Source organism: Pedococcus sp. P2_E5 (assembly GCF_056403895.1).
On record NZ_JBFUEP010000002.1, the window covers coordinates 55,323 to 112,993 of the forward strand.

48 protein-coding genes (2 of these 48 cut by a window edge) are annotated in these 57,671 nt (G+C 70.8%); 18 read left to right on the plus strand and 30 right to left on the minus strand.

The window, feature by feature from the left end:
- Both AC1DVZ_RS01060 and AC1DVZ_RS01065 read right to left on the minus strand, forming a co-directional pair.
- Nucleotides 1–20 carry the start of a GNAT family N-acetyltransferase gene (locus AC1DVZ_RS01060; protein ID WP_477616327.1) on the minus strand. Its footprint begins 541 nt before the window's first position, so only the first 20 of its 561 coding nucleotides appear in the window; the start codon lies at nt 18–20; its stop codon lies off the left edge, out of view.
- Nucleotides 21–38: 18 nt separating this feature from the next.
- Entirely contained in the window at nt 39–185 is a 147-nt protein-coding gene (locus AC1DVZ_RS01065; protein WP_477616328.1) for a type II toxin-antitoxin system PemK/MazF family toxin, read from the minus strand.
- A gap of 214 nt (nt 186–399) precedes the next feature.
- On the opposite strand from AC1DVZ_RS01065, the gene pcrA reads away from it, so the two are divergent.
- A complete protein-coding gene (gene pcrA, locus AC1DVZ_RS01070) occupies nt 400–2,877 on the plus strand; it encodes a DNA helicase PcrA (RefSeq protein WP_477616329.1) in 2,478 nt (825 codons plus the stop codon).
- Nucleotides 2,878–2,914: 37 nt separating this feature from the next.
- Here pcrA and AC1DVZ_RS01075 read toward each other — a convergent pair whose 3' ends face one another.
- Together AC1DVZ_RS01075 and AC1DVZ_RS01080 are read right to left on the minus strand one after the other, a co-directional pair.
- Nucleotides 2,915–3,694: a M23 family metallopeptidase gene (locus AC1DVZ_RS01075; RefSeq protein WP_477616330.1), complete on the minus strand. Its 780-nt coding sequence runs from the start codon at nt 3,692–3,694 to the stop codon at nt 2,915–2,917.
- 114 nt (nt 3,695–3,808) lie between these two features.
- Nucleotides 3,809–4,792 carry a lipase family alpha/beta hydrolase gene (locus tag AC1DVZ_RS01080; RefSeq protein ID WP_477616331.1) on the minus strand — a complete coding sequence of 328 codons (984 nt, stop codon included), beginning with the start codon at nt 4,790–4,792 and terminating at the stop codon, nt 3,809–3,811.
- Nucleotides 4,793–5,002: 210 nt separating this feature from the next.
- On the opposite strand from AC1DVZ_RS01080, the gene AC1DVZ_RS01085 reads away from it, so the two are divergent.
- On the plus strand, nt 5,003–5,413 hold the full coding sequence (locus tag AC1DVZ_RS01085; RefSeq protein ID WP_477616332.1) for a cobalamin B12-binding domain-containing protein: 411 nt from the start codon (nt 5,003–5,005) through the stop codon (nt 5,411–5,413).
- 39 nt (nt 5,414–5,452) lie between these two features.
- Here the strand turns inward: AC1DVZ_RS01085 and AC1DVZ_RS01090 are convergent, their stop codons facing one another.
- Complete coding sequence (locus AC1DVZ_RS01090) at nt 5,453–7,369, minus strand: CocE/NonD family hydrolase (RefSeq protein ID WP_477616333.1); 1,917 nt, start codon at nt 7,367–7,369, stop codon at nt 5,453–5,455.
- Between the two features lie 437 nt (nt 7,370–7,806).
- Here AC1DVZ_RS01090 and AC1DVZ_RS01095 point away from each other — a divergent pair, with 437 nt between their 5' ends.
- A complete protein-coding gene (locus AC1DVZ_RS01095; RefSeq protein WP_477616334.1) occupies nt 7,807–9,867 on the plus strand; it encodes a M4 family metallopeptidase in 2,061 nt (686 codons plus the stop codon).
- A gap of 112 nt (nt 9,868–9,979) precedes the next feature.
- Here AC1DVZ_RS01095 and AC1DVZ_RS01100 read toward each other — a convergent pair whose 3' ends face one another.
- The gene (locus AC1DVZ_RS01100) at nt 9,980–10,480 is read right to left on the minus strand and encodes a hypothetical protein (protein ID WP_477616335.1); all 501 of its coding nucleotides are present in this window, start codon (nt 10,478–10,480) and stop codon (nt 9,980–9,982) included.
- Between the two features lie 60 nt (nt 10,481–10,540).
- On the opposite strand from AC1DVZ_RS01100, the gene AC1DVZ_RS01105 reads away from it, so the two are divergent.
- The 3 genes from AC1DVZ_RS01105 (at nt 10,541) to sucD (ending at nt 13,759) form a co-directional block, all read left to right on the plus strand.
- Nucleotides 10,541–11,512 carry a threonine dehydratase gene (locus tag AC1DVZ_RS01105; RefSeq protein ID WP_477616336.1) on the plus strand — a complete coding sequence of 324 codons (972 nt, stop codon included), beginning with the start codon at nt 10,541–10,543 and terminating at the stop codon, nt 11,510–11,512.
- Between the two features lie 148 nt (nt 11,513–11,660).
- Nucleotides 11,661–12,848: an ADP-forming succinate--CoA ligase subunit beta gene (sucC, locus tag AC1DVZ_RS01110; protein ID WP_477616337.1), complete on the plus strand. Its 1,188-nt coding sequence runs from the start codon at nt 11,661–11,663 to the stop codon at nt 12,846–12,848.
- Nucleotides 12,849–12,868: 20 nt separating this feature from the next.
- Nucleotides 12,869–13,759, plus strand: coding sequence for a succinate--CoA ligase subunit alpha (gene sucD, locus AC1DVZ_RS01115; RefSeq protein ID WP_477616338.1), 891 nt, complete (start codon nt 12,869–12,871; stop codon nt 13,757–13,759).
- A gap of 81 nt (nt 13,760–13,840) precedes the next feature.
- Here sucD and AC1DVZ_RS01120 read toward each other — a convergent pair whose 3' ends face one another.
- Nucleotides 13,841–15,247 carry a hypothetical protein gene (locus AC1DVZ_RS01120; protein WP_477616339.1) on the minus strand — a complete coding sequence of 469 codons (1,407 nt, stop codon included), beginning with the start codon at nt 15,245–15,247 and terminating at the stop codon, nt 13,841–13,843.
- Nucleotides 15,240–15,740: a SigE family RNA polymerase sigma factor gene (locus AC1DVZ_RS01125; RefSeq protein WP_477616340.1), complete on the minus strand. Its 501-nt coding sequence runs from the start codon at nt 15,738–15,740 to the stop codon at nt 15,240–15,242. Before AC1DVZ_RS01125 ends, AC1DVZ_RS01120 begins: the two co-directional genes overlap by 8 nt.
- Nucleotides 15,741–15,948: 208 nt before the next feature.
- Between AC1DVZ_RS01125 and AC1DVZ_RS01130 the strand changes: the two genes are divergently transcribed.
- The 3 genes from AC1DVZ_RS01130 to purH all read left to right on the plus strand — a co-directional run bounded on the left by AC1DVZ_RS01130 (nt 15,949) and on the right by purH (nt 19,522).
- Nucleotides 15,949–17,184: a cell division protein PerM gene (locus AC1DVZ_RS01130; RefSeq protein WP_477616341.1), complete on the plus strand. Its 1,236-nt coding sequence runs from the start codon at nt 15,949–15,951 to the stop codon at nt 17,182–17,184.
- 68 nt (nt 17,185–17,252) lie between these two features.
- Nucleotides 17,253–17,864, plus strand: coding sequence for a phosphoribosylglycinamide formyltransferase (gene purN, locus AC1DVZ_RS01135; protein WP_477616342.1), 612 nt, complete (start codon nt 17,253–17,255; stop codon nt 17,862–17,864).
- 77 nt (nt 17,865–17,941) lie between these two features.
- Nucleotides 17,942–19,522: a bifunctional phosphoribosylaminoimidazolecarboxamide formyltransferase/IMP cyclohydrolase gene (purH, locus tag AC1DVZ_RS01140; protein WP_477616396.1), complete on the plus strand. Its 1,581-nt coding sequence runs from the start codon at nt 17,942–17,944 to the stop codon at nt 19,520–19,522.
- A gap of 103 nt (nt 19,523–19,625) precedes the next feature.
- Here purH and bar read toward each other — a convergent pair whose 3' ends face one another.
- The 4 genes from bar to AC1DVZ_RS01160 all read right to left on the minus strand — a co-directional run bounded on the left by bar (nt 19,626) and on the right by AC1DVZ_RS01160 (nt 24,597).
- Nucleotides 19,626–20,765, minus strand: a complete 1,140-nt coding sequence (bar, locus tag AC1DVZ_RS01145) for a barbiturase (protein WP_477616343.1) — start codon at nt 20,763–20,765, stop codon at nt 19,626–19,628.
- A 6-nt stretch (nt 20,766–20,771) separates the two neighbouring features.
- Complete coding sequence (locus AC1DVZ_RS01150) at nt 20,772–21,722, minus strand: carbamate kinase (protein WP_477616344.1); 951 nt, start codon at nt 21,720–21,722, stop codon at nt 20,772–20,774.
- Nucleotides 21,723–21,830: 108 nt separating this feature from the next.
- Nucleotides 21,831–23,339, minus strand: coding sequence for a carboxyl transferase domain-containing protein (locus AC1DVZ_RS01155; protein ID WP_477616345.1), 1,509 nt, complete (start codon nt 23,337–23,339; stop codon nt 21,831–21,833).
- Between the two features lie 28 nt (nt 23,340–23,367).
- Nucleotides 23,368–24,597 (minus strand): PucR family transcriptional regulator, encoded by a 1,230-nt coding sequence (locus AC1DVZ_RS01160; protein ID WP_477616346.1) that lies wholly within the window; start codon nt 24,595–24,597, stop codon nt 23,368–23,370.
- 92 nt (nt 24,598–24,689) lie between these two features.
- Between AC1DVZ_RS01160 and AC1DVZ_RS01165 the strand changes: the two genes are divergently transcribed.
- On the plus strand, nt 24,690–25,799 hold the full coding sequence (locus AC1DVZ_RS01165; RefSeq protein WP_477616347.1) for a ferredoxin reductase: 1,110 nt from the start codon (nt 24,690–24,692) through the stop codon (nt 25,797–25,799).
- Between the two features lie 9 nt (nt 25,800–25,808).
- Nucleotides 25,809–27,125 (plus strand): fatty acid desaturase family protein, encoded by a 1,317-nt coding sequence (locus AC1DVZ_RS01170; RefSeq protein ID WP_477616348.1) that lies wholly within the window; start codon nt 25,809–25,811, stop codon nt 27,123–27,125.
- Between the two features lie 93 nt (nt 27,126–27,218).
- On the opposite strand, the gene AC1DVZ_RS01175 is transcribed toward AC1DVZ_RS01170, so the two are convergent.
- The 14 genes from AC1DVZ_RS01175 to AC1DVZ_RS01240 all read right to left on the minus strand — a co-directional run bounded on the left by AC1DVZ_RS01175 (nt 27,219) and on the right by AC1DVZ_RS01240 (nt 45,825).
- Nucleotides 27,219–28,070: a class I SAM-dependent methyltransferase gene (locus AC1DVZ_RS01175; protein ID WP_477616349.1), complete on the minus strand. Its 852-nt coding sequence runs from the start codon at nt 28,068–28,070 to the stop codon at nt 27,219–27,221.
- 183 nt (nt 28,071–28,253) lie between these two features.
- Nucleotides 28,254–29,384, minus strand: a complete 1,131-nt coding sequence (locus AC1DVZ_RS01180) for an alpha/beta fold hydrolase (RefSeq protein ID WP_477616350.1) — start codon at nt 29,382–29,384, stop codon at nt 28,254–28,256.
- Nucleotides 29,385–29,413: 29 nt separating this feature from the next.
- Nucleotides 29,414–30,595 carry a CaiB/BaiF CoA transferase family protein gene (locus AC1DVZ_RS01185; RefSeq protein WP_477616351.1) on the minus strand — a complete coding sequence of 394 codons (1,182 nt, stop codon included), beginning with the start codon at nt 30,593–30,595 and terminating at the stop codon, nt 29,414–29,416.
- An 8-nt stretch (nt 30,596–30,603) separates the two neighbouring features.
- Nucleotides 30,604–32,541: a hydantoinase B/oxoprolinase family protein gene (locus AC1DVZ_RS01190; protein ID WP_477616352.1), complete on the minus strand. Its 1,938-nt coding sequence runs from the start codon at nt 32,539–32,541 to the stop codon at nt 30,604–30,606.
- Nucleotides 32,538–34,679 (minus strand): hydantoinase/oxoprolinase family protein, encoded by a 2,142-nt coding sequence (locus AC1DVZ_RS01195; protein ID WP_477616353.1) that lies wholly within the window; start codon nt 34,677–34,679, stop codon nt 32,538–32,540. The genes AC1DVZ_RS01190 and AC1DVZ_RS01195 overlap by 4 nt, the downstream gene beginning before the upstream one ends.
- A 79-nt stretch (nt 34,680–34,758) precedes the next feature.
- The gene (locus AC1DVZ_RS01200; RefSeq protein ID WP_477616354.1) at nt 34,759–36,234 is read right to left on the minus strand and encodes a serine hydrolase domain-containing protein; all 1,476 of its coding nucleotides are present in this window, start codon (nt 36,232–36,234) and stop codon (nt 34,759–34,761) included.
- A gap of 116 nt (nt 36,235–36,350) precedes the next feature.
- Nucleotides 36,351–36,782 carry a VOC family protein gene (locus AC1DVZ_RS01205; RefSeq protein ID WP_477616355.1) on the minus strand — a complete coding sequence of 144 codons (432 nt, stop codon included), beginning with the start codon at nt 36,780–36,782 and terminating at the stop codon, nt 36,351–36,353.
- A 41-nt stretch (nt 36,783–36,823) separates the two neighbouring features.
- Nucleotides 36,824–37,720, minus strand: coding sequence for a carbon-nitrogen hydrolase family protein (locus tag AC1DVZ_RS01210; RefSeq protein WP_477616356.1), 897 nt, complete (start codon nt 37,718–37,720; stop codon nt 36,824–36,826).
- A complete protein-coding gene (locus tag AC1DVZ_RS01215) occupies nt 37,720–38,334 on the minus strand; it encodes an SRPBCC family protein (protein ID WP_477616357.1) in 615 nt (204 codons plus the stop codon). Before AC1DVZ_RS01215 ends, AC1DVZ_RS01210 begins: the two co-directional genes overlap by 1 nt.
- Entirely contained in the window at nt 38,331–40,763 is a 2,433-nt protein-coding gene (gene cutA / locus AC1DVZ_RS01220; RefSeq protein ID WP_477616358.1) for an aerobic carbon-monoxide dehydrogenase large subunit, read from the minus strand. Before cutA ends, AC1DVZ_RS01215 begins: the two co-directional genes overlap by 4 nt.
- Nucleotides 40,760–41,275 carry a (2Fe-2S)-binding protein gene (locus AC1DVZ_RS01225; protein ID WP_477616359.1) on the minus strand — a complete coding sequence of 172 codons (516 nt, stop codon included), beginning with the start codon at nt 41,273–41,275 and terminating at the stop codon, nt 40,760–40,762. Before AC1DVZ_RS01225 ends, cutA begins: the two co-directional genes overlap by 4 nt.
- The gene (locus AC1DVZ_RS01230; protein WP_477616360.1) at nt 41,272–42,174 is read right to left on the minus strand and encodes an FAD binding domain-containing protein; all 903 of its coding nucleotides are present in this window, start codon (nt 42,172–42,174) and stop codon (nt 41,272–41,274) included. The genes AC1DVZ_RS01225 and AC1DVZ_RS01230 overlap by 4 nt, the downstream gene beginning before the upstream one ends.
- 107 nt (nt 42,175–42,281) lie before the next feature.
- A complete protein-coding gene (locus AC1DVZ_RS01235; protein ID WP_477616361.1) occupies nt 42,282–43,736 on the minus strand; it encodes a uracil-xanthine permease family protein in 1,455 nt (484 codons plus the stop codon).
- Between the two features lie 340 nt (nt 43,737–44,076).
- A complete protein-coding gene (locus AC1DVZ_RS01240; protein ID WP_477616362.1) occupies nt 44,077–45,825 on the minus strand; it encodes a PucR family transcriptional regulator in 1,749 nt (582 codons plus the stop codon).
- Between the two features lie 83 nt (nt 45,826–45,908).
- On the opposite strand from AC1DVZ_RS01240, the gene AC1DVZ_RS01245 reads away from it, so the two are divergent.
- The 5 genes from AC1DVZ_RS01245 to AC1DVZ_RS01265 all read left to right on the plus strand — a co-directional run bounded on the left by AC1DVZ_RS01245 (nt 45,909) and on the right by AC1DVZ_RS01265 (nt 51,030).
- Nucleotides 45,909–46,838, plus strand: a complete 930-nt coding sequence (locus AC1DVZ_RS01245) for an oxamate carbamoyltransferase subunit AllH family protein (protein WP_477616363.1) — start codon at nt 45,909–45,911, stop codon at nt 46,836–46,838.
- Nucleotides 46,835–48,403, plus strand: coding sequence for an FdrA family protein (locus tag AC1DVZ_RS01250; RefSeq protein ID WP_477616364.1), 1,569 nt, complete (start codon nt 46,835–46,837; stop codon nt 48,401–48,403). The genes AC1DVZ_RS01245 and AC1DVZ_RS01250 overlap by 4 nt, the downstream gene beginning before the upstream one ends.
- Complete coding sequence (locus AC1DVZ_RS01255) at nt 48,400–49,809, plus strand: YlbE family protein (protein ID WP_477616365.1); 1,410 nt, start codon at nt 48,400–48,402, stop codon at nt 49,807–49,809. Before AC1DVZ_RS01250 ends, AC1DVZ_RS01255 begins: the two co-directional genes overlap by 4 nt.
- A gap of 73 nt (nt 49,810–49,882) precedes the next feature.
- The gene (locus AC1DVZ_RS01260) at nt 49,883–50,755 is read left to right on the plus strand and encodes a bifunctional methylenetetrahydrofolate dehydrogenase/methenyltetrahydrofolate cyclohydrolase (RefSeq protein WP_477616366.1); all 873 of its coding nucleotides are present in this window, start codon (nt 49,883–49,885) and stop codon (nt 50,753–50,755) included.
- A gap of 5 nt (nt 50,756–50,760) precedes the next feature.
- Nucleotides 50,761–51,030 (plus strand): DUF3017 domain-containing protein, encoded by a 270-nt coding sequence (locus AC1DVZ_RS01265; protein ID WP_477616367.1) that lies wholly within the window; start codon nt 50,761–50,763, stop codon nt 51,028–51,030.
- Between the two features lie 69 nt (nt 51,031–51,099).
- Here AC1DVZ_RS01265 and AC1DVZ_RS01270 read toward each other — a convergent pair whose 3' ends face one another.
- Nucleotides 51,100–52,092, minus strand: coding sequence for a malate dehydrogenase (locus AC1DVZ_RS01270; RefSeq protein ID WP_477616368.1), 993 nt, complete (start codon nt 52,090–52,092; stop codon nt 51,100–51,102).
- An 89-nt stretch (nt 52,093–52,181) separates the two neighbouring features.
- Here AC1DVZ_RS01270 and AC1DVZ_RS01275 point away from each other — a divergent pair, with 89 nt between their 5' ends.
- Nucleotides 52,182–53,195 (plus strand): GNAT family N-acetyltransferase, encoded by a 1,014-nt coding sequence (locus AC1DVZ_RS01275; RefSeq protein ID WP_477616369.1) that lies wholly within the window; start codon nt 52,182–52,184, stop codon nt 53,193–53,195.
- Nucleotides 53,196–53,248: 53 nt separating this feature from the next.
- On the opposite strand, the gene AC1DVZ_RS01280 is transcribed toward AC1DVZ_RS01275, so the two are convergent.
- From AC1DVZ_RS01280 to aqpZ, 3 genes are all read right to left on the minus strand, one after another.
- Nucleotides 53,249–53,659 carry a nitroreductase family deazaflavin-dependent oxidoreductase gene (locus tag AC1DVZ_RS01280; RefSeq protein WP_477616370.1) on the minus strand — a complete coding sequence of 137 codons (411 nt, stop codon included), beginning with the start codon at nt 53,657–53,659 and terminating at the stop codon, nt 53,249–53,251.
- 38 nt (nt 53,660–53,697) lie between these two features.
- Nucleotides 53,698–55,911, minus strand: coding sequence for an NADP-dependent isocitrate dehydrogenase (locus AC1DVZ_RS01285; RefSeq protein ID WP_477616371.1), 2,214 nt, complete (start codon nt 55,909–55,911; stop codon nt 53,698–53,700).
- A gap of 190 nt (nt 55,912–56,101) precedes the next feature.
- Entirely contained in the window at nt 56,102–56,893 is a 792-nt protein-coding gene (gene aqpZ, locus AC1DVZ_RS01290) for an aquaporin Z (protein WP_477616372.1), read from the minus strand.
- A gap of 371 nt (nt 56,894–57,264) precedes the next feature.
- On the opposite strand from aqpZ, the gene AC1DVZ_RS01295 reads away from it, so the two are divergent.
- Nucleotides 57,265–57,671, plus strand: the 5' portion of a protein-coding gene (locus tag AC1DVZ_RS01295) for a hypothetical protein (protein ID WP_477616373.1). 40 nt of this gene lie beyond the right edge of the window; 407 of the gene's 447 nt are visible here — the first part of the coding sequence; its start codon is at nt 57,265–57,267; its stop codon lies beyond the right edge, outside the window.

The following is a 57,671-nucleotide window of genomic DNA, read 5'->3' on the forward strand; positions in this document are numbered from 1 at the left end:
GGGACGACGAGCCGGGTCACGACCCCGAGACTAGGAGGTCAGAGCGCCAGGTGGAGCCGCAGCGCGTCGTCGAGATCGCGCAGCTGCGCCGGTGGGATGACCCCGACCCTGCGCGAGAGTCGGCGAGCGTCGATCGACCGAACCTGCTCAGCCAGCCAGGTCTCACCCAGCCAGTTCGATGCCATCCCCGGTTGCGGGCTCCCAGAATGCGGCCTCACCGGAGTCGCGCCAGTCTGCCCACGCGGACTCGTAGGCGACCCCGAGCGCCGGCGGGTCGAGCCGATGATTGACCTCTTCCGGGACGCCCCCCGTGTCCTTCATCCCGCGAAAATGCCGCACGGACCACCCAGATGCCACCTGCGGTGTGCTGTCACGGGAGCCACGTAGGCTGGGTGCAACATGAGTACGCTCTTCGACGACCTATTTCCCTTCAACGGGCAGGGCCCTGTCCCTGGGGACCCCTCCGATCCGCCGGCCCCCGGCACGCGTCCGACGGCTGCGGCTGCCCGGGCGACGGCGGTAGACGAGCGAGGCGTCCCGACGTGGGCCCAGGCGGCCGCTGAGGGCCGCGGCCCCGATGACGCGAGCACGCGGCACACCGACCCCGAGACCCTGCTCGAGGGGCTCAACCCGCAGCAGCGCGCGGCGGTCCTGCACGAGGGCGGCCCGCTGCTCATCGTCGCCGGCGCGGGGTCGGGCAAGACCCGCGTGCTCACCAACCGCATCGCCTACCTGCTGGCGGCCAGGGGCGTGCAGCCGGGGCAGGTGCTGGCCATCACCTTCACCAACAAGGCCGCCGCCGAGATGCGCGAGCGGGTGGCGTCGCTGGTCGGGCCGCGGGCCAAGGCGATGTGGGTGATGACCTTCCACTCCGCCTGCGTGCGGATCCTGCGCCGCGAGGCTGCCAAGGTCGGGCTCAAGTCGACGTTCTCCATCTACGACGCCGCCGACAGCCAGCGCCTGATGGCGATGGTGATGCGCGACCTCGACCTCGACCCCAAGCGCTACCCGCCCCGGTCCTTCAGCCACCAGGTCTCCAACCTCAAGAACGAGCTCGTCGACGAGGAGACGTTCGCCTCCCAGGTGGTCGAGGGGACCCACCAGGAGCGGATGCTCGCCGAGGCCTACACGGGCTACCAGCGGCGGCTGCGGCAGGCCAACGCCCTCGACTTCGACGACCTCATCATGACGACGGTCAACATCCTGCAGGCCTTCCCCGACGTCGCCGAGCACTACCGCCGCCGGTTCCGCCACGTCCTCGTCGACGAGTACCAGGACACCAACCACGCCCAGTACCAGCTCGTCCGCGAGCTCGTGGGCGGCGCAGCAGGCAGCGCGGGTATGCCGGTCGGTGACGGACCGTCCGTCGGCCCGGCCGAGCTCGTGGTGGTCGGCGACGCCGACCAGTCGATCTATGCCTTCCGCGGCGCGACGATCCGCAACATCGTCGAGTTCGAGGGGGACTACCCGAACGCGCGGACCATTCTGCTCGAGCAGAACTACCGGTCGACCCAGACGATCCTGCAGGCCGCCAACTCGGTCATCGCGAGGAACCCCGAGCGCCGCAAGAAGAACCTCTGGACCGACAGCGGCAACGGCGCGGCGATCATCGGCTACGTCGGCGACAACGAGCACGACGAGGCAGCCTTCGTCGCCAAGACCATCGACGAGCTCGGCGACTCCGCCGGGGTCAAGCCCAAGGACGTCGCGGTGTTCTACCGCACCAACGCCCAGTCCCGGGCGCTCGAAGAGGTCTTCGTGCGAGTTGGCTTGCCCTACAAGGTCGTTGGTGGCACGCGGTTCTACGAGCGGCGCGAGGTCAAGGATGCGCTCGCCTACCTGCGGGTCATCTCCAACCCGACGGACACGGTCAACCTGCGCCGCATCCTCAACGTGCCCAAGCGGGGGATCGGCGACCGGGCGGAGGCCTGTGTCGCGGCCCTCGCCGAGCGCGAGCGGATCCCGTTCATCGCGGCCCTCGGCCGCCCCGAGGACGCCCCGGGCATCGCCACCCGCTCCGTCGCGGCGATCAAGGGCTTCACCGGGCTGCTCGAACAGCTCGGCACCATCCACGCCGACGACGAGCAGGGTGTGGGCGCGCTGCTCGAGGCCGTCATCGAGAAGTCCGGCTACCTCGCCGAGCTGCGGGCCAGCCGCGACCCCCAGGACGAGACCCGCGTCGAGAACCTCGCCGAGCTGGTCGCCGTCGCGCAGGAGTTCGACGAGACGCGCGCCGAGACCGGTGAGGTCGCCAGCCTCGAGGACTTCCTGGAGCAGGTGTCCCTGGTGGCTGACGCCGACGAGATCCCCGACGGCGAGGAGGCCGAGGACCTCGGGGTCGTCACCCTCATGACGCTGCACACCGCCAAGGGCCTGGAGTTCCCCGTCGTCTTCCTCACCGGCATGGAGGACGGCACGTTCCCGCACCTGCGGGCCCTCGGTGACCCCAAGGAGCTCGAGGAGGAGCGCCGACTCGCCTACGTCGGCATCACCCGGGCGCGCGAGCGGCTGCACCTGTCGCGTGCCGCGGTGCGGTCAGCCTGGGGGGCACCTCAGTACAACCCGGCCAGCCGGTTCCTCGACGAGATCCCGCCCGAGCTCGTCGAGTGGCAGCGGGCCGAGGCGGCCACGACCTCGCGGCGACCCGGCATGCCTGCCGTCGCGACCCTGGCCCAACGCCCCGGCGTCCGTTCGCCCGGCAACCGCCCGCTCATCTCGCTGCACGCCGGCGACAAGGTCACCCACGACAGCTACGGCATGGGCACGGTCGTCAAGACCGAGGGCGAGGGTGACAAGACGCAGGCGCACGTCGACTTCGGCGGCGACACCGGCGTCAAGCGGTTCCTGCTGCGCTACGCCCCACTCGAGAAGCTCTGACCGGTTCCTCGGGAGATCACTCGGTGGTGCGGGACTGCTACTGCAGGCCGTGGTCGTGCAGCCACGGGGCGGGGTCGATGGCCGCGCCGCCGTCGGGGTGGATCTCGAGGTGCAGGTGCGGGCCGGTGGAGTGGCCGGTGTTGCCGGACAGCCCCACGACGTCACCAGGAGCGACCTTGTCGCCGACGCTGGTCTCGAGCTGGCTCAGGTGGCCGAACACCGACACGGTGCCGTCCCAGTACTCGATCTCGATCTTGTTGCCGTAGCCACCCTCCCAGCCCGCGAAGGTGACGGTGCCGGTGGACATGGCCTTCAGCGGCGTCCCGACCGGGGTGCCGAAGTCGTCGCCGGCGTGCAGTCGGCCCCAGCGCCAGCCGTAGCCGGACGTGAAGACCGCGCCGTTGATGGGCATGACCCACCTCTCGCGCGCCTTGCGGGCGGCTTCGGCCTTGCGGAGCGCGGCGGCGGCAGCGGCCTTCTTCGCGACGGACTTGCGCTCGGCGCTGCGGGCGATTCGCTGCGCCTCGAGCACGCGGGCCTGCACGGCCGTGACCTGCACCTCGCGCTGCTGGGCGGCCTCGAGACGGTTGAACTTGGCAGCGGCCTCGTCCTGGCTCCGGGCCTTCGCGCCAGCACCGTTGAGGTCGAAGTAGGCGGGCGCCGACTCGGCCACGGTGGCGCCGGTCGCGGTGACGACGAGCGCTGCAGCGGCTGCCCCCGGCAGGAGGTAGCCACTCTTGGCGAAACGGGGTCCCCGACGAGGCGCGCGGTGGCGACCTGGGGCGCGGTGGCGGCCCGAGTAGGAATCTGAACTCACGAAATGATGACCTTGCGTGCGGGGGGACACGGAGTCACAGAGGGTAGCGTGATCAGTTCGTTATCCATAATCGACTTGGCCGAAATCCGCGTCGAATATCCGAAATGTCCGCTGTCAGGACCCGCGTCGACGGAGCTCGGTGACGCCCGGGGTGAGGGTGTGCCCCTCGGAGTCCAGGTGCGCCAGGGTGCTGGAGATGCCGTGGACCACGCTCCCGATGATGGGCAGCGACATGTGGCCGACGCCGTGCAGGTCGATGTTGCGCGCGCTCAGGTCGGGGTGGGTGAGCGCGGCATTGCGCTGCGGGAAGACCATCTGGTCCAGGTCGGACCAGTACACGACGAACCTCGTCTGGCAGTCGGGCACCGGCTGGTCCAGCTCGCGCATCAACCCGCTGCCGGGGCGCAGCTGTCGGGTCAGCTGGTTGTGCCATCCGTATGCCGTGTAGGTGCCCTGGTGGGGCGTCCCCAGGGTCACGAGGGTGTGGACGCGCTCGTCGCCACCGAGCCGGGTGACGTAGTAGCGGGCGATCAGGCCGCCCATGGAGTGCCCCACGACGTGGATCCGCTCGTAGCCGGTCTCGGCCACCAGGGCCTCCACCTCTTCGGCGAGCTGGGCCGCTGCGACGCGCACGTCGGCGGTGAAGGGGGAGTAGTTCATGCTCGTGACCCGGCCGAAGCCGCGCCGGCGAAGTCCCAGCCTGAGCAACGTGAAGATCGACCTGTTGTCGACCATGCCGTGCACGAGCAGGATCGGCGTGCCTGCCGCCTCGACGTCGGAGATGAGCAGTCCGCGCTGGATGGGTGGCAGGTGCTCGACCCCGAAGCCGAGCTGGCTGTCGCGCCCATGGCGACCGACCAGGCCCCAGGGGTACAGCGCGAGGTGGGTCGTCACCCACGCCGCCTCGACGGCTGCACCCAGCGCGCCGGTGGGCGTCGCCAGCGCCCTGGCTGCGCCTCCCACGATGTCGTCGGCGGCTGCGGCGGCGGCCCTGACGCCACGCGTCGCCCGCGTGAGGATGCCGGGGCGCGGAGTGCCAGCCGACGTGCGCGGCTGCAGCGCAGCCGGTCGGTGAGGGCGCGGGATGCTCTGGGACATGACCTAGGTGAACGTACTGGTTGAAGGGGCGGTCTTGGAGATTTCAGCCGAAGTTCGCCGCGTGTCTGCCGTACCCATCCCGACTTCTGGCCACCTGTGTGTCACGAGAGGCCGTCCGGAGGGGCCGCGTGAGGTGCACGTGGCCAGAAGTGGGGTGGTCTTCACCACCCGGGGGACCTGTCGCGCCCTCGGAGTGGCTAGTCTGCGGCCATGAGTGACTCTCCCCTGCGCGTCGTCGTGGCCAAGCCCGGACTCGACGGACATGACCGTGGCGCGAAGGTCGTGGCGCGTGCCCTGCGTGACGCCGGCATGGAGGTCGTCTACACCGGGTTGCACCAGACGCCTGAGCAGATCGTCGAGGCGGCCATCCAGGAGGACGCCGACCTCGTGGGCCTGTCCGTCCTCTCGGGCGCTCACATGACCCTCTTCGCCAAGGTGATGGACCTGCTCAAGGAGCGCGACGCCACCGACATCGTCGTCTTCGGCGGCGGCATCATCCCTGAGGCCGACATCCCCGAGCTCGAGAAGATCGGTGTTGCCAAGGTCTTCACCCCCGGCGCCACCACGACCGACATCGTGGCCTGGGTACGCGGCGCGGTCAGGCCCGACGAGGACGCCTGACCCGGCGTCGCGCGGCCCGCGCTGTGCACCCCGCACTCCTCAGGGCACCACGGGGAGGCTGAGCGTGGCCGGTGCCAGCGGTGACGCGCGCACGGTCACCGGCTGCACGGCATACGCGTTCTTGTAGGCCGCATCGGTGCTCGCCAGCACCAGCTGGAGCCGGTGGCCGGCTTCGACGCGGTGCACGATCGCGGGCAGCTCGAGGTGCACCGGCTGGGTCACGTCAGCCACACGGACCGGGCTGATCAGCTTGTGCACCAGGGTCTTCGAGCCGTCAGGGGCGACGTCGTAGAGCTTGGCGAAGACCTGCAGCTGACCGCTCGGGCCGGCCGACTGGGTGAGTGCGACGGCGGGGGACTCGAAGCGCACGTCCAGGGTCGGGGCGCCCACGATGGTGAGTGGCTTCGACTGCGCAGGGGTGGACCAGGCGCCGAAGGTGCCAGGGGTGTCGAACGGCGTCGTGACGCCCTGCGGGAGTGCCACCTGGCCCTCGAGCCCGGAGACCTCGGTGTAGGAGGCGGGTGCGCCCCCTCCCGGGTTGGACCAGGACGTGGAGCCGGGGAGGATCGACGACTTCGACGACACCAGCTCGTCGGCCGACGAGAGGTAGAGCGCCTTGCGCGTCCCCACCGGGTAGCTGCTCGCGCTGGCGTAGGCCGGAGCCGCGCTGCCCGTGTAGCCGACCCAGTCGCGGAAGTACGAGAAGACGGGACCGGTCGAGACGCTGGAGCCCTTGAGGTGGTGGTCGAACCAGTTCTTGATGCGCAGGCCGAGGTAGGTGTCCTCGATGTGCTGCCCGCTCAGGTCGAGCTCGCCAGGGGCGGCGCCGGTGTTCGCGCCGGTCCCGCCGGAGTGCCCCCAGGACTGCCATGCCATGGTCACCGGCACGCCACGCGCCTTGAGCGAGCGGTAGGTCGCGGCGGCCTCCTGCAGGTTGAACAGGGTGTCGTTCTCGCCCTGGATCAAGAAGGTCGGCACCTTCACCTTGTCGATGTAGTGGCCGACCGACACACGGTCGGTGAGCTGGTACGTCGTGGGAGTGGGGTACCCGAGCGTGTCGAGCGTGGCCTTGGCCTGACAGGCCTCGAGGACGAAGTTGGGGCAGCCGACGTTGCGGGTCGGGTCGATGGAGGTGCCCTGGAGTCCGTCGGCGATCCCCACGCCGAAGAACAGTCCGCTCCAGCCGATCTTCTCGGTGCCGGGGTTCGAGTTGGCATAGGTCACCCCGCTCGTGAAGCTCGTGTTGTTGGGCGCGAGGGAGTAGCGCAGGTCGTTCCACGTGATCAGCGGGACGAGCGTGTCGACCCTGGAGTCCACTGYGGCAGTGGCGAACTGGATCTGCCCGCCATAGGACCCACCGATCATGCCCAGGCGCGGGTCGTGGGTGGCCGGGTTGTCGAGCACCGTGAAGTCGACGGCGACCGTGCCGGCTCCGCCAGCAGTGCCGCCCACCTGCGACGAGGTGTATGCCGCGGAGCCGCCGCCCCCGAGGAAGGTCACCAACGAGGTGGCTGCGACGCCGTCCACGCCGGGGTCGTCGAGCGAGACCTTGCACCCGCTGTCGGGGAAGCCGAGACCGGTGTAGGACAGCACTGCGTAGCCGCGCTTGGCGAAGGCCTCGCCCAGGCCCGCCTGGTCGGCCTTGCTGCCGCCGAACCCGTTGGTGGTCAAGATGGCTGGGACCCTCGCCGCGGGGCTCGCGGAGTGCGGCTTGTAGAGGTCCGCGTCGATCGTGCAGGTCTGCGGCTGCCCGAGGTCGTTCGTGCCCGCCGGGACGCTGAACTTCAGGTCGGAGAAGGTGTCGACCGAGTCCAGCGAGGTGGCTGGGGCGGCCGGCGCGCCCGGGGCTGCCGGAGCCGCGGCGGCGGCAACGGGCGCAGCGAGCCCGAGAGCGGTCACGGTTGCGGCCGCGAGCACCGCGACGGACCGGATGTGGGACGAGGTGCGGCGCGACATCGAGCCTCCACGGTGGTGGGCGGGCCGGGGTGGCGCCGCTGCAGTGGTCTGACAACGACACCGTGGCCGGGCCGGTTACGTTTCGGGACCGTGCGCGCTGCAGCCGTGCTCGTGGACGCACCCTTCCCGACTCGGCGGCCCGTCCGTATCGTGAGCACGGCGATCCACGCCGTGGACGCCTGAGGAGCCCGGGCGGCATACGGCTGACGTCGTCTTGGGCAACCGCAGACAAAGGATGCCTAGTATCTGTACCAATCGGGGGGTTCCCACGCATTTGGCAAAGTCTTCGCCAGTTTCATTGACCCGATCTTCCGGCGGCCGGTTAGGTCAGCACGGCGCGAGGCCCACGGCAACCCTGAGCCGTCCCTGGAGGGGGACTCGATGCCACACCAAGCGCGGGCAACCAACACCTGCGCATGTCCGAGAAGAGGATTTTCGTGATCCGTCTGTCTACCGGCGCCGCACTTGGCGTCGCAGTCGCTGCGGCCGTGGCCACCCCACTGTCCGCGGCAGCAGTCGCTCCACAGTCCGCGCCGACCCATGTTGCCAGCGTCGCCTCCGCACAGTCCGGCGCGGACAAGGACCACGCAGCGCTGGGTCTGTCCAAGGACGAGAAGCTCGTGGTGCGCAACGTCCTCACTGACCGTGACGGCACCCAGCACGTCCGCTACGACCGCACCTTCAAGGGCCTGCGGGTCGTCGGTGGCGACCTCATCGTCGAGAAGACCGCAGCCGGCCAGGAAAAGGACGTGCACTACAACGCCAGCGGGAAGGTCGCCGTCGCGTCGACGACTCCGACGGTGACGCGTAGCAAGGCGGTGTCGGAAGGCCGGTCCGCGGGCAGGCAGACCGAGTCCCCGTCCAGTGAGCTGGTCGTGTGGGCCGGCGGCGCCAAGCCCGTCCTGGCCTACGACGTGCTGGTGAAGAGTGTCCGGGCCGACCAGGTGCCCTCGCGGCTGCACACCCTCGTGGACGCCAGGTCCGGAGCCGTCCTCGTCAGCTACGACGAGGTGCAGACCGGTACGGGCGACGGCATCTTCTACGACGCCACCCTCGAGACCGCGGCGCACACGGGCGGTGGCTACGAGCTGACCGACACCCACGGCAACAACACGCGAGACGCCCACAACCTGGGTGACCCCAACACCGGTGTCGGCCCGGCAGGTGACCTGTTCCTCGACTCTGACGACCTCTGGGGCAACGGCGCGGTCTCGGACCGGGCCTCGGCCGCCGTGGACGCCCACTACGGCGCCACGACGACGTTCAACTACTACAAGAACGTCCTGGGTCGCAACGGCATCTGGAACGACGGTCGCGGCGCTCCCTCCCGCGTGCACTTCGCCAACGCGATGGAGAACGCCTTCTGGGACGGCACCCAGATGTCCTACGGCGACGGCGCAGGCAACGCGGCCCCACTGACCGAGATCGACGTGGCCGGACACGAGATGTCCCACGGTGTCACGGAGAACACGGCCGGGCTGGTCTACAGCGGTGACGCGGGCGGCCTCAACGAGGCGACGTCGGACATCTTCGGCACCGCTGTGGAGTTCTACGCCAACAACCCGAGCGACCCGGGCGACTACCTCATCGGCGAGGAGATCGACATCAACGGGAACGGGACGCCGCTGCGCTACATGGACAAGCCCAGCAAGGACGGTGCGTCCCGCGACTGCTGGTTCCCGACCTTGGGTCAGCTCAACCCGCACTACTCGTCGGGACCACTCAACCACTGGTTCTACCTCGCGTCCGAGGGCAGTGGCTCCAAGACGATCAACGGCGTCACCTACAACAGCCCGGTCTGCGGCACTGCCCCCGCAGTGACGGGCGCCGGCCGGGCGAATGTCGAGAAGGTCTGGTACCGCACGCTCTCGACCAAGCTCACCAGCAACAGCAACTACGCCGCGGCCCGCAACGGCGCCATCGCATCGGCCAAGGAGCTCTACGGAGCGACCAGCGCCACCTGCACCGCAGTCGCAGCGGCCTTCACCGCGATCGCGGTTCCGGCTGGGTCCGAGACGTGTGGGACCACGCCGCCGCCGGCCGGCAACCTGCTGCTCAACCCGGGCTTCGAGTCGGGAGCGGTGAGCTGGACCGGCACCGCCGGACCGATCACCAACAACACCGGGCGTCCGGCCCGGACCGGCAGCTGGAAGGCGTGGCTCGGTGGCAACGGGTCCACCTCGACCGAGACGGTCCAGCAGAGCGTCGCGATCCCGTCGACGGTGACGGCCGCGACCCTGTCGTTCTGGCTGCGCACCGACACCGCTGAGTCGGGCAGCACGGTGTACGACACGATGAAGGTGCAGGTGGTCGACGGCGCGACGACGACGACGCTGGCGACGTACTCCAACGTGGGTACGAACGCGACCTACACGCAGAAGTCGTTCAACGTCACGGCCTACAAGGGCAAGACGATCTCGGTGAAGTTCCTCATGAACGAGGACTCCTCGCTGCAGACGTCCTTCGTGGTCGACGACACCGCGCTGGCCACCAGCTAGCGGACCGGAGTCGGGTCGGCGTTCCCCCTGAGCGCCGGCCCGGCTCCTCCCCCTTGACAGCGGCAGGTCGCGGGCAACCTCCAGCCCGTGACCTGCCGCTTCCTCCTGCCGTCTACGTGCAGACCTTGCGGTCGGCGGGCGGACCCGTGACGTCGGCGAGCAACTGGGTGACGACGGGTTCGGCCTTGGCAAAGCGTTCGTCGTCGAGGTGCACCAGTCCGGTACCGGCCCCGAAGAGCACGTCCATCTGATCGGCCACCGTGCTCGCTGAGCCCGTGGGGGTGTCGGTGTCGTGGACCTGGAGCGCCGCCTCGTTCAGGACGGCCAGGCTGGCCTTGTCGATCGTGCAGGTGACCTTTCCCTGCTTGGTCGTGGCCAGCACCCCGCCGTCGTCCTGGATCGAGAGGGTGTCGGCGAAACCCGCGATCCCGCCGAGCCTGCTCACGGTCAGGGGAAAGCTCGCCTGACGGGTGGCCGTCGGCGAGGGAGTGGTCGGGATCTGTGGGTCCTTGGTGCCGCAGCCGACCAGCGCGAGGGACAGGCAGGCCAGGCTGGCAGTGGCGCCGAAGGGCAGCGCGGTGGCGCCGAGGGACGACGGTGCGGTTCGCGGCATACCGGACATCCTGCCCACACTTGCCGGCCTTCGTCACCCACCTCGGGCAGACTCACGCCCATGACCTTCACCCGTGCCGAGCTCGACGCCGCGACGACGGTCGTGCGCCGCCACTTCGCGGCGACACCCCAGCTCGAGTGGCCGCTCCTCAGCGAACACGTCGGTGCCGAGGTCTGGGTGAAGCACGAAAACCACACTCCCACAGGGGCTTTCAAGGTGCGAGGTGGTCTGGTCTATGCCGACCGCGCCGCGCGCGAGCGCCCCGAGGTTAAGGGCTTCGTCTCGGCGACGCGCGGCAACCACGGACAGTCCCTCGCGTATGCCGGTCGGGCGGCCGGGCTGCGCGTCGTGATCGTGGTGCCCGAGGGCAACAGCCCCGACAAGAACGCCGCGATGGAGGGCTTCGGCGCCGAGCTGATCGTGCACGGTCGCGACTTCCAGGAGGCTCGTGAGCACGCCATGAGTCTGGAGGCCGAGCTCGGTCTCGAGGCCGTCCCGCCGTTTCACCCGGACCTCGTGGTGGGGGTGGGGACCTATGCGCTCGAGCTGTTCGACGCAGCCGGTCCGCTCGACACCGTCTACGTGCCGGTCGGGATGGGTTCGGGCATCTGCGGCCTCATCGGGGTGCGCGACCTCCTGGGTCTGTCCACCGAGGTCGTCGGTGTGGTGTCCGACCTCGCGCCGGCCACGGCCCTGTCCTTCGCGGCCGGGGAGGTGGTCGACACCCCGGAGGCCGCCACCTTCGTCGACGGGGTGGCCTGCCGCGCGCCCATCGCCGCCGCGGTCGACGAGATGGTCCGCGGTGCGGCGCGCATCCTGAGGGTCGCCGAGGACGACACGGCCGAGGCCATGCGCGTCCTGCTGCGCACCACCCACCAGCTGCCCGAACCCTCGGGGGCCATCGCGCTGGCCGGACTCCTCGGGGAGCGCGGCTCCCAGCGCGGACACCGGGTCGGCGTGGTCCTCTCCGGAGGCAACTGCGACGCAGACATCCTCACGACGGTCCTGGCCGGTCGGACGCCTGGGGCCTGAGCCCGGGTCGGCCGCCGCGCGATCGCCGCCGCTTGTCGTGAGATTGGTCCCATTGGGCCGCTGCGCACGCACCCGAGGGAGCCAGCCGGTCGCTACAGGGCTAGTCTCGGCGTCGAACCAAACCCATCCGTAGACGAGGACGTCAGACGTGGATCTGTTCGAATACCAGGCTCGAGACATGTTCGAGGCGCACGGCGTGCCGGTGCTCGCCGGTGCCACCGCCACGACTCCGGAGCAGGCCCGCGCGGCCGCCGAGGAGATCGGTCCCAAGAGCGGCGGCGTGACCGTCGTCAAGGCGCAGGTCAAGACCGGTGGCCGAGGCAAGGCCGGCGGCGTCAAGGTCGCCAAGTCCGCCGACGAGGCCCAACAGCACGCAGAGGCGATCCTCGGCATGGACATCAAGGGCCACACCGTGGGCACCGTGATGATCGCCCAGGGTGCGCAGATCGCCGAGGAGTACTACTTCTCGATCCTGCTCGACCGGGCCAACCGCACCTACCTTGCGATGTGCAGCAAGGAGGGAGGCATGGAGATCGAGCAGCTGGCCGTCGAGCGCCCGGAGGCGCTGGCCCGCCTCGCGGTCGACCCCAACACCGGCATCGACGAGGCCAAGGCGCGAGAGATCGTCGCTGCGGCCGGCTTCGACGAGGAGACCGGCGCCAAGATCGTCCCGGTCCTGCAGTCCCTGTGGACGGTCTACCGCGACGAGGACGCGACGCTGGTCGAGGTCAACCCGCTGGTCAAGACCGTGTCAGGCGACATCGTCGCGCTGGACGGCAAGGTGACGCTGGACGAGAACGCCGGCTTCCGGCACCCCGACCACGAGGCCCTCGAGGACAAGGCCGCGGCCGACCCGCTCGAGGCCGCTGCCAAGGAGAAGAACCTCAACTACGTCAAGCTCGACGGCTCGGTCGGCATCATCGGCAACGGCGCCGGGCTGGTCATGTCGACCCTCGACGTCGTCGCCTACGCCGGCGAGGAGTTCCCGGGCCAGCCCAAGCCGGCCAACTTCCTCGACATCGGTGGTGGCGCCTCGGCCGAGGTGATGGCCAACGGGCTGCACATCATCCTGGGCGACGAGCAGGTGAAGTCGGTGTTCGTCAACGTGTTCGGTGGCATCACCTCCTGCGACGCGGTGGCCAACGGCATCGTCGGCGCGCTGCAGAACCTCGGCGACGAGGCCACCAAGCCGCTCGTCGTCCGCCTGGACGGCAACAACGTGGAGGAGGGCCGGCGCATCCTCGCGGAGGCCAACCACCCGCTGGTGACCATCGAAGAGACCATGGACGGCGCGGCCCGCAAGGCCGCCGAGCTGGCTTCGGCCGCGACGAACTGACCGAAGGAACGGCACACCAAATGGCTATTTTTCTCGATGAGAACTCCAAGGTCATCGTCCAGGGCATGACCGGCTCCGAGGGCATGAAGCACACGCAGCGCATGCTCGCCTCCGGCACCCAGATCGTCGGTGGCGTCAACCCGCGCAAGGCCGGCACGTCCGTCGACTTCGACGGTGGCGTCTCGGTGCCGGTCTACGGCACCGTGGCCGAGGCCATCGCCGAGACCGGGGCCAACGCCTCGGTCATCTTCGTGCCCCCGGCCTTCGCGAAGTCCGCCGTCGTCGAGGCGATCGACGCGCAGATCCCGCTCGCGGTCGTTATCACCGAGGGCATCGCCGTCAAGGACTCGGCGGAGTTCTACAACTACTCCCTGGGCAAGGTGACCCGTATCGTCGGGCCGAACTGCCCCGGCCTGATCAGCCCCGGCAAGTCCAACGCCGGCATCATCCCCGCCAACATCGCGGGCGCCGGACGCATCGGCCTGGTCTCCAAGTCGGGCACCCTGACCTACCAGATGATGTTCGAGCTGCGCGAGTTCGGCTTCTCGACGGCCGTCGGCATCGGCGGTGACCCGATCATCGGCACCACCCACATCGACTGCCTCGAGGCGTTCGAGAAGGACCCCGACACCGACGCGATCGTCATGATCGGCGAGATCGGTGGCGACGCCGAGGAGCGGGCCGCGGCCTACATCAAGGACCACGTGACCAAGCCGGTCGTCGGCTACGTCGCCGGCTTCACCGCTCCCGAGGGCAAGACCATGGGCCACGCCGGCGCCATCGTCTCCGGTTCCGCGGGCACGGCTGCCGCCAAGCAGGAGGCCCTCGAGGCGGCTGGCGTCAAGGTCGGCAAGACGCCGTCCGCGACCGCCGACCTGATGCGCGAGATCATGCAGGGGCTGCAGAAGTAGCTTCTGCCGCAACGCAGTTCACGACGGCCGTCACCCTGGTGGGTGACGGCCGTCGCGCGTCCCGGTATGCCGTGTGGCTGGCTACTTCTGGCGGGCCAGGGCGAGCAGCCGGTCCAGCTCGGCGAAGCCCTGCTCGGGGCTCTTCGCCGCCGTGATGACGACGGTGCTGACCGCGCCGGGGGTCCGCTGGCTGGTGACCCCCACCCACTCGGAGAGGGTGGCCGACCCGTCGTTGAAGACGGTGTCGAGACGGAACGTCCCGTCCGTCGGGCCGGGCGTGGACTTCACCGTGTAGTTGGCGCCGTCGCAACCCTTGGCGTAGAGCGCCTTGGCCTCGCTGAGCCGTGCGCTGACGTAGGCCTTCTGGACCGCGTCGTCGGTGGCGTCGTCGAGCTGCACGCGCTGCCGGCCGATGTAGGTCGCGGCGCCTGTGCCCGTGCGGATCGAGACGACGCCGACGCGCCCACCGATGCCGGCCTGCTGGTCGTCGGTCTCACAGCTGGCGACCGCCGTCGACCCCTCGAGGGCCCCGGGTCCGTCGTTGGTCTTCGCCCCACCCGTCAGCCCCTCCGAGGCCCACTGCGACGCGGCGACGAACAGCTTCGACGACGGCAGGGCGCCGGGTCCGGTGACGGTCATGTCCTCGTCGAGGGCCTTCGGCCCGCTGGTCGTCGAGGGGGGAGTGGTCGGGGTGGAGGTGGTGCCGTAGCGGGCCAACCGCTCCCTTGCGATCTCACCGAGCGCCGTGACCTGGGCGAGGGTGAACTGGGGCGTCGTGGTGGGGTCGGTGATCTGGAGGACTGCGACGTCGTGGGCGCCATGGATGACCATCAGCCAGCCGGTGCCGGCGTCGCCGGCCCGGTAGGAGTAGAAGGCCCCGGCATCCCTGTCGTCGAGGGCCGTGATGCGGAAGTCGGGACCCATCTGGCAGTCGGAGATGTCGTTGGCGACCCCCGACGCCGCGGTCTCGGGGTCGGTGCCCTTGCCGAGCGAGAACCGCACCTGGCCGCCGGACGGGCCACCGGCGTCGAGGGTGATGCCTTCCTGCTGCACCTTGGTGCCGGGCTCGGCATCGAGGCACTCCACCGCCTCGAACGGCTTGACCGGGGTGAGGCGCGCGTCGCCCTTGAGGTCGAGGGCCCTGGTCCACTCCTGCAGCAGGGGCAGCGCACCGGGCTGGTCGAGAGAGTCGGCGGCGCTGGTCGTGGGGGAGGGGGAAGAACCGGTCGTGCTGCTCCGCGTCGCCGGGACCAGCGGGCTGGCGGCCTCGCGACCGAGCTGTGAGTAGCCCACCGTCCCGACCACCACCACTGCCGCGGCAGCCGCCGCCGTCCAGGTGAGCAGCCGCTGGCGACGACGCGCCATACCCCTCGCCTTGACGAAGCGGACGTCGGGAAGGGGTGCGGCTTCGACGTCGGCGCGCAGCGACGTCAGGGCAGCCCGCAGCCGGGCGTCGTGGTCAGCCGTCCAGTCGTCGTGGTCAGCCATGGGGGTTCTCCTCGTGCCGCAGGGCCTGCGCGAGCTGTGCGCGGCCCCGGTGCAGGCGCGCCTTGACGGTGYCTGCGGGGGTGTTGGTCTCGTGGGCGATCTGGTCGATGCTGAGATCGCCGAGGTAGTGAAGCGTCACGGCCTCGCGGACCGGGTCGGGCAGCGTCCGCAGCGCCGCCACCACGGCGACCCGGTCCTCGGTCGGCGGCCCCGTGGTGTCGTGGGCGCCGTGGCGTTCGTGGGCGCGGTCCTGGCTGGTCTTCTTGCGCCAGCCCGAGATGGCGATCCGTCGGGCGACGGTGCGCACCCAGGCGAGGGGGTCGTCGTGGGTGCGCACGGTCGACCACTGCTGCCAGGCGCGGGCGTAGGCCTCCTGGGTGGAGTCCTGGGCCACGGTGAGGTCGCCGGTGAAGGCGTAGACGAGGTGCACGACCCGGCGGGCGGTGTCGCGGTAGAACGCGTCGAACTCCGCCTCGGCGGACTGCGCGCCCATCGCCACCCCCTGTCTGGTCGGCACCACTGCTCCCGTCGGAACCGCAGCGCCCGTCGGCACGGTCGTGCCGTTCGAAACCGCTGTGGCCATCACACCGCAGCAGACGCGCTCGCGCGAGGTTGGGTTGCGGCGCGTTCGGACATTTCTCCGCAGGTGTTCGGCGTTGCACGCAGGCTGCGTCGACCCCGTCGGCGACGATGGAGCAGCGATGACTGTGATGGAACTACTGCGTGGGGGCACCTCGTCGACCGACGGCGGGCCCGGCCTCGTCGCGCACCGGCGGGCACTGGTGGCCGGTGCTTTGGCGGCGGCGGGTTCGGCGGCGGTCTTCGTCCTGCCCGCGCTGCTCGTCTGGGTCGCCGCCCCCGAGAGCACCGTGTCCTGGACCAGCTCCCTCGGGGTGGGATCCAGCCTGTGGCTGTTGTCCGGCGGCGCGCACCTCACCCTCGGTGCCGCCCACCTCACCGTGGTCCCGCTGCTCGCCTTCGCCGTCAACGTCGCGATCGGCTCGTGGGCCGCGGCGCGTGCCGCCCGTGAAGCCGCCGAGGCGCGCACCATCCGCCTCCTGCGCGACGCCGTGCACGGCCCCGTCGCCTTCGCCCTGGGCGCCTGGACGGCCGGGTATGCCGCGTGCGCGCTGCTGTGGGTCCTCGTCGCCTTCCTCGCGGGCCCGAGCCCGGTCGCCTGGACCCTCGTCCTGCCCGTGCTGGTGGTTCCCGTGCTGGCGGCCGCGACTGCGCTGGCCAGGCTCGTCACGGGGCGGCCAGAGCTGGCCGGACCCGGTCTGGGACGACCCTCGTGGTTGCCCGATGCCGTGCGCCGGGCGGTGCGCCCGGGTCTGGAGGGTGCCGCCACGGTGCTCGGGCTCGGCATGGCGCTCTGTGTGCTCCTCGTGGTGCTCCAGTTCGACCGGGTGAGCCACCTCCAGGGTGAGCTGGCCCCCGGTGTGATCGGTGGCGTGGTCCTTGTCCTCGCCCAGCTGGCCGTGCTGCCCAACCTGGCTCTGTGGGCGGTGTCGTTCGTCGCCGGCACGGGGTTCTCGGCGGTGGAGGGCGCTTCGGCGACCTGGACCGGAAGCCGTACCTCGCTGTTGCCGATGGTGCCGGTGTTCGGGGCGCTGCCCCAACCGGGCGCCTTCCCGGGCCTGTTGCCGCTGGTGGTCCTCCTGCCGGTCGCGATCGGCGCCTTCATCGGCTGGCGGTCGCTGAGCGCGGTGGCCCGGCTGTCGACCGAGCGCACCAAGCTCACCGTCGCCGGCACGGCCGTGGTGGTGGCCGCGGGGGCGCTGGGCCTGCTCGACGTCCTGGGTGGCGGTTCGCTCGGGGTCGCGCGGCTGTCCGACATCGGGGCACCGGCCGGGATGCTGACCCTGGCGCTGCTGGTCGAGTTCGGTGTCGGCGCGTCGCTGGTCCTGGCGTGGGACCGCTGGAAGCTCCGCCGCTGAGCCGGCCGACACCATGGTGGGCGGACGCGGCTGACGCCTCGCGGCGGCGGCTCGGTATCGTCTCCCGGGTGACTGCGCCTGAACCCACCGGGATCGTCGTCCTGGTCTCCGGGTCGGGCACCAACCTCCAGGCCCTCATCGACGCCACGGCCGACCCGGCCTACGGCGTGCGGATCCTCGCCGTCGGTGGCGACCGTGCGGGCATCGCTGGACTCCACCGTGCTGCGGCGGCCGGCATCACGGTGTTCGTCTGCCGGGTCGAGGACTACGACACCCGGGCGGAGTGGGACGCGGCCCTGGCCGAGCGGATCCGCGACCACCAGCCGGCCTTCGTGGTCTCCGCGGGGTTCATGAAGCTCCTGGGACCCGAGGTCCTCGGGCGGTGGACCGTCCTGAACACCCACCCCGCCCTGCTGCCGTCCTTCCCCGGCGCCCATGCGGTCCGCGACGCCCTGGCGGCCGGCGCGCGCCAGACCGGCTGCACGGTGCACGTCGTCGACGCCGGCATCGACACCGGGCCGGTCCTGGCGCAGGCCACCGTGGACGTCGAGCCGGAGGACACCGAGGACACGCTCCACGAGCGCATCAAAGCTGTCGAGCACCCGCTGCTCGTCCAGATCGTGGGCCGCGCGGCCCGCGAAGGAATCACCGTTTCCGATGGGAAGGCCACCATCCCGTGACCGAGCAGTCCGCCACCGCCAGTTCCGCCACCACCACAGGCGCCACCGCTCCCGCTGCCGACCTCGGCCGCCGACCGATCCGCAGGGCGCTGGTCTCCGTCTACGACAAGACCGGACTGGAGCAGCTGGCGCGGGGGCTGCACGCGGCCGGTGTCGCGCTCGTGTCGACGGGTGGGTCGGCCGCCCTCATCGAGGGACTCGGTCTCCCTGTGACCAAGGTCGAGGACCTGACCGGCTTCCCCGAGTGCCTCGAAGGGCGGGTCAAGACCCTGCACCCGCGGGTGCACGCCGGGATCCTCGCCGACACCCGCAAGGCCGACCACCTCGCCCAGCTGGCCGACCTCGGTGTCGAGCCGTTCGAGCTGGTCGTGGTGAACCTGTACCCGTTCCGCGAGACTGTGGCCTCGGGCGCCGGACCCGACGAGGTCATCGAGCAGATCGACATCGGCGGCCCCTCCATGGTGCGGGCTGCGGCCAAGAACCACCCGAGCGTGGCCGTCATCACCGACCCCGCGGCATACCCCGCCGTGCTGGACGCCGCTGGGGGCGGTGGCTTCACGCTCACCGAGCGCAAGCGGCTGGCCGCGCAGGCGTTCGTGCACACCGCCGACTACGACAACGCGGTCGCGAACTGGATGGGCAACGCCTACACCGACACCTCCGACGGCACCGGATTCCCTGCGTGGACGGGCGCGACGTTCCGGCGGTCCAACGTGCTGCGCTACGGCGAGAACCCGCACCAGCCGGCAGCGCTCTACACGCACTGGCGTCCCGGCGTGGCCTCCGCGGAGCAGCTGCACGGCAAGGACATGTCCTACAACAACTACATCGACACCGACGCCGCGGTCCGCGCGGCCTTCGACCACGGCGACCAGCCCACGGTGGCGATCATCAAGCACGCCAACCCCTGCGGCATCGCTGTGGCCGCCACCGTGGAGCAGGCGTATGCCGCGGCGCACGCCTGCGACCCGGTGTCCGCCTACGGCGGCATCATCGCGACGAACGTGCCGGTGACCAAGGCGATGGCGCTCGCGGCGAACGAGACGTTCAGCGAGGTCATCGCGGCTCCGTCGTTCGACGCCGACGCGCTGGAGGTGTTGCGGGAGAAGAAGAACCGGCGCCTGCTCCAGCTGCCCGCCGACATGGCGGCGCACCGCGACCCCATCGAGACGCGGCCGATCAGCGGCGGCCTGCTGGTGCAGCTGCCGGACCGCATCGATGCGGTCGTCGAGGGTGAGACGCCCGGTGGCGACGATGCTTCCCGCTGGCGGCTGGTGGCTGGTGCGGCGGCCGACGAGGTGACCCTCGCAGACCTCCAGTTCGCGTGGCGGGCCGTGCGCGCGGTGAAGTCCAACGCGATCCTGCTGGCCAAGGACGGCGGCTCGGTGGGCATCGGCATGGGGCAGGTCAACCGGGTCGACTCGTGCCACCTCGCCGTGTCACGGGCCAACACCGGGGGCGCCGAGCGGGCCCCGGGCGCGGTGGCTGCGTCCGACGCGTTCTTCCCCTTCGCCGACGGGCTCCAGGTGCTGCTCGACGCGGGCGTGCGGGCCGTCGTCGCTCCCGGCGGCTCGGTGCGCGACGAGGAGGTCGTCGCGGCGGCCGAGGCAGCCGGCATCACGATGTACTTCACCGGCACCCGCCACTTCAGTCACTAGGCACAGCGCCCACTGATCCATTCGCACTTCTGGCCACTCATGGCCCGTCCGAGCGGGGATGTCCGCCTCAGGTCGGGGATGAGTGGCCAGAAGTGGGGGAATCTCAGGTGGTCGGCGCGCGGTAGCCGGTCGGTTCGCCGGAGCCGAGGTCGACGATCGCGGCCACGGGGCCACCTCCGTCGGGCCCCTGGTGCGCGGCCGACACGGAGACGAAGACCGCCGGGTCTCCCGTGACCGACGCGGTGACGCCACCGACGGCCGACTTGATCTGGCGGTGCCAGTGCACGTCGGAGTCGTCCAGCATGGCGTTGCGTCGGCCTCGAACGGCGCCGTCCTGGCTGACCTCGCACTTGAGGAAGACGTTGACCAGCCGGCCCTGGAGGTCACTGGTGTGCGGACGGTCGGGGAGGTCGAGGCCGGCATCCTTGATGGCCGCCCAGATGCCGTCGGCGTCGAGGGCGTCGCGCATGACCGAGTGACCGATGCGGTAGCGACCGCCGATCCCCTTGGTGTTGCCGACCACCACGACCTGGGCCTGGTCGAGCTCGACCCCTGACGAGCAGGATGCGACCGCCGAGAACAGCGAGCGGTTGTTCATCACGTCGTCGTTCGTGGGCATCTCGATCTCGCCGAGCGCCACGGCGATCCCGAGACCGGTCGTGCCGTTGGACAGGTCCATCGACTCGTGGGTGTGGTGCGTCCAGACCGACTCGCCGCGGGACTCCGCGTCGCGGATGGTGTGGATGGTCAGCAGCGGGGTCTTGGTCTGCACGTAGTGGACGTCGGCGGGGTCGGTGATGCCGGCCTTCTCCATCGCGACCCGCACGGCTGCGGCGACCTTCTCGATCATGCCTGTGTAGCCGATCTCCTCGGGGAGGATCGGCTCACTCATCGCGAACCCGACCGTCAGCCTCGCCTCGTCGGACTGCTCCGCCTGGTCGGCCGGGACCGTGGCGAAGATGGTCGCGTGCGGGCTGATGATCCCGTCGGTCCCACCCGACCAGACGATCGGCACCTGCTTCACCTGGTCGGCGGGCGCACCCTTGGCGACCAGCACCTCGCGGAAAGCACGGTCGGCGATGATGCGGGTGTAGTCGTTGACCCCACCGTTGCCCTCGGTCTTGCCGATGATGGCGATGACGCGGCTGGCGTCCATCACCCCGTCGTCGATGAGCTTGGCCAGCTCGCTCGCGTCGGACACGCTGTGGATCGGGACCTTGCGGACCTCAATGGGCTCGGGCATGGGTGGTCACCTTCCGTTGTCTGTCGTTGGTTCGATGATGGTGCCCACGTCACCGGAGAGCGCGTCGGCGATGCGGTCGAGGGCGGTGATGACACTGCGTCCCCCGCCTTCGCGGACGAACCGCATGGCAGCCTCGACCTTGGGGCCCATCGAGCCGGACGCGAACTGGCCGTCCGCGGCATACCCCTCCATCTCGGCGAGGGGGACGCGGCCGACTGGGCGCGCCTGCGGCGTCCCGAAGTCGAGGACGGCGTTCTCGACGTCGGTCGCGATGACGAGCGCGTCGGCGCCGATGGCGCGGGCGAGCACCGCCGCGGTGAGGTCCTTGTCGATGACCGCCTCGACCCCGCGGACGGTGCCGTCGGGGTCCCGCACCACCGGTATGCCGCCGCCCCCCGCCGCGACGACGACGTAGCCCGCGCGCAGGAGGGTGAGCAGGGTGTGGGTCTCGAGGACCTCGACGGGCGCGGGGGAGGCCACGATGCGACGCCACCCCTTGTCGCCGCGGTCCTCCCACGTCTCGCCGTGCTCGATGAGGGGCCGAGCCTGGTCGTAGGGCAGGAAGCGGCCGATGGGCTTGGTCGGCGTGGCGAAGCCAGGGTCGTCGGGGTCCACCAGCGTGCGGGTGACGAGCGCGGCGACGGGGTGGCCAAGCCCGAGTCTGGCAAGGGCTGGTTCGAGGGTGTCGAGGATGGTGAACCCGATCGTCCCCTGCGTCTGGGCGCCGCACCAGTCGAGCGGGACCGGGGGGACGACGTTGGCGGCGAGCTCGTTCTTGACGAGCAGGTTGCCGACCTGCGGACCGTTGCCGTGGGTCAGGACGACCTCGTGCCCGGCGGCGACGACCGTGGCGACGTGTCCCATCGCCCGCCCGATGGCCTCCCGCTGGGCCTGCGGGGTGGCGCTGCCGTCGGGACCGGTCATGGCGTTGCCGCCGAGCGCGATCAGGACCCGCATGCCACCTCCGTTCGTCGTCCGTGCGGCGAGCCTAGGGATGCGCGACCGCCGATGACGTTGGCAGGACCTGCCCAATGGCCGGACCTGCCTTGGCAGATGTATGCCGGTTCACCCGAGCCGGCGGTAGCGCTCCAGTCGCGCGGCCAGCCTGGTGGTCGGGTCCTCGCGCGCGAGGGTGGCCAGCTCGTGCTGGATGGCCTGCGACATCCTGAGGCAGAACTCCTCGGCCTCGTCCGCGGCGTCGGGGTGCTCGGCGACGATCCGGTCCACGATCCCGGCGTGGAGCAGGTCGAGCGAGCGGACCCGCTGGCTGGTGGCCAGCTCCGGGGCGTGGCTGGTGTCGCGGTGGAGGATCGCCGAGGCGCCTTCGGGCGGCAGCGGGGACAGCCAGGAGTGCTGCGCGCTGATCACCCGGTCGGCCGGCATGACGGCGAGCGCACCGCCTCCGGTGCCCTGGCCGAGCAGCACACAGACGGTGGGCGCGTCGAGCATGACCAGCTCGGCGAGGCAGCGGGCGATCTCGCCGGCCATCCCGCCCTCCTCGGCTTCCTTCGAGAGCGCCGCTCCCGCGGTGTCGATGATGCTGACGAGGGGAAGCTTGAGCTCGTGAGCCAGCTTCATGCCGCGCCGAGCCACGCGAAGTCCCTTGGGGGACAACGGTTCGTCGAGCGTCTGCCGGTCCCTGTCCTGACCCAGCACGATGCACGGGGCTCCGCCGAACCGGGCCAGGGCCATCAGCATCCCGGGGTCGTACTCGCCCTGGCCGGTGCCGTGCAGCGGAAGCACGTCGGTCGCGCCGAGCCGCAGGAGGGCGCGCACCCCCGGCCGATCGGAGCGCCGCGAGCGGGTGATCGACTCCCACGCCGGGGTGTCGGCGAGCTGCTCCTTGGGCACCTCGGGGACGTCGGGCAGGTCCTGCCGGGGGCCGGTGAGGACGGTGAGCGCGCGGTCGGCCACCTCCGCGAGCGCCTCGACGGGCAGGATCGCGTCGATGAGTCCGTGGTCGAAGAGGTTCTCGGCCGTCTGCACGCCCTCGGGGAAGGGGTGGTCGTAGAGCGCCTCGTAGACCCGGGCCCCGAGGAACCCGATCATCGCGCCGGGCTCGGCCACGGTCACGTGCCCGAGCGACCCCCACGAGGCGAAGACGCCGCCCGTCGTCGGGTGTCGCAGGTAGACCAGGTAGGGCAGCCCCGCCTCCTTGAACTCGGCACACGCGGCGCTGATCTTGACCATGCCGACGAAGGCGGGCGTCCCCTCCTGCATGCGGGTGCCGCCCGACGAGGGCGCGGCGAAGAGCGGCAGCTCCTCGCGGCGGGCGCGCTCGAACGCGAGCACCACCCGCTCGGCGGCCGTGCTGCCGATCGACCCGGCGAGGAAGCCGAACTCCCCGGCGATGAGGGCGACCCGGCGCCCCCGGATGCGCCCCTCGCCGGTGATGATGGCCTCGTCGGCGCCGGAGCGTTCGCGGGCGGCGGCCAGCTCCGCGGCATACGCAGAACCCTCGGGAGCCACGTCGCGGACCGGACCGTCCCACGAGACCCAGCTGTCGGTGTCGAGCACGGTGGTGGCGAGCTCGAGCCCGCCGAGTCGGCGCGTGGGCCTGGACGGGTCTGACATGCCACCTCCGGAGTGCGAGGCGACGAGCCTAGGGCGTGCGCGTCCCGCCCGTGGGGGGAACGCCCAGGGCGAGGACGAGGTCGAGCACGACGTGGGGGTCGTCGAGGTCGTCACCGAAGAGCTCGCGCAGCTGCCCCATGCGGTAGCGCACCGTCTGGGGGTGGACGAAGAGCCCGGCCGCCACCGCCTCGCGCCGCCCACCGAACAGCAGCCACAGGCGCAGGGTCTCGACGAGCTTCTCCCGAGCGGCGGGGGTCAGGTCGTCCAGCGGCTTCAGAGCGCGGGCCTGCAGGTCCGCGAGGGCTTCGGGGTCGGCGCTCAGGACCAGCTCGGCCAGGTGGGCGTCCGTGTCGTATGCCGTGGTGTTGCGGGTGTTCTCGGCCGCAAGCAGGCGCGCCGCTCGCAGCGCCCGCCGGTAGGAGGCAGCCGTCTGCAGCCAGGGCCTGGCCGGACCGAGCACGCAGCCGTAGTCGCGCAGGGACCGCAGGAGCCGACGGCGGGCGGGTGCTCGGAGGTCGGGCACCAGCAGCACGACGTAGTCCTCGGAGGCAGTCAGGTCGGGCAGGTCCTCGCCGAGGAACAGTGACCGCGGGTCCACGAGGGCTCGGGCCTGGTGCAGCCGCTCGTCCGGCACCAGCAGCACGGTGACCGTCGTCGGTGCGGCCCAGTCGGCACGCTCCGCGCGGCGGGTGGTCACCTCGTCGGACGCGCCGCGCACCAGATCGAGGGCCAGCCGCTCGAGCCTGCGCTCCTGGCTGCGTTCCGCGGTGGCGAGCTCGTCGGCGTGACCGGCGACGCTCGCCGCCGAGAGCTCGTCGATGTAGGCGAACACGAGCTCGGCGAACTGCGCCAGGAGGGGCGCGGACATCCCCGCCCGCACGCCGACGGCCGACAGCTCGCGCCACGAGACGCGGGCGCCGATCCGGTAGGCGGACAGCAGGGCGTCCATGCTCCGCCCGCTGCGAGCCTCGCCGCGGCCCAGGGCGTAGGAGGCCTGGCGGGCGGGGCCGAGCGGCGAGCTGGGGTCGTCGGACCGGGCGGYCATGGTCAGGAAGCTGCCGAGGGCGACCTGCACGGCCGACTCGATGTTGCCGACGAGGTAGTCGCGGGCCTCGGCGTAGCTGGGAACCTCGACGATGATCGCCTGGACGGCGTCGGCCGCCACCTGGGGGAGAGCGCGCTTGAGCTCGCTCTGCACCTCAGGTGGGATACTGAGCTCCGCCGCGTGCTCAGCAGCGGTCCCGCTGGCCGACGTCACCACTCGTTTTTATCCTTTGCGAACAATTGTGGTCGCGATTCTCACGCGCTGTGGTCAGGAAATTACCCTACCTGATCGCTCATAGTGGAACCATGACCGCAGTTCTCCCGCTCCGCACGACGCCAGGGTCCACTAGACCCCTGCCGTCCCTGCGCACGGTCCTCCGCCGAGTTGCCGAGGCAGTCGTCACCCCCGTGCTGCCCGATGACTACCTCGACCTGATCGCACCCATGCGCGCCGGCGCCGACCTCCGTGGTCGCGTCGTGTCCGTCACGCCCGAGACCCGGGACGCCGTCACGGTGCGCATCAAGCCCGGTCGCTCGTGGGCCGGCCACGTGCCCGGCCAGTACATCCGGATCGGCGTCGACGTCGACGGTGTACGCAACTGGCGCGCCTACTCGCTCACCTCCCCGGTGACCGCCCCCGACGGGATCATCTCGATCTGCGTCAAGGCGATCCCGGACGGCAAGGTCAGCAACCACGTCGTGCGGGCGCTGCAGCCCGGCACCCTGATCCACCTCGACCAGGCGACCGGCGACTTCACGCTCCCGTCGCCGCGACCGGCCCGCGCGCTGTTCGTCACCGCGGGATCGGGCGTCACGCCCGTGATGGGGATGCTCCGCAACCACCTCGACGAGCTGCACGACGTCGTGGTCATCCACTCCGCCCCCACCGAGGCCGATGTCATCTTCGCCGCCGAGCTGCGTGAATGGGCCGAGGCCGGCCGCATCCGCCTCGTCGAGCGGCACACCGACACGCAGGGGATGGTCGGCACCGACTCGCTCGACGAGCTCGTGCCCGACTGGCGCTTCCGCGAGACCTGGGCCTGTGGCCCCACCGGCATGCTCGACGCCTTCGAGACGGCCTGGGCCGACGCCGAGATCACCGACCGACTCCACACCGAGCGCTTCCGCCCGGTCATCATCGCCGAGGGCGAGGGTGGCACCGTCACCTTCGGCACCCAGCGCATCACCGTCGATGCCGACGGTGCGACCCCGATCCTCGACGCCGGCGAAGCCGCCGGAGTCCTGATGCCGTCCGGTTGCCGGATGGGCATCTGCTTCGGCTGTGTCGTGCCCCTGAAGGAGGGTGCCGTGCGCGACCTGCGCAGCGGCGACCTCACCATTGCCGCCAAGGGCGACGGCATCCGCATCCAGACCTGTGTGTCGGCGGCTGCCGGCCACTGCGAGATCGACCTCTAAGGAGACGTCATGACTGCCACCGCAGAGAAGTTTGACCTCACGATCGATGGTTCCGCTGCCTCCACCCCGAAGGCCCCTGGCGCTCCCTCCGTGCGCACCGCGACCCGGTCCACGAACAGCCGGCTGTCGACCGCCATCGCCGAGCGTCGCCACGTGCCGAAGCGCTCCGGCAAGGCCGACCCGACCGCGCACCTGACTGCCGAGGACGTCGAGGCCCTGGCCATGGAGCTCGACGAGCTGCGCCAGGGAGTCCTGGACTCCCGCGGAGCCGAGGACGCGGCATACATCCGCAAGGTCATCGACGTGCAGCGCAAGATCGAGCTCGCCTCGCGCGCCGTGCTGTTGTTCTCGATCTTCCCGCCGGCCTGGATCGTCGGCACCGCCGGCCTGTCCGTCGCCAAGATCCTCGACAACATGGAGGTCGGCCACAACATCCTCCACGGCCAGTGGGACTGGATGCGCGACCCCAAGATCCACTCCACCGTGTGGGAGTGGGACAGCGCCACCCCGGCCGCGCTCTGGAAGCACAGCCACAACGAGCTGCACCACACGTACACCAACGTGATCGGCAAGGACAACGACCTCGGCTACGGCATCATGCGCGTCGACGAGGACCAGCGCTGGACGCCGGCCTACCTCGGCCAGCCGATCTACAACTTCCTCAACATGTGCTTCTTCCAGTACGGCATCGCGGCCTACGACCTCGAGATCGGCAAGCAGCTCGCCGGCCGCGGTGACAAGGAGGAGTTCAAGCGCAACGGGAAGATGGTGCTGCGCAAGGTCGGCCGCCAGGCGCGCAAGGACTACCTCCTGCACCCGCTGCTGTCCGGCCCGTCGTTCCTGCACACCATCGCCGCCAACGCGACGGCCAACTTCGTCCGCAACGTCTGGACGCACTCGATCATCATGTGCGGCCACTTCCCCTCGGGCGTCGAGACCTTCGCCCGCGCGTCCATCGAGGGCGAGAGCCGTGGCGAGTGGTACCTGCGCCAGATGCTCGGGTCGGCCAACATCTCGGGCAGCAAGGCGCTGCACATCATGTCCGGCAACCTGAGCCACCAGATCGAGCACCACCTGTTCCCCGACCTGCCGAGCAACCGCTACGGCGAGATCGCCCCCCGGGTGCAGGAGATCTGCGAGCGGTACGGCCTGACCTACACCACCGGGCCGCTCTACAAGCAGGTCGCGTCCGCATGGGGGCAGGTCATCTCGCTGTCGCTCCCGAACCCGGAGCCCGGCCGTAACCGGATCGGCATCGCCGCGCAGGCGATCAACAAGCAGGTGCGGCGCAAGCTGCGCAACCGTCGCCCGGTCCGCACGGCCTGAGCCTGCGCCAGACACCACGCCGCCTGACACGTCAGCCCCGCCCGGACTCCGGGCGGGGCTGACGTGTGGTTCGCCGTGGCTCTCTCGTGGGGCTCAGACCCGCTGGGCGGTCACGAGCAGGTACTCCCAGTCGAGCACGGTGTAGCCGTCCCCGCGGTCGAAGCGTTCCGCCAGGGCGACGAGGTCGCGGTCCAGCGCCGCGACCTTGTCGGCGTCGTCGGCGATGGCCTTGTAGACGGCGATGGTCGGGCCGTAGTTGGTCTTGAAGAAGTCACGGAACTCCTCCGGCGTCGCGAACTGGTCCACCACGAGGTCCTGCTGTCGCGCCGTGAGCCCTTCGACCCGGTCGCCGAACAGGTCGCGCACGTGGTCCACGTGACCCCACAGCGGCGCTGGCTGCGCGCCGGGAGGCGGCGGCGGGGCATACGGCTTCATCGTGGCGAACATCTGCCCGATGAAGCCCTCCGGCGTCCAGCTGAGCAGCGCGATGGTCCCCCCGGGGCGGACGGTGCGCACCAGCTCGTCGGCCACCACCTGGTGGTGCGGTGCGAACATCACACCGACGCACGACACGACCGCGTCGAACTCGGCGTCGTCGAACGGCAGCGCCTCCGCATCGGCGACCCGCCACTCGACGGTCACGCCCTCGGCCTCCGCGTCGGCGCGCCCCTTGTCGAGCAGCTCTGGCGTGAGGTCCGTGGCCACCACGTCGGCGCCCGTGCGGGCGGCCGGGATGGCGACGTTGCCGGACCCGGCGGCGACGTCGTGCACGCGCTGCCCGGCGGTGATCCCGGCGGCCTCGACCACGATCGGGCCGAGTGAGGCGATGACGTCGCTGGCCACGGCCGCGTAGTTGCCGAGCGCCCACATCGTGGCGTGCTTGGACTTGAGGGCGCGGTCCTCGTCGGTGTCGGTGATCGCGGTCCCGGATGTCTGGGTTGTCATGCTGTGTTGCCCTTCTTCTGGTGTGGGTTTCACCCTGCGACCACGAAGGTAGGCGTGGGTGACAGGGCGCGACATCCGTGGAGGTACCCATCTTCGAGCCGCCTGGTGGCGGTGCAGGGCGACCGGGCGCGCACAGGGAGTGCGTGTATGCCGTCACGCCCGACCGAGCGGGGCGCGAGTCGGTCAGGCGCGGGTGAGCAGGCGTGCCACGGCTGCTGTGCGAGCCGACTTCCCGTGCAGGTCGAGCTTGGCGTACACGTTGCTGAGGTGGCGTTCGACCGTGCGCACGCTGAGCGTCAGCGCCTGGGCGATCGCGTCGTTGTCCATCCCCTCCGCGGCCAGGTGCAGGATCTCGACCTCACGAGGGGACAGGTCGTGGAGGCGGTCCGTGCGGCGGGGGGCGTCGCCGTTGGCCCGCGACGGCGCCGCGGCGCCCGTGTCCGGACTGGCTGTGCCCGCCTCCTCGGGAGCGAGGAACCGGAACAGCTCCTCGCGAAACACCTGCCAAGCGGGCTCGTCCTCGAGCACGATGTGGTTGTCGCTCTCGAGCGCAACGAGCCGCGCGCCGGGGATGCCGGCGGCCAGGTGGCGGGCCTCGTCGAAGTCCTGCATCAGGTCTCCGCGTGAGTGCAGCACGAGGGTCGGCAGGTGGAGGTCGCCCAGCAGGCCCGAGCTGTCGGCGGCCCGGCGCTGCTTCCTCGCCGCCCGCGCGATGTCGGCCGTGGTCGAGACGCGCTGCAGCTCGTCGACCCACACCCGCTGCTCCTCGGTGGCGCCGGGGATCATCAGGGAGGTGAAGACCCGCCGGAAGGCCGAGTCCGGACGTGCCCAGCCCACCTTGATCAGCCCGTCGAGCGTGTCGTCCATCTCGTCATCGGTCGGGTCCTCGGACGGCCTGCCGGAAAAGCTGCCGTAGAACACGATCCGCGCGACGCGCTCGGGGTGACGTGCGGTGTAGGCGATGGAGACCGGGCCTCCCTGGGCCATCGCGAGGAGGTCGAACCGGTCCAGCCCGGCGTCGTCGACAACCGCCTCGAGGTCGCCGAGACGCGCCTCGAGGCCGTGGTCGGTGACCTCCCGGTCGGAGAGCCCGTGCCCTCGCTCGTCGAACCGGACCACGGTCCAGTGCGCGCCCCACTCCTGCAGGTAGTGCCGCCAGACCGGTGACTGCCAGTCGTACTGGAGGTGGCTCAGCCAACAGGAGTCCACGACGAGCGGCGGACCGGTGCCGTGCACGGCATACGCGATCCGCACCCCGTCGGGCGCACGGCAGAACCGGATCTCCTGCCTCGGTTGCTGCGCACCCACGCCCACCTCACCGATGGTACGTGCGCGTGCGGCCCTCAGCCCTGACGTTGGTCCATCTCGTCGAGCCAGGCGCGGACGCTCTCGTCGTGCTGGCCCAACGTCGGCGGCGCGAGGTGCTCGCTGCGCCCACCGGCATACGCGTTGTCGTCGAAGCGGATCGATGGCCCGGGGATCTCGATGGGCCCCAGCACGGGGTGGTCGATGTCGAGCACGAGTCCCTGCGACCGCGTCTGGTCCCAGTCGTAGACGCGGTCAATGCTGCGCACCTCGCCCGCGGGGATGCCGAGCTCGGCCAGGCGCGGGAGGAGGACGTCGAGCGGGTGTGCCGCGAAGGCGGCGTTGAGGGCGGCCGTCACCTGGGGGCGGTTCACCGTGCGCTCGCGGTTGGTGGCCATCCCCGGTGTGGCGGGGTCGATGCCGAACGCCTGGGCGAGCGTGGTCCACAGCGACTCGCTGCCGCAGGCGACCTGGATGTCGCCGTCCTGGCAGTGGAACAGGCCGTAGGGCGACAGCGACGGGTGGTGGTTGCCCTGCGCGCGACCGACGTGACCGGCCACGGTGTAGGCGGTGCCCTGGAAGGCGTGGGCGCCCACGATTGCGGCGAGCAGGCTGGTGCGAACCACGCGCCCGACGCCGGTCCTGGTGCGCTCGTGGAGCGCGGTGACCACGCCGTAGGCGCCGTACATGCCTGCGAGCAGGTCGCCGATGGGGACGCCCACGCGCTGAGGGGTGTCGGCGTCGGGACCGGTCACCGACATGAGCCCGGCCTCACCCTGGGCGATCTGGTCGTAGCCGGGTCGCCCGCCCTGGGGTCCGTCGTGCCCGAACCCGCTGATCGACAGGATGACCAGTCGGGGGTTGAGCTCGTGGAGGCGGGCCGCGGAGAAGCCGAGCCGGTCGAGGACGCCCGGGCGGAAGTTCTCGATGAGCACGTCGCTGTGGGTTGCCAGTCGGGTGAGGACCTCGCGACCGTCGTCGGACTTCAGGTCGAGGGTGATCGACTCCTTGTTGCGGTTGGCGGCGAGGAAGTAGGTCGAGATGGGGTCGTCCTCGGGCCCGACGAACGGTGGCCCCCAGCCGCGGGTGTCGTCGCCGGTCCCGGGCGACTCGACCTTGATGACGCGGGCGCCCATGTCTCCCAACATCATTCCCGCGTGCGGGCCGGCGAGGGCTCGGGACAGGTCGATGACGACGATGTCCTCAAGGGGCGCGTTCACGAGTCTGCTCACATCCAGTCGACGTCGGCCGACGTCTTGCCGTCGGCGAGGCGAGCGTAGCCGGGGCCGCGGTCGAAGAACGGCTCCTCACCCGCGCGGGCGGCCCGCAGCTCGGCGCGCAGGGCGTCGGAAGCCGCCGTGTCGACGACCGGCGCGTCCTTGGTCCCCGTGGCGACGACCCCGTAGGCCGTGCGGGCGCCGTCGAAGGACACCTTGCCCCAGCGCAGGTCGCGTTCGACGTCCTCGTAGGGGCGTTCGAGCGGGTCGCCCCAGCCGCCGCCACCGGTGGTGCGGATCCTGATGACCTGGCCGGCCTTCACCGGTTCTGCATCGGCCAGCGCGTCGACCTCGCGCTCCTCGGGTCCGCCGAGGTCGATGGTGACGCTGAACGAGCTGCCGGCCTTGCCGCCCTTGACTCCCCAGCAGGCGAGGATCGAGCGGTCGGCGATGGACATGAAGTGCGCGTCCTTGAGCATGCGGATCTGCTTCTCGTAGCCCAGGCCACCGCGGTAGCGGCCGGCGCCGCCGGAGTCGACGGCCAGCCCGAGCCGTTCGACGATGAACGGGAAGCGGCTCTCCGTGAACTCGGTGGGGAGGTTCCGCGAGTCGGGCACCACGTGGATGGTGTCCTCGCCGTCGGCGTAGTAGCGCCCGCCCGAGCCGCCGCCCAGCACCTCGCGCATGAGGTAGTCGTTGCCGTCGCGGTCCTTGCCGTAGACGCCGGTGTAGCGGATCGTCTCCTGGTCGGCGGGCATCTTGCCGTCGACGGCCTTCGCCACGACGCCGGCCAGCACCCCGAGCAACCTGAGGATGACGAAGGTCCGGGCGTTGGTGGGGGCCGGGAAGATCGGCGTCAGCAGAGTGCCCTTGTCGGGGAAGCGCATCTCGATGAGCGGCACGATGCCCTCGTTGACGTCGAGCTCGGCCATCCGCTCGGGGGTGTCGGCGAGGTTGCGCAGGATGGGTGCGAGCCACTTCTTGAGGAAGTTGCCTCCCACGTAGTCGCCGCAGTGGTTGATCGGACCCTTGGCCTGCGGGGCGGTGCCCGTGAAGTCGATGATGAGCCGCGGACCACCGTCGCTGCCCGGGGTGGTGTCGGGGCCACCAGTCGAGGTCTTGGTCAGGGTGATCCGCTGGGTGTGCAGCCTGGGGTCGTCCACGCCGTCGTGCTCGGCGTAGTCCTCCCAGACGTAGGTGCCGTCCGGGATCTTGGACAGGATCTCGCGCCGGTAGGTCTCGGTCGTCTGGTCGAGGATCGTGTCGAAGGCGGCCTCGATGGTGTCGCGCCCGTAGCGCTCGAACAGCTCGGACAGCCGACGCGCCCCCATCAGGCAGGCCGAGCACTCCGCGTCGAGGTCGGCCGCCAGGGAGTCGGGCATGCGCGAGTTCCGGGTCATGATCCGGAGTGCGGCCTTGTTGGGAACTCCCTTGTCCCACAGCTTGATCGGCGGGACGGCCAGCCCCTCCTCGTAGACGCTGGACGCGTTGCTCGGCATCGACCCGGGCACCGCGCCACCGATGTCGTCGTGGTGTCCGAACGCCTGGACGAAGGCCACGACCTCGCCGTCACTGAACACGGGGACCGTCACGCACAGGTCGGGGAGGTGCCCGATGCCGCCCTCGGACTCGTAGACGTCGTTGTGGAAGAAGACGTCGCCCTCGCTCATCTCCGACAGCGGGAAGTCGCGGGCGATCGGGTGCACGAGTGCCGAGTAGGACCGACCGGTGAGCTTGCGCAGCTGGCGGTCGTGGATGCCGGCCCGGAAGTCGTGGGCGTCGCGGATCATGGGCGAGCGGCTGGTGCGTGCGATGGCGGTCTCGACCTCCATCTCGACGCTGGCCAGCGTCCCCTGCACGATCTCCACGAGGATCGGGTCGACCGTGCTTCCCGGGGGCGTGAGCCGGTTGCCGTGCTCGTATGCCGTGGGCAGGCCGGCGTTGTTCATCGCGCATCCTCGGTGGTGGTTGCAGTCGCTGTTGGGGTGCTCCGTGTGATGACCAGGTTGCCGATCGAGTCGACGCGGACCCGGAACCCGGGGTGGACCGGCACCGTCGATCCGAACTCCTCGATGATGGCCGGGCCCTCGAGCGTGTCGCCCGCCCGCAGGTCGGGACGCCAGTAGATGGGCGTGTCGGCCGGGCCGGCGTCGGCATCGAAGCACACCGGCCGGGCCGCCGAGCCTGAAGGATCGTGGGGGCCATCACCCTGACCGGTCTTCAGAGTCGCGGCGTTGCGGGGCTCGAGGTCCCGGAGCTCGGGGCGGGTGATCGGGCCGACGCCGGTCACGCGCAGGTTGACCCACTCGACCTGCTGGGTCGGGTCGTCGCGGAAGTCGTAGCCGTACAACGCGCGGTGCTCGGCATGGAACGCATCGGCGACCCCCGCGGCATACCCCTCGTCGACGGTGCCCTCGGGGGCGGCGACGCGCACCTCGAAGGCCTGGCCGAAGTAGCGCAGGTCGACGGTGCGCGAGTAGCGGTGCTCGTCTCGCGGGAAGCCTTCACCGTCAAGGGCTGTCGCGGCCTTGGCGGTGAGCTCGTCGAAGGTCTTCTGCACGGCGGGGTAGTCGAGCGTGGCGTGCTTGGACACCATCGTCTGGACGTAGTCGTTCTTGACGTCCACGGTCAGGAGCCCGAAGGCGGAGACGTTGCCCGGGTTCTGCGGGACGACGACCCCGGCGAGGTCGAGGATGTCGACCAGACGGCAGCCCAGCAGCGAGCCGGAGCCTCCGAACGTCGTGAGCATGAAGTCGCGGACGTCCAGGCCGCGCTTGACCGAGACCTGGCGCAGCGCGTTGGCCTGGTTCCACGCGGAGATCTCGAGGATGCCGGTGGCACAGCGCACCGGGTCGATGCCCAGCTGCTCGGCCAGGGCGTCGATGCCCGCGCGCGCGGCGTCCACGTCGAGGGGGATCTCGCCACCCAGCAGGTGCGGGGGGATCCGGCCGAGGAACACGTGGGCGTCGGTGATGGTGGGCTGGGTGCCGCCCTTCGCGTAGCAGAGCGGGCCGGGATCGGCACCGGCCGAGTGCGGTCCCACCTTCAGCGTGCCCTCGGGGGAGACCCAGGCGATGGACCCGCCCCCGGCGCCGACGGTGACGACGTCGATCATCGGGATCTTGCTGGGGTAGGCCCCGACCGTGCCCTCCGTCGTCAGGGTCGGCTCGCCGTCGAGGACGACGCTGACGTCGGTCGAGGTGCCGCCGCCGTCGCAGGTCAGCACCTTGGGGAACCCGGCGCGCTTCGCGATCAGGCCCGCCCCGAGCGCGCCGGCCGCAGGCCCCGACAGCACGGTCGTGATGGGCTGGTGGACGACCTCGTCGGCCGACAGCACGCCGCCGTTGGACTTCATGATGTAGAACGGGATGCCGCTGGCGAAGTCGTCGAGGCGCGTGTGGATGTTGGTGACGTAGCGGCTCACGTTGGGCTTCACCGCCGCGTCGACGAGCGTGGTCATCGAGCGCTCGTACTCGCGGTACTCACGCAGCACCTCGCTGGAGATCGACACGATCGCCTCGGGGTGCTCCCGCGTCAGGATCTCGCGCATCGCGAGCTCGTGGGTGTCGTTGGCGTAGGAGTGCAGGAAGCACACGCCCAGCGTGGTGATCCCGCGGTCGCGGAACCAGCGGGCCGCCGCCACGGCCGTGGCCTCGTCGAACGGCCGGAGCTCGTTGCCCTGGAAGTCCATCCGGCCCCCCACCGTGCGCACGGCATCGGCCGGCACGATGCGAGGGGGCTTGACCCAGAAGTACGAGTTGCCGTAGCCGTCGGGCACCGCCTGGCGGGCGATCTCGAGCATGAACTCGTAGCCCTCGCTCGTGATGAACCCGAGCCTTTCGACCTTGCCCTCGAGCAGCTTGTTGGTCGCGACCGTGGTGCCGTGGGAGACCGCCGTGATGTCGGTCCCGGTGGCACCCATGAGGTCGAGCACCTTGGCGACTCCGTTGATGAAGCCGTCAGCCGGGTTGCTCGGCGTCGACGGTGTCTTGGTGGTCACCATCTCGCCGGAGTCCTCGTCGAACGCCACCACGTCCGTGAACGTGCCGCCGGTGTCGATGCCGATCCTGATCCGCCGCTGAGCCATGGGTGAGATTCAACCGGTCACGCAGGCGCGTCGCCTTGGCACAAGTTGCCAACCAGACAGGCGAAGGCTGTGGCCCCCGTCAGTCCTGCGGCGGCAGGGCCGCACCGCGAACCGCCAGCCCCAGCGGATCGGCGCCGTACAGCGGCACCTCGCGCCAGCCGAGGTGCACCTTTCCGTCGGGACGGGTCCGCAGGCGCACGGTGTGCGGCGTCTCGATCAGGCGCACGTCAGCACTGAAGCACCCCTCACCGTCCCAGCCACCCGAGGCGACCACGGGCAGCTCGACGCCACCCACGGCGAATACCGACTCGACCCACTCGCCGTCCCCCACGTAGAGGCGCACCGGGGTGCCGTCGCAGTCCAGGACCACCTCGTGTGCCGCGTCGCCGGGTGAAAGGTTCATCGCGGCATACCTGGGCGGCAGGGTGCTGTCGTCGGCACGCACCCACCACCCGGTCTCAGGTCCCGGGGCGGAGGACCGCGGGGCGGGGATCGCCAGCGTGTCCAGCCGCTCCTCGAGGGCGGCATCGGCCAGCTCGTCGCCGTCCTCGTCCCGGATCCCGACCGCAGGGAGCAGGTGCTCCCACACGAGGTCGAGCACGGCTTGCATGTCGAGGGTCTCGCTGGTGATCGCCATCGCGATGTCCTGCTCCGGCAGCACGATCGCATACTGGCCGTAGGCGCCGTCGCCGCGGTAGCCGTGCCGGCCGACCCAGAAGGAGCAGCCGTAGCCCTGCGTCCAGTCGGGGTTGGCGTCGGCCTCGCGGTTGGGCAGACCGGTGGAGGTCGTGGCGGTGGTGACCCACTCCGGAGACAGCAGCGGCGCCCCGTCCCACTGGCCGTGGTCGAGGTAGGCCTGGGCGAGCCCGAGGATGGCGTCGCTGCCGACGTGGATGCCGGAGAAGCCGAGCTCGCGACCTGTCGCGGTGCGGTGCCAGGCCACGCCGGCGCCGCCCCTGGGGTCGAGCAGCGGCAGGACCCGCTCACGCAGGAGGGAGAGCACCGACGATCCGGTGGCTCCCCGCACCGCGCCCGCGGCGAGGTAGGTCGCGATCTGGTTGTAGGCCCAGGCCGTGCCGGGCTCGTGCTCCTGCGGGGTGGCGAGGATCGCCGCGAGCACCGGGTCGGAGCCGTCGTCGGGCGCGGGCTCGGAGGACGCCCTGACGACCGGAGGACCGTAGCCCTCGCCATCGTGACCGGTCGCCATCGTCAGGCAGTGGCCGAGGCTGAGTCGTCGGTAGCGGTCCGACACCTCGACCCCGGCCGGGAGGTCGCCGGGTGGCAGCAGGTCGAGGACCGGCTGGTCGAGCGAGAGCCGCCCCTCGTCGACGAGCAGCCCGACGGCGGTGGCGGTGAACGACTTGCTCAGCGAGTAGACGAGCTGGACCCGGTCGGGGGAGTAGGGAGCCCACCACCCCCGGGTGATCACCCGGCCGTGCCGGGCGACGAGAAGGCTGTGCGGGTCGTGACCGCCCGCCTCGAGGGCGTCGACGAGCGCGAGGACCCCGAGGGCGTCCACACCCTCGGCCGCGGGGGTGCTGGTCGGAAGAGACACCGGGTCAGTCTTGCGGCCGGAGTGCATTAGTGCCACCAGTGCCACGGATCGACCGTGGTGCGGTCCGTGCATGTCGACCCGTGGCTCGCGCGCCACGGATCGTCGCAGACCCTTGGTCAGGCGTCCCCGAAGCGTCCTCGGTGGTCGAGGGGGATGAGCGGCTTCTCGCCGCGGGCCTTGAGCTGCTGGACCGCCCAGGTGTTGCCGTCCGGGTCCGCGAAGCCGAAGAGGGTGCCACCGTCACGCTCGTCGAACACGGTGATCTCGCCGCACTCGACGCCCCGCCCGGTCAGCTCCTCGCGGGCCGCGGCCGCGTCGGCGACGACGAGCTGCAGGCCGCGCATCGAGCCCGGTGCCATCTCCTGCTGCGAGGGAAGCGTGCCGATCACGATGGAGCAGCCGGAGCCCTCGGGGGTCAGCTGGGCGACGTCCATGAAGTCGTTGGTGGTGTGGTGGTCGAGGTGGAAGCCGACCTTGTCGCGGTAGAACTCGATGGCCGACGTCAGGTCGGAGACGGGCAGGATGACAACTTCGAGGGTCCAGTCCATGGCGTCCATCCTGCCGGGTGGGCGTCAGCGCTGGAAGGACGTCAGTGCGGGAAGGAGGTCTCCGCGGGGCGTTCGAGCTCGTCGCGGTGGGCGCGGATCAGGTCGAGGTTGCGGTCGCGCAGGTGGTCGAAGCCCTGGCCGATGTTCGAGCCGGGGGTGAGCGAGGACAGGGCGGTGGCCGGGTCGAGCACGGCCGACACCCATCCCTCGTGCGAGGCGGCCTTGGCGGCGATGTGCGCGTTGGGCGTCACGATGTGCGAGTTGCCGAAGTACAGCACCCCGGCGGGGTCGATGCCCGTGGCGTTCGCGCCGATGACGTAGACGTGGTTGTCGTAGGCCCGCGCCCGCGAGGTGAGCTCCCAGATGTCTGCCGACCGCAGCAGCGCGCTGGGCCGGCAGATGACCTCGGCGCCCTGCACGGCCTGGATCCGCGCGAGCTCGGGGTAGTCGCCGTCGAAGCAGATGATCATCCCGATCCTGCCGAGGTCGGTGTCACAGACCGTGACGGTGTTGCCGGGGGTCACCCACCCGCCGCCGTCGACGTGCTCGGTGCAGAACGGGTGCGTCTTGCGGTAGACCCCGATCACCTCACCAGAACGGTCGATCAGCACCGAGGAGTTGTAGACGACGCCCCGCTCGGGGCCGCGCTCGTAGGTGCCCAGCACGGCATACACGCCCAGATCCCTGGCCACCTGCTGCACGGGCTCGGTGACCGGTCCGGGGATCTCGGACACGAGGTCCCAGAGCTCCTCGGTCGTGCAGTCGGGGGTGAACCCGGTGGTCGCCGACTCGGGGAGCACGACAAGCTCGGCGTCGGTCGCGTCGACGCAGCGCCGGGTGAAGTCGACGCACTTGTCGAGGTTCTTGCGCACCGACTCCGGGGACAACGGCCCCGGCACCGGCGCGAGCTGGATGGCAGCTGCCGTGAATGCGCGCATCAACGTCCTCCGATCGCCCATCCCACGATAACCCCGGCCAGCGCGACCGCCCCGCCCGTGACGACGCCCCACGCGTACGGGCGGCCACCGAACGCAGCCGTGGACGTGCCGACCGCCTCGATGGGACGCGGTCCCGAGGGCACCTCCACCGGCTTGGTCTTCTTCTCCTTGCGGACCCCGGCGATGTCGTCGTCGACCGCCTCGAAGAACTGCCCGGCCATCTTCCGGGTCACCCCGGCGAGCATTCGCTGACCGACGCCGCCGATCACGCCACCGACCGCCGCGTCGGCGTCGTAGCTCAGGTCGGTGCCACCGGCGGCYGAGGGTGCGAGGCGGACCACGACATCGGCGTCGACCGTGCCCGGCCCGCCGGCGCCCTGCGCCTTCATCGTGAACTGCTCGGGGTGCCGCGGGTCACGCAGCGCGACCTTGCCCTCGTAGGTGCCCTTGATCGCCGCGACGCCCGCGGTGACGGTCATGGCGTACTCGTCGGGGCCGACCTCCGTGAGCGCCTCGCAGCCGGGCAGGCAGCGGGCGAGCACCTCGGGGTCGTGGAACGCGTCCCACACCTGCTGGGGCGTCGCCTTGAGGGCGGCGGTGCCGGAGATCTTCATGGTGCCTCCTGCTGCGATGGGGTATGCCGCGTGCGGGCGAGAGAGGGGATCTCGCCGCGGGCGTGCCGCTGGCGCAGCTCCCACAGCTCGACCGGGGAGATCGGCATCGAGGTGATCGGGAAGCCCTCGGCGTCCTCGATGGCCGAGGCGATGACGGCGGTGACGGGGATGCACCCGGCCTCGCCGGCGCCCTTGATGCCCAACGGGTTCAGCGGTGACGGGGTCTCGAGGTGGTCGGTCTCGATGTGCGGGACCTCGGAGGCGTAGGGCATCAGGAAGTCCATGAAGCTCGCGTTGAGCAGCTGCCCGGACTCGTCGTAGACCATCCGCTCGTAGAGCGCGCCACCCACGCCCTGCGCGACCCCACCGTGGACCTGGCCCTCGACGATGAGCGGGTTGATCATGTTGCCGCAGTCGTGGATGACGCAGTAGCGCAGGATGCGGATCTCGGCGGTCACGGGATCGGTCTCGACGATCGCCGCGTGCATGCCGTTGGCGAAGGTGGCCTGGGTCGGGGAGTAGAAGTCCTTGCCCTCGAGGCCGGGCTCGTCGTCGTCGGCGACGGGTGGCTTGCTGGGGTCGTTGTTCCCGGCGAACTGGGTGGCCGCCTTGGCGGCGTCGTCGAAGGCGTAGCGCAGCGGGTTGGACATGACCGAGATGGTGCCCAGGGACATCGTGGCGCCGGGCGCGCCCTTGACCTGCACGATGCCGTCGACGATCTCGAGGTCCTCCGCCGAGACCTCGAGCGCGTCCGCGGCGATGCGCAGGGCCTTGGCCCGGACGTTGCGCGCGGCGAGGGCGATCGCGTTGCCGCTCATCACCGCGGCGCGGGAGGCGAAGGTTCCCACGGCATACGGCATTCGGCGGGTGTCGCCGGTGGTGACGAAGACGTCCTCGATCGGCACGCCGAGCTCCTGCGCGACGATCTGGGCGAACGACGTCTCGTGCCCCTGGCCCTGCGAGGTCAGGCCGGTGGACACGTTGACCCGTCCACTCGTCTCGATCTGGATGTGACCACCCTCGTAGGGGCCGACGCCCGTGCCCTCGACGTAGCAGCCGATGCCCAGCCCGACCCTGCGACCCTCAGCCTCGGCCTCGGCGCGGTAGGCCCCGAAGTCGTCCCAGCCGACGAGAGCCTTCAGCTTGGCGAGCGAGGCGGGGAAGTCGCCCGAGTCGTACTTGAGCGGCCGTCCGTCCTGGAACAGCAACCCGTGGTCGTAGGGCATCTCGCTCGGGAGGATGAAGTTGCGCGAGCGCACCTCGGCCCGGTCGACACCGAGGCGGTCGGCGATGGCGTCCATCGTGCGTTCCATGGCGAAGCAGCCCTGGGGTCGTCCCGCACCGCGGTAGGGGGTCACCAGGACCGTGTTGGTGTAGAGCGACCAGAACTCACAGCGGTAGGCGCCGGGCTTGTAGGGGCCGAGCAGCTGGGTCGAGGTGATGATCGGGACGATGATGCCGTAGGGGGTGTAGGCGCCGTTGTCGTGCCAGAACTTGACGTCGAGGCCCAGGATGCGGCCCTGGTCGTCGAAGCCGACGCGGATCTGCTGCAGCTGTCCGCGCTCGTGCGCGCTGGAGATGAAGTGCTCGCGACGGTCCTCGGTCCACTTCACCTCCTGCTCGAGAAGTCTTGCGGCCCAGGGGATCAGGACCTCCTCGGGCCACGGGTGGTTGATCTTGACCCCGAAGCCGCCGCCCACGTCGGGGGCGATGCACTCGACCTTGGCGAGCGGCAGGTCGAGCTTGGCGGCCACCGCCGCGCGCACGCCCGTCGAGGTCTGCGTCGAGGAGAAGATGCGCAGCTCACCCTTGTCGGTGTCCCAGCGGGCCAGGACGCCCTTGCCCTCCATCGGCATGCAGGCGCTGCGCTCGATGTCGAGGTCCAGCTCCAGCGTGTGGGGCGCGGCGTCGATGGCCGCGTCGACGTCACCGACCTCCTGGAGCATGCGGCAGGCGACGTTGCCCGGCACGTCCTCGTGGACCAGGGCCGACCCGTCGCGCGCGTTGGCGATCCCGACGACGGGCGTCAGCAGCTCGTAGTCGACGCGGATCCGCTGGCAGACGTCCTCGGCGACGTAGCGGTCGCGGGCGACCACCATGACGATCGCCTCGCCGACGTAGTTCACCTCGTCGCGGGCCAGGGCGAACTGCGTGCGGCCGTGGGTCAGCGTGGGGTGGGGGATGAGCAACGGCAGGGGTTCGCCGACCTTGCCCGGCAGGTCCTCGTGGGTCCAGATGCCGACCAGGCCGTCGATCTCGAGGGCGTCGCTGACGTCGATGTCGACGATGCGGGCGTGCGCGTGGGGGCTGCGCACGAACGCCGCGGCCAGTGCGCCGTGGCCCATGTCGTCGAGGTAGCGACCGCCGCCGGTGACCAGGCGTGGGTCCTCCTTGCGGGCGATCCGTGCCCCGAACATCTGCGTGGTCATGACTGCTCCGCCCGGCCTCCGCGCTCGGCCTTGATCTCCGCTGCGCGCAGCACGGACTTCACGATGTTCTGGTAGCCGGTGCAGCGGCACAGGTTGCCGGAGATGGCCTCGCGAGCCTCCTCGGAGGTCGGGTGCGGGTGGTCCTCGAGGTAGGCCGTGATGGTGGTCAGGAAGCCGGGCGTGCAGAAGCCGCACTGCAACCCGTGGCACTCCGTGAACGCCTGCTGCACAGGACCCATGGCGTCGATGGTGCCGAGGCCCTCGACCGTCGTGATCTCGTGGGCCTGGGCGCTGACCGCGAACATCAGGCAGGACCGCATCGGCTGGCCGTCGACGAGGACGGTGCACGCGCCGCAGACTCCGTGCTCGCAGCCGACGTGGGTGCCGGTGAGCCGCAGGTCGTGGCGCAGGAAGTCGGACAGCAGGCGTCGGGCCGGTGCCTTGGCGTGGCGCGGGACGCCGTTGACCGTCACGGTCAGGGCGAGCAGCTCCTCGGTGGCTGGTTCGGTCATGCGGCTGGGCCTTCCGTGTCGTGCGAGACCCGTTGCCCGGCAAGGGAGCTCGCGGCAGCCTCAGCCAACGTCAGTCGGGCGAGCTCGGCGGCCAGCATGGCGCGGTACTCCGCGGTGGCGTGGATGTCGCCCTCGGGCTCGATCGCGTCGCGCACGAGGTCGGCCGCCGTCGACCAGTCGATGGCGCCCGGCTCCCGCCCGGCGAACAGCGAGGTGACGTCGAGGGTACGAGGGACGTCGGTGACCGAGACGAACGACAGGCGGGCGTCCGCGACGACGCCGTCGGTCGTGCGGACGGCGGCTGCCACGCCGGCCATGGCGTAGTCGCCGTGCCGCCGGGCGCGCTCCATGAAGGCCGTGCCGGTCCCGGACGCGAACCGCCGGAACCGTACGGCGACGGCCAGCTCCTCGGCCTCCAGCGACGTCTCGAGGGCGCCCTGGAAGAAGTCGGCGACCGCGATCTCGCGCGTGCCGCCGGCGGACGCGGCCTCGACGACACCGTCGGTCAGGGCGAGCATCGCGGGCATCTCGCCGGCCGCGTCGGCGTGCGCGATCGAGCCGACGGTGGTGCCACGGTTGCGGATGACGGGATGGGCGACGTTGACCAGCGCCTGGCGCAGCAGCGGCAACGCGGCATACGCCTCGTCGTGGTGCTCGAGCTGCGCGTGGCGCACCAGCGCACCCACACGCACCTCGGTGTGGCTCACGACCACGTCGGCGAGTCCGGCGACCTGGTTGATGTCGACCAGGTGGGCGGGCGAGGCGAGGCGCATGTTCAGGATCGGGATCAGGCTCTGGCCGCCCGCGAGGACCTTGCCGTCGTGCCCGACCTCGGCCAGCACCGCGACCGCCTCCGCGACGGTGCGAGGGGCGTGGTGCACGAACGGCGCGGGCTTCACGGACTGATCCTGCCTTCTCGGGTCGGTGGGGGCCAGTTCCGAAGGGGAACGGAGCCGGGGGAAAGGGCATGGCCCCCGACGCGGGGTCGGGGGCCACGCGGAGTGCGCTAGCGGCGCTGGTTGAGGTCGTCGATCCCGTCGCTGTCGCCGTACGTGTCGTGCCCGCCGACCGTGAGCACGGCACCGTCGGCCCGGTCGCGGAGCTCCTTCGGAGCCAGCGCCTTGGCCAGGTGGTATCCGCCTACGGCCACGATCGTGCCGAGGGCGATGCCGGTGAGGGAGAAGTTGTCGGTGAACTTCAGCTTCACGTCGCCCACGCCCATGATGATCCCGGCTGCGATCGGCACGAGGTTGATCGGGTTGCCGAAGTCGACGCCGTTCTCCTTCCAGATCTTGGCGCCGAGCAGGCCGATCATGCCGTAGAGGACCACCGTGATCCCGCCGAGGACTCCTCCGGGGACGGAGGCCACGAGGGCACCGAACTTCGGCGAGAGGCCGAAGACGATCGCCACGATCGCTGCCACGTAGTAGGCGGCGGTCGAGTACACGCGGGTCGCCGCCATGACTCCGATGTTCTCGGCGTACGTCGTGGTGGGGGAGCCACCGACAGCCGTCGCGATGACGGTGCCCACGCCATCGGCCGCGATGGCGCGACCCATGACGGGGTCGAGGTCGTGGCCGGTCATCTCGGCGACGGCCTTGACGTGGCCGGTGTTCTCGGCGATGAGGGCGATGACGGCCGGGAGCACCAGCAGGATCGCCGCCATCGAGAAGCTCGGCGTGTGCCACCCGACGATCTCCTTGCCGTCCGCCGCGACCGTCGTCTGGGACGGGAAGCCGAAGAGTGCCGCGTCCTTGACGCCCGAGAAGTTGGTGCGGAAGTGGTCGGTCGCCTTGGTTGCTCCGCCGAGGACCGACGTGATCTCGCCAGCGGTCTTGTCGAGGATCCACGACAGCGCCGTGCCGAAGATGAGCGCCAGGAAGATCGCGATGCGCGAGATGAAGCCGCGGAAAGCGACGGCGCACACGATCGTGAAGACCATGACCGTGAAGGCCACCCACTGGTCCTGCGGCCAGTAGATGTTGGCCACCACCGGCGCCAGGTTGAAGCCGATGAGCATGACGACCGCGCCGGTGACCACGGGTGGCAGCACCTTGTGCAGCACGCCCGAACCGAGCACGTGGATGAGGACACCGACGATGGCCAGCACCACACCGGCCACGAGGATCGCGCCCGTGACCTCCTTGGAGTCACCACCCTGTGCGCGGATGGCTGCGACACCGCCGACGAACGACGCCGACGTGCCCAGGTAGCTCGGCACCTTGCCCTGCACGATGAGCAGGAACGCGATGGTCGCGATACCGCTCATCATGATGGCGAGCTGGGGGTTGAGCCCCATGATCAGCGGGAAGACGAACGTGGCGCCGAACATGGCCACGACGTGCTGGGCACCCAGCCCGACCGTCTTGCCCCAGGAGAGCCGCTCGTCGGGGGCCACGACGTCGTCGGGGCCCATCGTCTTGCCGTCTCCGTGTAGTTTCCAACCCAAGCCCAATGACATGYGGACTCCTTATCCACCAGCGCGGCCACCCCTGGTGACGTGGCCCACAGTCCCGTTCGGGATACGCGAAAACTAGCGGCCAGACCGCCCGCTGCATTGGGCAATTGTTGCTATCGGGGCCGGAGCGGCTTTCGGCAGAGTATGCGGAGTGGCGCGCTCGCTTTGCGGGCTCGGCAGGAGTCGAATGGGCTGTGCCGCGTCCCTCCCGCCAGAGGGCGCGGCACCTTCGTGCCCCGCAGCATACGGAACCTTTGCTAGCAAAGGTTCCTCGTTCGTGGACAGGTTGCAACTTGTCCGCCAGCCACTTTCCTGTCCTAGCAAAGGTTCCTTGCGAGCGTGTTCAGATGCCGCGCATCTGGTGCACCTTGAGCGCCAGGGCGAGCTTGAGCCGCAGCTGGGGGTCGGTGGTGAACGGTCCGAGCATCTTCTCCAGCTTCACGATCCGGTAGCGCAGCGTGTTGTAGTGGAAGAAGAGCTGGCGGGCGGTCTCGGCGACGTTCATGTTGGTGTCGATGAGGATCGACAGGGTGCGGCGCAGGTCGACGTTCTCCGGGGAGTCGTCGGCGGCGAGGCCACCGAGCGACTCGTCCACGAACCGGCGCAGGTCGGCGCTGTCGGGGATCAGCGCGAGCAGCCGGAACACCCCGAGGCCGTCGAAGTGCGTGACCGCGGAGTCGCCGTGCAGCTGACGTCCGACGCTCACCGCGCTGAGGGCTTCCTCGTAGGCCTGGGGCAGGTCGGCGACCGAGTCGATCGGCCGCGAGACGCCGGTGGAGAACGTGCGCCGACCGCCGCCGCCGATGCCGCTGATGACCCGGACGACCTCGGAGACCGTGCGCATGATGGCGTCGGTGTCCGCGCTGGGCGACACCCCGCACAACGCGACGACCTCCTGGCTGAACCCCATGACCGGGGCGCGCGGGTCGCGCACTGACATCGCCTGGCTCCACGCCCGCGAGAAGCGCTCCTGCAGCACCCCGACCTCCTCCGGGGAGCGCGTCGAGTGCGCGTCGTCCTCGTCGGTCTCGGCCACGACCACCACGAGCCTGCGGTCGATGTCCCAGCCCAGGGACGCCGCATGGGCCACGGCTTCGGTGGGGGAGCCGGCGCGTCCGGAGAGGGCGTCGCGCAGGAACTCGGCGCGGTACTTGCTCTCGACCGCCGAGACCGCCTGCTCCTTGGTGATCGCCAGGGCCGCGACGGTCGCCGCCCGCTCGAGCAGGTGGACGTCGTCGGCCGTGAGGGGACGGTCCCCCACGAACGCGGCCAGCAGCCCGTGGTTGAGGTTGCCCGCCGCGATCCGCACCATGGCTCGACGGGCGTTGGCGCCGTGCGCGGGACGGATGCCGACCGGTTCGTGCTCGGTGATGAGCCGTCCCGTGCGGTCGAAGCAGTCGAGGGCCAGGGCCGCGGCGAGGTCGTCCTCCGACCCGGCCCTGGCCAGCACGCGACCGTCGCTGCTGGTCACCATCGCGGCGCCTCCGAGGAAGCCGGCGAGACGCTGGCAGAGGTCCTCGAGCCCACCACCGGCGAGCACGACCCCGACCAGGATCTGGTGGGCTTCCTCGACCCGTTCGAGGATGCCGGCCTGCTGGTCGAGCACGGCCCCCAGGACCTCGGTCACCATCCGCTCGGGAGCGGCCGTGGCAGCGGCCAGCACCAGGGGCAGCCCGGCCACGGCGGCCCGGGTGCGCCAGTCCCGGGCCTGGTCGACGGTGCCCCCGGCGACGGCGAGGGCCGTGGCGCCGTCGAGCGAGCACTGTTCGAACGGGTCCCGCCCGGCCGCCTCCCACGCCACGACGGCGTCGGCACCGGCGCAGACGAGGTGGTGGCGCGGGTCGGGCGCGGCCCCGAGCAGCGAGGCCCGCATGACGCCGCGCGGTGGCCGGTCGGGGTCGTGGAGCAGTTCGGCGCCGACGAGCGACGGCAGGGCCAGCAGCCCCTCGAGGCTCACGCCGCCGACCAGGTCATGGCTGGGTGCCTGGGTTGCGTGGGCCGCCTCGGGGGCCGGGACTCCTGCGGGCGTCGGGGGCGGGGCCGATGGCAACTCCGCGTCAACCAGGCCGCCATCCTTGGCAACATTCACCATGAGGCGACTGTAACGGCAGTCGATAGCGTCGCTGCGTCAGTCCGAGGAAACCCCGAGGAACCGTTCGCCACCGGAGGTCGTCCGTGACAGCGTCTGTGACAGCGTCCGAGCCGCTCTGGCCGGCAGCGGTGTCCGAACGCGCTGCCGGGCTGGTCCACGGGCCGGCCCGCTGGGCGAAGGTCCTCGGCACGTTTCCCACGGCGCTGTACCTGCAGGTCGGTGGTCACGCGCGGGTCCTCCCGGTCGTGACGCCTGACGGCCTGCGCCTGCCGACGGCCCTGGCCGTGGCCACGCCGTTGCCCACCGTCGGATGGGGGGTACAGCCGGGTGACGACGTCGTCGTCGGTGGCGGCGACGTGCTGCTGCCGGGCCTCACGATCCGTGCGGTCCGCACCTGGCGCCCGCACCAGGTCCAGACCGCGCTGGTCTCCTCGGGCCTGCTCGCCGACCCCTTCGCGTCTCTTCCCCTGGGCTGGCGCGCCCCCTCCCACAGGCTGACCGACGCGCTGGTGACCGACGACCGGGACACCCTCACGGCAGGGGTGCACGCCCTCGTGGGGACGGGGCCCGGACTCACCCCCAGCGGCGACGACGTCCTCTGCGGGATCCTGCTCGGCCTGCGCCTGCACCCCCACGTCTCGGACACCCTGGTGGATCGGTTGTGGCAGGCGGTGCTCCCGCGGCTCACGACCACCACGAGCCTGTCCGCCGCGCTGCTCACCGAGGCAGCACAGGGGTATGCCGTGGCCCCTGTCGTGCGCCTCACCGAGGCTCTCGCGGGCACCGGGTCCACCGACCCCGTCGACCACGGGGACCCCGGGGACCCCACCGAGGTCGACGCGGCCGTCCAGGCGGTGCTCACCATCGGGCACTCCTCGGGTGCGGACCTGCTCGGCGGGCTCGCCGGGTGCCTCGACGCGCTCGACGCGCTGGACGCGCTCGACTCCCTTGGTGGCCCGGACCTGCCCGACCACTGCCCACGACCGGCCATGACCCACAGGAGCCTCCCGTGACCGACCACCTCGAACTGCGCGGCGGGGCCTACTACGACTCGGTCAGCCTGATGCAGGTCTCCCGGCAGGTTGCGGGGGCGCCGGGCGTGGCCGCCGCGCAGGTCGCCATGGCCACCGAGCTCAACCTCGCGGTCATCGGCGGCATGGGCTTCTCGGTGCCCGACGGCGCGCAGCCCAACGACCTCGTGGTCGCGATCCGGGCCGACGACGATGAGGGCGTCGCGAGCGGGTTGGCCGCCCTCGACACCGCGCTGGCTGCCCTCAAGTCGGCCGGCTCCAGGTCCGGAGGCTTCGGCGAGGCACCGGCGCCCCGCACGCTCGGACGGGCCGTCGCCGTCGGAGGGGCCAACCTCGCGCTGGTCTCGGTGCCCGGTCAGTACGCCACGGTCGAGGCCTTCGACGCCATCGACCGCGGCGTCTCGGTGATGCTCTTCTCCGACAACGTCCCGGTCGAGGACGAGGTGCGGCTCAAGGACGCCGCGGCCGCCCGCGACGTGCTCGTCATGGGTCCGGACTGCGGGACGGCCGTCGTCGGGGGGGTCGCGCTCGGCTTCGCCAACGTCGTCGAGAGGGGACCGGTCGGCATCGTGGCGGCGTCAGGCACGGGCGCCCAGCAGGTGATGGCGTTGCTCGATGCCGCCGGTGTGGGGGTGAGCCACTGTCTCGGCGTGGGCGGGCGAGACCTCTCGGCGGCCGTGGGCGGGCGCTCCACCAGACAGGCTCTCGCGGCGCTCGCCGCCGACGAGACCACCGAGTCGATCCTCGTCGTCTCCAAGCCGCCGGCTGCCGAGGTGCTCGCCGACCTCGAGGGGTATGCCGCGGGGCTCGGCAAGCCCGTCCACTGGGCCACGTTGGGCGCGGGCCGCCCCGACCTCACGGCGGCCGTCGAGGCCTTCCTGCGTGACTCGGGCCGCGACGTGCCCACCTGGCCGCACTGGGACTCCCTCCCCGTCCCCGCGACTCTGAAGGATCGTGGGCGCCAGGACCGGCACGATCCTTCAGAGTCGGACGGCACGCGGCGGGACCGCTTCCTGCGGGGGCTGTTCTGTGGAGGCACGCTGGCGGATGAAGCCATGCTCGTTGCCTCCCAGGAGCTGGGCGGCATACGGTCCAACATCCCGCTCGCCCCCGACCTGGCGCTCGACGCGGGGCTGCGGGCCGACGACCACGTCGTGATCGACTTCGGCGACGACGGGCTGACCCGCGGCAGGGCCCACCCCATGATCGACCCGACCCYGCGGCTGGAACGGATAGCGGCCGAGGGAGGTGACCCCCAGTGCGGAGTGCTCCTGCTCGACCTCGTCCTCGGTCACGGCGCCCACCCCGACCCGGGGCCCGAGCTGGCTGAAGCCATTCGGGGGGCTCGGGAGGCTGCGCGGGCCGGCGGGCGCGACCTGCCGGTCGTGGTCTCGCTCACCGGCACCCGACGCGATCCCCAGGACGTCAGCGCGACTGCGGCGACCTTGTCCGCGGCCGGGGCATCGGTCCACCTGTCCAACGCCGAAGCCACCAGGACGGCGTTGTCGCTCCTGTCCGGCACCGACCACGCGGGAGGATCCCGATGACCACGCCACTGCACGGGCTGCTGGGCGCGGACCCGGTGCTCGCCACGGCCGGCGCGTCGATGTTCGCCGACGCCCTGCGCGACCAGGCGGTCGTCGTGACCGAGACGGACTGGCAGCCGCCCCTCGACGGGACCGCCGCGCACCTGGGCACCGTCCTGGGCGACTCGCGCCGCGTCGCTGCGAACGCCCTTGCCCTGGAGCGGATGACCGCGGCCGGCGCAGATTTCGTCGACGTGCGTCCGGCCCACGAGGCGCTGGGGCTCGAGCGCGGCACGTTCCTGCACGCCGGGCCGCCCATCGAGTGGGCACGGGCCTCCGGACCGCTCAAGGGCGCCCTCATCGGAGCCATGCTCTTCGAGGGGATGGCCGACACCGCCGAGGCAGCGGAGGCCGCCCTGGCGCGCGGCGACGTCGAGCTCGAGCCGTGCCACCACCGCGACGCCGTGGGACCGATGGCCGGAGTGATCTCACCCTCGATGTGGGTCTACGAGCTGCGCGACGAGGTCCACGACCACACGTCCTGGTGCTCGCTCAACGAGGGACTGGGCAAGGTCCTGCGCTACGGCGCCTTCGGCCCCGAGGTCATCGACCGGCTGCACTGGATGAACTCCGTGCTGGGGCCCTTGCTGCAGCAGGCGATCCGCGCCGCCGGACCGATCGACGTCAAGTCGATCATCGCCCAGATGCTCCAGATGGGCGACGAGGGCCACAACCGCAACCGCGCCGGTTCGCTGATGCTCCTGCGCGAGCTGCTGCCCTCGCTCATCGTGGCCGACGGGTCGTCGACCGACATCGCCGAGGCGGTGCGGTTCTCGGGCGCCAACGAGCACTTCTTCCTCAACCTGGGTATGCCGGCCTGCAAGCTGTCGACGCTGGCGGCGGAAGGGATCCCCGGCTCCACGGTCGTCACCACGATGGCCCGCAACGGGACCGACTTCGGCATCCGGACCGCCGGCACCGGCGCCCAGTGGTTCACCGGCCCGGCCAACACCCCCGAGGGCCTGTTCCTGGGCTCCTACGGGCCGGACGACGCCAACCCCGACATCGGCGACTCGGCGATCACCGAGACCGCGGGCATCGGCGGTTTCGCGATGGCAGCCGCCCCGGCCATCGTCCGCTTCGTCGGTGGCGACGTCCCCCTCGCCCTCCGGGCCACGCGCACGATGTACGAGATCACCGTCGGCGAGCACACGGCATACCAGGTGCCCATCCTGGAGTTCCGCGGGACGCCCACCGGGATCGATGTCGCCGCCGTCGCCCGCACCGGGATCCTGCCCCAGATCAACACCGGCATGGCCGGTCGCGTGGCGGGGACCGGCCAGGTCGGTGCCGGGCTGGTGACGCCACCGGCCGAGTGCTTCACGCAGGCGATCGCGGCGCTGGCCGCTGCCGTGGGACCGGGCTGACCCGCGCCGCCCCGCCGCGCGCCACTGGCACTGCCGAAACCCGATGGACCGGGGCGTGGCAGGATACGGGCTCGTGACGGCACGCATCCTCGACGGCAAAGCGGTCCTGGCGACCATCAAGGACGAGCTCCGCGGACGCGTCGACGTGCTGCGCGAGCACGGCGTCGTGCCCGGCCTCGGCACCGTGCTCGTGGGTGATGACCCCGGCAGCCGGTGGTACGTCAACGCCAAGCACCAGGACTGCGCCGAGATCGGGCTCACCAGCATCCGTCGCGACCTGCCCGCCAGCGCCACCCAGGCCGAGGTCGAGGCCGTCATCGACGAGCTCAACGCCGACCCGGGATGCACGGGGTTCCTCGTGCAGCAGCCGACGGGGCTCGACGAGTTCGCCCTGCTGTCCCGGGTCGACCCGACCAAGGACGTCGACGGGCTGCACCCCACGAACCTGGGCTGGCTCGTGCTGGGCAAGCCGGCCCCGCTGCCCTGCACCCCTGCCGGCTGCATCGAGCTGCTGCGCAGGTTCGACGTGCCGATCGCCGGCGCGCGGGTGGCGCTGGTCGGGCGCGGGATCACCGTCGGTCGGCCGCTCGGCCTGATGCTCACCCGACGCAGCGAGAACGCCACCGTCGTCCTGTGCCACACCGGGACCCGCGACCTCGCCTCCGAGGTCCGCCAGGCAGACATCGTCGTCGCCGCAGCCGGCCAGCCCGGACTCATCACGGCCGACATGGTCAAGCCCGGAGCCGCCGTCCTCGACGTCGGCGTCAGCCGCATCATCGCCGAGGACGGCAGGTCCAAGGTCGCCGGAGACGTCGCCGACGACGTGGCGGAGGTGGCCGGCTGGGTCAGCCCGAACCCCGGGGGCGTCGGGCCGATGACGCGCGCCATGCTGCTGTCCAACATCGTGGCAGCCGCCGAGCGTCAGCTCGCCGAGACCTCGGCCTGACGCGGATGACCGCGCCGCGCCTGGGCTGGTGGTGGGTCGCCGCCCCGGTCCTGGTGCTGGGCGTCGTGTTCTTCACCTTCGACAAGGTGCTGCTCGCCGGCTACACGATCGCGGCAGGCCTCGGTCTGGCGGCGCTGCTGCGCCTGGTGCTCCCCACCGCCCGCAGCGGTGGCCTCGCGGTGCGCTCGCGGGGAGTGGACGTCGTCACGATGGCCGCGCTCGGCCTCGCCCTGGCCGTCATCACCTCGGTGCTCGACCTGCGCCCCCGCGGCTGACCCCGGGGAGAACGCGGAAGCGGCCGCCCCCATGGGGACGACCGCTTCGACGTATGCCGCCTGGGTGGGTCAGCCGAGCAGGCCCAGTCCGCGGACCGCTTCGCGCTCCTCCTCGAGCTCCTTGACGGAGGCGTCGATGCGGGCGCGGGAGAAGTCGTTGATCTCCAGGCCCTGGACGATCTGCCAGTCGCCGTTGCTCGTGGTGACGGGGAAGGAGGAGATGAGGCCCTCGGGGACGCCGTAGGAGCCGTCGGAGCGGACCGACATCGAGACCCAGTCGCCGGCCGCGGTGCCGAGCGCCCAGTCGCGGGCGTGGTCGACCGTGGCCGACGCCGCGGAGGCCGCCGACGAGGCGCCCCGGGCGTCGATGATCGCCGCGCCGCGCTTGGCGACGGTGGGGATGTAGGTGTCGGCCAGCCACGCCTCGTCGTTGACCAGCTCGGCGGCGTTGCGTCCCCCCACCTCGGCGTGGAAGAGGTCGGGGTACTGCGTGGCCGAGTGGTTGCCCCAGATGGTCATGTGGGTGATGTCGGTGACGGCGGCACCGGTCTTGGCAGCCAGCTGGCTGATCGCGCGGTTGTGGTCCAGGCGGGTCAGCGCCGAGAACCGCTCCTGCGGGATGTCGGGCGCGTTGCTCATGGCGATGAGGGCGTTCGTGTTGGCCGGGTTGCCGGTCACCGTCACGCGGACGTCATCTGCCGCAACGGAGTTCAGCGCCTTGCCCTGGGGGGCGAAGATGCCGCCGTTGGCCTCGAGCAGGTCGCCGCGCTCCATGCCCGGACCGCGCGGACGGGCGCCGACGAGCAACGCGTGGTTGACGCCGTCGAAGACCTTCTCGGCGTTGTCGCCGATCTCTACCTTGGCCAGCGTCGGGAACGCGCAGTCGTCGAGCTCCATGACGACACCCTCGAGCGCCTTGAGCGCCGGGGTGATCTCGAGCAGTCGCAGCTCGACGGGAGTGTCCGGGCCGAAGAGCGATCCGCTCGCGATCCGGAAGAGGAGGCTGTAGCCGATCTGGCCGGCGGCGCCGGTGACGGCGACCTTGACGGGGGCAGTGCTCACGGTGGGACCCTTCGCGTCTCTGGTGGGGTGACTGTCGTCGACGCTAGCAGGCTGCCGGCGGCACGCAGCCGGGTGGTTAGGGTCGTCTCATGCCGACTCCCGACTTCGTCCTGGCCCTGCGTGAACGGGTCGGCACCCACCCCCTCTTCCTGACGGGCGTCACTGCGGTGGTGCGCAACTCGCAGGGGGAGGTGCTCCTCGCCCGCCGCGTCGACAACGGCCAGTGGGCCCTCGTCAGCGGCATCCTCGAACCGGGTGAACAGCCCGCCGAGGGGCTGCGTCGCGAGATCGAGGAGGAGACGGGGGTGGTGGCCACCATCGACGACCTGACCGGCGTGTGGACCCTCCCGCCACAGGAGTACCCGAACGGCGACCGCGCCCAGTACCTCGACCTCTGTTTCACCGCGACACACGTGTCGGGTCACGCCAGGGTCAACGACGACGAGTCGCTGGAGGTCGGCTGGTTCGCGCTCGACGACCTCCCGGTGATGATGGAGCGCTCGCGGGTGCGCCTCGAGCGCGCAGTCGCCTTCCGCGGAAACACCTGGTTCGAGGGCGGCCGCCCATCACCCGACAGGTATGCCGCCGTGCCCGACGACGGTTCGCTCCCAGCTCTCGCGACCCTCGAGGCGGGCGACCGCCAGGTCGTGCTGCGACGGGCCACAGCCTCGGACGTGGCCGCTGTTGTCGGCCTGATCGCCGACGACCAGCTCGGGGCGACGCGCGAGAACGTGGGCGACCTCACGGCATACCTGCGGGCCTTTGCGGTGATCGACGCGGACCCGGCGCAGCTGCTCGTCGTCCTCGACGACGACGGCGTCGTGGTGGGCACGATGCAGGTGAGCTTCATCCCCGGGCTGTCGCGCGGCGGCGCGCTGCGCGGGCAGGTCGAAGCGGTGCGGGTCGCGGACAGCCACCGCGGTCAGCGACTCGGGGAGCAGATGGTCCGGTGGGCGGTGGCCGAGGCGGCCCGGCGCGGCTGCGCCCTCGTGCAGCTCACGACCGACACGCGACGCACCGACGCGCACCGGTTCTACGAGCGGTTGGGGTTCACTGCCTCACACGTTGGGTTCAAGATGACCCTGAGAGGCGACGAGGCCTAAGCCGAGGAGCGCCCCCGCGTCGTCGGTCACGGCCGGGTGCCGGCTCCCCTCGGTCAGGCGACCGGGCGCAGCCGCAGCACCGGCATGACCCGGCTCGTCTTCGTCTCGTAGGCGCCGAAGCCGGGTCGTGCGGCCACGATGAGCGGCCAGTGCTCGGCACGCTCGTCCGGGCCGAGCTCCTCCGCATCGACGGAGAAGGTACGGGTGCCGACCTCCACCTCGAACCGCGGGTTGGCGAGGAGGTTGTGGTACCAGTCCGGGTTGGTCGGTGCGCCGCCCTTGGACGCCACGACGAGCATCGAGCCGTCGTCCTGCGGGAAGTAGACCAGCGGTGTCACCCGCACCGTGCCACTGCGGGCGCCGATGTGGTGGAGCAGGATCATCGGCGCCCCCTTGAAGTAGCCGCCGACCTTTCCCTCTTTGGCACGGAACTCCGCAATGACACCGTCATTCCAGTCGCTCATGTCCGGTGCAACCCCGGGGCGCTTCCTCCCATTCCGGGTCAGGACAGGCTGGCGAGGGCCTCGTTGAAGGTCGCGGAGGGACGCATGACGGCGGCGGTCCTGGCCTCGTCGGGGCGGTAGTAGCCCCCGATGTCGGCGGGGTGTCCCTGAACGCCCAGGAGCTCGTCGTTGATCTTTGCCTCGTTGGCGGCGAGGGTCTGCGCAACGGCCGCGAAGGAGGCGGCGAGCTCGGCGTCCTGGGTCTGGGTGGCCAGCTCGTGGGCCCAGTAGAGCGCCAGGTAGAAGTGGCTGCCGCGGTTGTCGATCTGACCGACCTTGCGGGCCGGGCCCTTGTTCTCGTTGAGCAGCCGCTCGGTCGCCCGGTCGAGGGTCTCGCCGAGCACCTCGGCGCGGGCGTTGTCGGTGCTCGTCGCCATGTGGCGCAGGCTCTCGGCGAGGGCCAGGAACTCGCCGAGGCTGTCCCAGCGCAGGTAGTTCTCCTGGACCAGCTGCTGGACGTGCTTGGGAGCCGACCCGCCGGCGCCGGTCTCAAAGAGGCCGCCACCGTTCATGAGTGGCACGACCGACAGCATCTTGGCGCTGGTGCCGAGCTCGAGGATCGGGAACAGGTCGGTGTTGTAGTCGCGAAGCACGTTGCCGGTGACCGAGATGGTGTCCTCGCCCTTGCGGATCCGCTCGACCGACAGCGTGGCCGCCTCGACCGGGTTGAGGATCTGCAGGTCGAGACCCTCGGTGTCGTGGTCGGCGAGGTAGGTGGTGACCTTGGCGATCAGGTTGCGGTCGTGGGCGCGGGTCTCGTCGAGCCAGAAGACCGCGGGGGTCCTGGAGGCGCGCGCGCGGGTGACGGCCAGCTTGACCCAGTCCCGGATGGGCGCGTCCTTGGTCTGGCACGCGCGCCAGATGTCGCCCGGCGCGACCTCGTGCTCCATGAGCACGTCGCCGGTGGCGTTGACGACCTGGACCGTGCCGGCCTCGGCGATCTCGAAGGTCTTGTCGTGGCTGCCGTACTCCTCGGCCTTCTGGGCCATCAGTCCGACGTTGGGCACCGAGCCCATCGTGGTCGGGTCGTAGGCGCCGTGCGCGCGGCAGTCGTCGATGACGGCCTGGTACACGCCGGCATACGAGCTGTCGGGGATGACGGCGAGGGTGTCGGCCTCGCCGCCGTCGGGGCCCCACATGTGGCCGGACGTGCGGATCATCGCGGGCATCGACGCGTCGACGATGACGTCGCTGGGCACGTGCAGGTTGGTGATCCCCTTGTCGGAGTTGACCATGGCCAGTCGAGGACCCTCGGCGAGGCCCTGGACGATCGCGGCCTTGATCTCGGCACCCTTGTCACCCAGGGCGCCCAGCCCGTCGATGATCGAGCCGAGACCGTTGTTGGCCGACAGCCCGGCCGCCGCGAGGTCCGCGCCGTAGGTCGCGAAGACGTCGGGCAGGAACGCGCGCACCACGTGGCCGAAGATGATCGGGTCGGAGACCTTCATCATCGTGGCCTTGAGGTGGACCGAGAACAGCACGTCCTCGGCCTTGGCCCGGGCGATCTGTTCGGTGAGGAAGGAGTCGAGTGCTGCGGCGCGCATGACCGTGGAGTCGACGACCTCGCCCGCGAGGACCGTGAGCCCTCCCTTGAGGACCGTCGTGCCGTCGTCCGTGACGAGCTGGATGGTGAGGGTGTCGTCCGACGGGAGGACCACGGACTGCTCGTTGGAGCGGAAGTCGTCTGCCCCCATCGTCGCCACGTTCGTCGTGGAGTCAGGGCTCCAGGCGCCCATCGAGTGAGGGTGCTTGCGGGCGTAGTTCTTCACCGCGGACGGCGCCCGGCGGTCGGAGTTGCCTTCGCGCAGAACGGGGTTCACCGCGCTGCCCTTGACGCTGTCGTAGCGGGCACGCGCGTCGCGCTGCTCGTCGGTGGTGGCCTCGTCGGGGTAGTCCGGCAGCGCGTAACCCTGGGCCTGGAGCTCGGCGACAGCAGCCTTGAGCTGCGGCACCGAGGCCGAGATGTTCGGCAGCTTGATGATGTTCGCCTCTGGCGTCGTGGCCAGCTCGCCCAGCTCGGCGAGGGCGTCGCCGATCCGCTGGTCCTCGGGGAGCACGTCGTCGAACGCCGCGATGATGCGCCCGGAAAGGGAGATGTCCCGCGTCTCCACGTCGACCCCTGCAGTCCCGGCGAACGCCTCGATCACGGGGAGGAAGGAGTAGGTCGCCAGCATGGGCGCCTCGTCGGTCAGGGTGTAGATGATCTTGGCCATGGAGGCGACTCTCTCCTGAGGTGGTCTGGATGTCGAAGCGGTCCGGAGACGACGTTCAGGCTATCGGCCCTCGACGCTGTCGTCCCTCGACCCCGACCACAGTATCTTGATATCAAGATACTCGCGCAACCGCTCAGGTGGCGGACAGGGTGGCGTGCCCTCACGGGGTGGCCCGTCAGGGGGCGGCCCGTCAGGTGGTGGGCTTGAGGTCCTCCGGGTCGACCACTCCCGTGATGTCCTCGTCCCGACGGTCCACGCCGGTCACCAGGTGGTAGGTGGCGCCCGCGATCGCCGCACCGACGATGGGGGCCAGCCAGAAGGCCCACAGCTGGGCCGGCGCGCCGTTGCCGTTGAAGAAGGCGACTGCCGTCGAGCGCGCAGGGTTCACCGAGGTGTTGCTGATCGGGATCGAGATCAGGTGGATGAGCGTGAGCGCCAGGCCGATGGCGATGGGGGCGAAGCCCGTCGGTGCGCGGTCGTCGGTGACACCCAGGATGACGTAGAGGAAGAAGGCGGTCAGGATCGCCTCGGCGCACAGCACGGCGACGAGGGTGTAACCGCCGGGGGAGTGGTCGCCGTAGCCGTTCGCGGCGAGGTTGCCGGTGGCGTCGAACCCGGAGACACCGCGGGCGATACCCCACAGGGCCAGACCGGCCGCAAGTCCGCCGACGACCTGCGAGCCGACGTAGCCCGGCACGTCCTTCCACGGGAAGCGCTTGGCCACGGCGACACCGATGGTCACCGCGGGGTTGAAGTGCGCCCCGGACACGTGCCCCACGGCATACGCCATCGTGAGGACGGTGAGGCCGAAGGCGAGGGCGACACCCAGGAAGCCGATGCCGAGCTGGACGCCTTGACCCGCCACGACGTTGGGGGCGAGGTACTTCGCCGAGAAGATGGCGCTCCCGCAGCCGCCGAAGACGAGCCAGAAGGTGCCCAGTGCCTCCGCGCCGAGGCGTGAGGTCAGTGCCGGTGTGCGCATGTGACTCCCCTAGTGCTGCAGGTGGGTGGCGACCGGTGGGCCACCGCTGGCCCGTGCCGGGACCACTCTGCCGCACCCGGCGCGTTTTGCACACGCGCGACACCCGTACTGGTGTGCGCGGAGGCAGGGCGCGATGGTGCGACGACGCAGGGGGCCGCCGTCCGCCCGCGAGGCTGGTTGACAGCCCTCGTCCATCACCCAAAAGGACTAGTTCATGGTCGCCGGATACGTCGAATGAATGAGGACATAGCCGGACAAACGATGTCATTGACTTTTCATTTCTTTACCAAATGCTGGTGAAACCCATCCCCGTCCTTTACGTTCAGCCCACACATCAAACGGGTCCGCAGGGGCCCGGAAGCGGGGTTTCGATGGATCAGCAGGGGATCGTCAAGGACAGCGGCACGCCGTTGGTCAAGCGTCGCACGGTCGCGCTCGGGGCAGCGTGGTCGGTGCCCGTGATCGTGCTGGCGACGGCTGCGCCGGCCGCGGCCGCGTCCGGTGACGCGCCGGTGGTGAACGCCACCGTCGTGGCGGACAAGGAGCCGGCCAACCAGTTCGGCACGAAGAAGATCAACTTCACGATGACGCTGACCAACACCGGGACCGGCGCCGGGTCCGTCGAGGTGCTCTCGGTGACGTCCAGCGCCACGACCGGGACCACGACCGGTGTGCCGACCACGGTGACCGTGCCGGTGGGGGGCAGCGTGCCGGTGAGCTTCTCGTACACGTACTCGGGCAACGCCGGGACCGCGACGTACACGATCAGCTACCGGAC

Coding starts and splice junctions, on each gene's coding strand:
- AC1DVZ_RS01165 (WP_477616347.1), top strand. CDS start 24,690: ATGACCGCAGTTCTCCCGCTCCGCACGACGCCAGGGTCCACTAGACCC.
- AC1DVZ_RS01265 (WP_477616367.1), top strand. CDS start 50,761: ATGACCGCGCCGCGCCTGGGCTGGTGGTGGGTCGCCGCCCCGGTCCTG.
- AC1DVZ_RS01105 (WP_477616336.1), top strand. CDS start 10,541: ATGACCTTCACCCGTGCCGAGCTCGACGCCGCGACGACGGTCGTGCGC.
- AC1DVZ_RS01120 (WP_477616339.1), bottom strand. CDS start 15,247: ATGGCTGACCACGACGACTGGACGGCTGACCACGACGCCCGGCTGCGG.
- AC1DVZ_RS01080 (WP_477616331.1), bottom strand. CDS start 4,792: ATGTCCCAGAGCATCCCGCGCCCTCACCGACCGGCTGCGCTGCAGCCG.
- bar (WP_477616343.1), bottom strand. CDS start 20,765: ATGCCCGAGCCCATTGAGGTCCGCAAGGTCCCGATCCACAGCGTGTCC.
- AC1DVZ_RS01205 (WP_477616355.1), bottom strand. CDS start 36,782: ATGGACTGGACCCTCGAAGTTGTCATCCTGCCCGTCTCCGACCTGACG.
- sucD (WP_477616338.1), top strand. CDS start 12,869: ATGGCTATTTTTCTCGATGAGAACTCCAAGGTCATCGTCCAGGGCATG.
- AC1DVZ_RS01225 (WP_477616359.1), bottom strand. CDS start 41,275: ATGACCGAACCAGCCACCGAGGAGCTGCTCGCCCTGACCGTGACGGTC.
- AC1DVZ_RS01065 (WP_477616328.1), bottom strand. CDS start 185: ATGGCATCGAACTGGCTGGGTGAGACCTGGCTGGCTGAGCAGGTTCGG.
- aqpZ (WP_477616372.1), bottom strand. CDS start 56,893: ATGCGCACACCGGCACTGACCTCACGCCTCGGCGCGGAGGCACTGGGC.
- AC1DVZ_RS01255 (WP_477616365.1), top strand. CDS start 48,400: ATGACCACGCCACTGCACGGGCTGCTGGGCGCGGACCCGGTGCTCGCC.
- AC1DVZ_RS01130 (WP_477616341.1), top strand. CDS start 15,949: ATGACTGTGATGGAACTACTGCGTGGGGGCACCTCGTCGACCGACGGC.
- AC1DVZ_RS01235 (WP_477616361.1), bottom strand. CDS start 43,736: ATGTCATTGGGCTTGGGTTGGAAACTACACGGAGACGGCAAGACGATG.
- AC1DVZ_RS01175 (WP_477616349.1), bottom strand. CDS start 28,070: ATGACAACCCAGACATCCGGGACCGCGATCACCGACACCGACGAGGAC.
- AC1DVZ_RS01285 (WP_477616371.1), bottom strand. CDS start 55,911: ATGGCCAAGATCATCTACACCCTGACCGACGAGGCGCCCATGCTGGCG.
- cutA (WP_477616358.1), bottom strand. CDS start 40,763: ATGACCACGCAGATGTTCGGGGCACGGATCGCCCGCAAGGAGGACCCA.
- AC1DVZ_RS01280 (WP_477616370.1), bottom strand. CDS start 53,659: ATGAGCGACTGGAATGACGGTGTCATTGCGGAGTTCCGTGCCAAAGAG.
- pcrA (WP_477616329.1), top strand. CDS start 400: ATGAGTACGCTCTTCGACGACCTATTTCCCTTCAACGGGCAGGGCCCT.
- AC1DVZ_RS01210 (WP_477616356.1), bottom strand. CDS start 37,720: ATGCGCGCATTCACGGCAGCTGCCATCCAGCTCGCGCCGGTGCCGGGG.
- AC1DVZ_RS01190 (WP_477616352.1), bottom strand. CDS start 32,541: ATGAACAACGCCGGCCTGCCCACGGCATACGAGCACGGCAACCGGCTC.
- AC1DVZ_RS01100 (WP_477616335.1), bottom strand. CDS start 10,480: ATGCCGCGAACCGCACCGTCGTCCCTCGGCGCCACCGCGCTGCCCTTC.
- AC1DVZ_RS01275 (WP_477616369.1), top strand. CDS start 52,182: ATGCCGACTCCCGACTTCGTCCTGGCCCTGCGTGAACGGGTCGGCACC.
- AC1DVZ_RS01150 (WP_477616344.1), bottom strand. CDS start 21,722: ATGCGGGTCCTGATCGCGCTCGGCGGCAACGCCATGACCGGTCCCGAC.
- AC1DVZ_RS01155 (WP_477616345.1), bottom strand. CDS start 23,339: ATGTCAGACCCGTCCAGGCCCACGCGCCGACTCGGCGGGCTCGAGCTC.
- AC1DVZ_RS01170 (WP_477616348.1), top strand. CDS start 25,809: ATGACTGCCACCGCAGAGAAGTTTGACCTCACGATCGATGGTTCCGCT.
- AC1DVZ_RS01195 (WP_477616353.1), bottom strand. CDS start 34,679: ATGGCTCAGCGGCGGATCAGGATCGGCATCGACACCGGCGGCACGTTC.
- AC1DVZ_RS01085 (WP_477616332.1), top strand. CDS start 5,003: ATGAGTGACTCTCCCCTGCGCGTCGTCGTGGCCAAGCCCGGACTCGAC.
- AC1DVZ_RS01240 (WP_477616362.1), bottom strand. CDS start 45,825: ATGGTGAATGTTGCCAAGGATGGCGGCCTGGTTGACGCGGAGTTGCCA.